Here is a 56755-nt window from a genome sequence, read left to right on the forward strand (position 1 = left end):
AAGCGCTAATCGATCCGCTGTCTCAGGCAGCGATACGAGAGGGCCGGAGCAATGCTCCGGCCCTTTTTCTTTGTTGCGTCTGGTTTGCAGCCTTATGCAGCGCGCATGTCCTACACATTTGCGTGTCACCCTTGAGAGTTATGGCTGCTGTTGAGACAACCTGCGCAATATCCGGGTGAGACGGGAGCCCAGACTGCCATGAGTCCTGAAAGCGCCTTTGCCCTTGTCGTACCGGCCATGCTGGTGCTGCTGGCGACCGGTGCCCTGGCTGCGCATATCGAGAAAGCGGTCTATCAGCTGGCCGCGTCCGATCTGTCGAACGAAGCCACCAGCGCCGCCATGCTCGAAAGCCGGTTCTCCAAGAGCCGCATGGAATTCGCGCGCCTGCGCGACGAGCGCGCGCGTCTGGAGGAAGAGCTGAGCCAGATGCAGAAAGAGCGCGCCAGCCTCGCCGACCAGGAGCGCCAGCTCGCCGACCGCACCAAGAATTTCGCCACCGAGGCAAATTATCCGACCCCGGGTTCGACCGGCTATTACTTCAAGATCGAGGGGCCGACATCGGAGATGCCCTTCGCCGGCATCGCCTCGCAGGCGACGGCGCTGGGCGGCAAGCGTCAGGTGCGCCTGATCGTCTGGGGCATGGGCATGGCCGAAGCGCAGAGCATGGCGATCAACTGGGCCGGCAATGACGGCAAGATCATCCTGACCCGCGAATTCGCCGGCAAGCTGTTCTGGCATGAAGCCTGATCATGGGTGACATCCTCACCATTCTGGGCGGACTGATGGCGCTGCTGCTGGCGGGCCTGGCGGCGGTGATCGCCATCGACCGCGCCCGCATGGGTCTGCGCCGTGCCGAGAACGAGAAGCTGGGGCGCCGTCAGCGCCAGCACGAACTGACCCGGCGCCTGGAACAGCTCGACAATGCCATCGCCGAGCAGAAGAGCGCCATCGTCAATGTCGAGCGCGACCTGAACAAGGCGACGCGCGAGAACGACGCCTTGCGCCAGCAGCTCGACAGCACCCAGCATGTCTTCAACTACACCATCGTGCCGCTGGACAGCCGCGACATGTATGCCCGCGTCTTCCGCTTCACCGCCCGCCATCCCGGTCTTGGCGGCGATGCGCGCGAACCCGATCCGGTGGCCCAGTGGGATCAGGGCCGCCTGTACGCCGTCGCGGCATCCAACCTGACCGAAGCCCGCTCCGGCATCGACCGCCTGCTGCCGCGTCATCGGGGCTTCACTGTGGTTAACGCGGGCGAGACGGCGACCGAAGGCGAGCGTGAGAAGGCATAAAGCGGCAAACTGCCCGCGATTCGGGCAGATCGGCGACGCTGTATTGCCAACATTTCATTGATTTGCCAGAGGCTTTGCCTGACATTTACCTCAAGGGTAAATGCTTGGAAGGCCGTCGGCATGGATGCCGTCGATATCGTCGCCGCACTGCTGCCATCGCTGGGGATGTTCTTCGCCGTTTCGCTCGGCGCGAACACGCTGGAGCGCTATGTGCAGAACTATGCGCGCGGCCGTTTCGAGCTGGACCGCATCGTCGGCGAGGTGGAGCACGGCCGCGGCCGCATCTCCGAAATCCGCGTGGAATACGAACGCCTGCTCGAAGAGAAGGCCGAGATCGAGCTGCGCCTGTCGGAAAAGCAGACCGCCTATGGCGACATGATGGCGCGCGAGGTGGAGTTCAGCGACCAGCGCTGCATGATGGTTTACGAGATCGGCATCCCACGGCCGCACCAGACCGGCTGGTACGTCAAGCTGATCGGCCCCGAGATGCACGAGATGTTCAGCGGCCCGGGCTCGATGGTGTCGCCATTCCCCGGCCGTCGCGCCGCCCGCCTGATCGTCTGGGGCATGGACAGCGAAGAGGCCGTGCGCCTGCGCACCAAGAAATCCTTCGGTGCGTTGTCCGAGGTGCTGGCGATCCGTCCCTTCAGCGGCAAGCTGAGGCTCGGCGATGTCTGATACCTCGATCACCCAGGTCATCGGCATCCTGGCCGCCGGCGCCAATATCGCCATCGCGGTCGCCATCATCCTGCTGCTGGGCGAACGCAGCCATGCGGCCTGGACACGGGTGCGCCTGCGCGCGGAAGAATTGATCGCGGTCAAGGAGCAGGTTGACCGCAACATCGAGGAAAGCGAACGCGTCGTCCAGAACATGCAGGAAGAGATCGCCACCGTGAAAAACCAGGTGGTGCGCGCCGAGCAGGACCTTGAGGGCCTGGCCCAGCGCCATCGCGACACCGATCTGCCGGTCGGCTATACCGCCACGCCGCTCGATGTGGTCGACCGTCGCTACCGCACCTGGCGCGTCGTCGTGCGCAATGCCGATCTGGGCGCCGATGCTGGCTCCTTCAGCCATCCGTCCCATCGCTGGATCGAAGGCCGTTTCTATGAAGTGCCGGCGCCGAACATGGATTATGCGGTGTCCAGTATGCAGGCCCGTTTCCTGGCGCGTGACGGCTTCACTGTCGAGGCGGCGCCGTTCCGGCAGGCCCTGCCGATCGAGACCGTGGCCGAAGTGGCCTTCTGACGTTACCATGGCGGCCAGCGCCCGGGAGAGGCGCATGGAGGAATGCCATGATCCGTTCGTTCGGCCTCGCTCTTGCGTCCGTCCTTCTCCTTGCCGGTCCCGCCACGGCCCAGCAGGATTATCCCAACCGCACCATTCGCTTTGTCGTGCCGTTCGCCACCGGCGGATCATCCGACATCATCTCGCGCTCGGTCGCCAGCCAGCTCTCGGTGACGATGGGCCAGCAGGTCTATGTCGAAAACAAGGGTGGGGGCGGCGGCAACATCGCCATGGAGGATGTGAAGCGCGCGGCCCCTGACGGTTATACGCTGATCCTCGGGCATATCGGCACGCTGGCGGTCAATCCCGCCATGTATGGCACCAAGCTGCCCTACGACCCGGTGAAGGATTTCCAGCCGGTTTCGCTGCTGGCCATTGTGCCGAACGTGATCGCGGTGAATCCCGCTGTGCCGATCAAAAGCCTCGCCGAATTCGTGAAGGCGGCGAAGGACAAGCCGGGCAAGCTGAACTATGGCTCGGCCGGCAACGGCAGTGCGGGGCATCTGGCCATGGAATATTTCAAGCTGCAGGCTGGCGTCGACCTCGTGCATATCCCGTATCGCGGCACCGGGCCGATGCTGGCCGACCTGCTGGGCGGCCAGCTGGAAGCAACCTTCAACGGCATTCCGCCGATCATCGCGCAGATCAAGGCGGGCAAGCTGCGCCCGCTCGCCGTTGGGTCTGCCGTGCGCGTGCCGGCGCTGCCCGATATCCCGACGATTGCCGAAAGCGGCTATCCCGGTTTCGAGACCTCGCAATGGTATGGCCTGATGGCGCCGGCCGGCACGCCGCGCTCGATCATCGATAAGCTGCAGAAGGAAGTAGCCAAGGCGCTGGCCACAGATGATGCGAAAAAGCGTATCAGCGACGATGGCGGCGTGGTTGCCGGCGGCACGCCGGAAGAATTCGCAGCACTGATCGCCAAGGAGAAAGAACGCTGGGCCAAGGTGGTGTCGACCGCGAAGATTCAGCCGGACTGACGCCCTAGCGGTTCAGCTCGCGCATGCCGCGTTCGAGGCCTTCGAGGGTGAGGGGGAACATGCGATTGTTCATCAGCTGCCGCACCACCTGCACCGAGGGCGTGAAGTCCCAGTATTTTTCCTGCACCGGGTTGAGCCAGATCGCCTTCGGATAGGTGTCCAGCAGGCGCTGCACCCAGACCGCACCGGCTTCCTCGTTCCAGTGCTCGACGCTGCCGCCGGGCTGCACGATCTCGTAGGGGCTCATCGTCGCGTCGCCGACAAAGATGATCTTGTAGTCGTGCTGATAGGTGCGCAGCACCTCATGCGTGGGCATGAATTCGCTGTGGCGGCGACGATTGTCCTTCCACAGCTTCTCGTAGACGCAGTTATGGAAATAGAAGAATTCCATATGCTTGAACTCGGCGCGTGCGGCCGAGAACAGCTCTTCCGTCACGCGGATATGGTCGTCCATCGAGCCGCCGATATCGAACAGCAGCAGCACCTTCACCTTATTGTGGCGTTCGGGTACCAGCTTGATGTCGAGATAGCCGGCATTAGCGGCGGTTGAGCGGATGGTGTCGGGCAGGTCGAGTTCCATCTCCGCGCCTTCGCGGGCGAACTTGCGCAGGCGGCGCATGGCGACCTTGATGTTGCGGGTGCCGAGTTCGACGCTGTCGTCCAGGTTCTTGTATTCGCGCTTGTCCCAGACTTTCACGGCGCGGCGGTTGCGCGACTTGTCCTGGCCGATGCGCACGCCTTCGGGATTGTAGCCATAGGCGCCGAAGGGAGAGGTGCCGGCAGTGCCGATCCACTTGTTGCCGCCCTGGTGGCGATCCTTCTGTTCTTCCAGACGCTGTTTCAGCGTCTCCATCAGCTTGTCCCAGCCGCCCAGCGCTTCGATCTGCGCTTTCTCTTCCTCGGTCAGGACTTTCTCAGCCAGCCGCCGCAGCCATTCTTCCGGAATTTCGGCAGTCACCTCACTGCCGGCCGTGCCGGCGCCGACAAACGACAGCCCGTTGAAGCACTGGCCGAAGACGCGGTCGAACTTGTCGAGGTTGCGCTCATCCTTCACCAGCGCGGTGCGCGCCAGATAGTAGAAATCCTCGACCTTGTATTCCGGTACGCCCTTGTCCATCGCCTCGACGAGAGTCAGGTATTCCCGCAACGAGGCGGGCACCTTGGCCTTGCGCAGTTCGAGGAAGAAGTTGATGAACATCGGGCTGCTCCCTGATGTCTAGCCGCGTTCGCGACGCGCCAGGAAGGCCAGGCGCTCGAACAGATGCACATCCTGTTCGTTCTTCAGCAGCGCGCCAGCCAGTAGCGGGATCAGCTTGCCCTGGTCCTTGGTGCGCAGCGCGTCGGCCGGCAGGTCCTCGGCCATCAGTAGCTTGAGCCAGTCGAGCAGCTCGGACGTGGAGGGCTTCTTCTTCAGGCCGGGCGTTTCACGGATATCGTAGAAGACGTTGAGCGCATCGCGCACCAGGTTCTTCTGCACGCTCGGGTAATGCACCTCGATGATCTCTTCCATGGTCTCGCGCTCGGGGAAGCGGATGTAGTGGAAGAAGCAGCGACGCAGGAAGGCGTCGGGCAGTTCCTTCTCGTTGTTTGAGGTGATGATCATGATCGGGCGCACGGCGGCCTTCACCGTCTCGCCGGTCTCGTAGACGAAGAACTCCATGCGATCCAGCTCAAGCAGCAGATCGTTGGGGAATTCGATATCGGCCTTGTCGATCTCGTCGATCAGCAGCACGGGGCGCTCGGGGGCGGTGAATGCCTCCCACAGCTTGCCCTTCTTGATGTAGTTGCGGATGTCTTTCACGCGCTCGTCGCCGAGCTGGCTGTCGCGCAGGCGCGACACGGCATCGTATTCGTACAGGCCCTGCTGCGCCTTGGTGGTCGATTTCACATGCCAGGTGAGGAGCGGGGCCTTCAGCGCCTTGGCGATCTCGATGGCCAGCACGGTCTTGCCTGTGCCCGGCTCGCCCTTCACCAGCAGCGGACGCTCCAGCGTGATGGCGGCATTCACAGCCACCTTGAGGTCGTTGGTGGCGACGTAAGACTCTGTACCGGTGAACTTCATTGCAACGTTTCCCACGGGCTTATCGATAGCGATGGAAGACGCTAGGTCGCAGGTCGGTCCCGCGCAAGGCGTGACGTTACGTCAACTGTAAAGGGGAAGAGGCTGGCCTAGTTGGCGGTCTTGTAGTTGACGCAGATCTTGGTCTTCTCGGCCTGGTCGACTGTATCGCCAGTATTGCCGCAGACGCCGGCGGTGGGCTCCTGCGTGTTCACACAGAACAGCGAGCAGTCCTGGCAGACGCCGAACTCCACCGTCTGGTGGCGGGTCTGCAGATCGTGCAGCAGGCGGGTCAGGCCCTTGACCATTTCCGCGCCCAGCTCGTCGGCGATCTCGGTGCTGGCGCGCTCCAGCGTCTGCATCGGGTCATTGCCCAGCATCGTCTGCCCAGCCTCGGTCAGGCAGAGCTCGACCTGGCGGCGGTCGTCGGTCTTCTTGCAGCGGGTGATCAGTCCCTTGCTCTCCAGCGAGATCAGGGTCTGGGAGACGGTCCCCTTGGTGGCGCCGAGATACTCGGCCAGCGCGGTGGGGGAGCGGGAATACTTGTTGGCCTGGGCCAGGAAGCGCAGCGCTTCCCATTGGGCGGGGTTCAGGCCATTGGCGAACTGGAGCTCGCGGGTCAGGCGCCCCAGGCGGTCGAGCAATACGATAACCCTTTGAGCCAACGCGGCTTTTCCGGTTCCGACTGCGCCATTGCCAAGCTCTTCGGGGCCAGCATGGAGATGCGTGGTGATAGGCATCACAGTTTTGTTTCGACTCGCTAATACTTGCTTGCTGGGGAACAGGGTGCGGCGTATCGTGTTTTGGTATCGACCCGATACCAATAGCCATTCGCCCGGCAACCAGCACCAGCAACCTAGTGCAGGACCCGGTGAAAGTCGATGGAGGACATACAAATGGCCATCGCATCAGCCCCCCGGACCCTGGACAGCGCCGACCGGCGCTACCTGTCCACCGTCATGACCAAGGCGCTCCTGAGCGAGGAAGAGGAACTCGACCTCGCCCGGCGCTGGCGCAACGACGGCGACCAGCGCGCCATGCAGCGCCTGGTGACCGCCTACCTGCGTCTTGTGGTCGCCACATCCACGCGTTTCCGCAATTACGGCCTGCCGATGCCCGACCTGATCCAGGAAGGCAATATCGGCCTGATGCTGGCCGTGAACCGCTTCGACCCCGAGCGCGGCGTGCGCTTCTCGACCTATGCCGCCTGGTGGATCCGCTCGTCGATCCAGGAATACGTGCTGCGGAACTGGTCGATCGTGCGCTCCGGCACGTCGGCCGGCCAGAAGGCGCTGTTCTTCAACCTGCGCTGGCTGCGGGCCAAGCTGGAGCGGGCCGGTGGCAGCATGAGCCAGCTCGACAACGCCTCGCGTGATGAAATCGCCAAGGCGCTGAAGGTGTCGGCCAAGGACGTCACCAACATGGCCGAACGCCTGTCGGCCCGCGATCACTCGCTGAACGAGACCGTGGGCGGCGAGGAGGGCGGTGACGCCTTCCAGGATTTCCTGGTCGATCCGGGCCCGTCGCCCGAGGAGATCGTCACCACCAAGATGGATGGCGGCCAGCGTCATGTCTGGCTCACGGAGTCGCTGAAAGAGCTGAATCCGCGCGAACAACTGATCATCGTCGAGCGCATGCTCAAGGATGAGAAGGCGACGCTGGAAGAGCTGGGCGGCCGTCTTGGCGTGACCAAGGAACGCGTGCGCCAGATCGAGACCAAGGCCTTCCGCAAGCTGCAGAGCGCAGTTCAGCGCAAGGCCAAGCAGGCCGGCGAAAAGATCGTCGGCAAGCTTGAGGATTTGAGTAATCTCCTTCCGGCCTGAGCTTACCCCTAAATTCGCCCACCCCCTGCTTGACATCGGGGTGGGCGACGGGTAAACCGCCGCCTGCCGCGGGGGTGTAGCTCAGTTGGTTAGAGCGCCGGCCTGTCACGCCGGAGGTCGCGGGTTCAAGTCCCGTCACTCTCGCCATTCCCCGCCGGCATCCTTTCCCTAAAAATCCGACCTGTCCTGCCATCCGGCTGCCTATTGCCGTATGCTGATCGATTCGCCCCGGTCATACCGGAGATGGCTCTGCGAGCGATTCTCAAAAAGCCGAAAATCGGTTTTTGGCCGGTAACTTGCGGGGTTTTTGACCCGCGAAGGCGTGTTGCGGCGCGACACGGAACCGGCTAGAACAGCCACGAACTCGGACGGGTGGGACCGGTCTGGGAAGTCACTGTTTTCGGAGGGGAATGACCGTGGACGCCCTGCTGCGGGAATATCTGCCGATCCTGCTTTTTCTAGGCCTCGCCATCGTGCTGGCCGTGGTTCTGGCCCTGCTGCCCTTCGTGGCCGCCAAACGCGCGCCTGACCCCGAGAAGAATTCCACCTACGAATGCGGTTTCGAGCCCTTTGGTGACTCGCGCAAGCAGTTCGACGTGCGCTTCTACCTGGTCGCCATCCTGTTCATCATTTTCGATCTTGAAGTGGCCTTCCTGTTCCCCTGGGCGATCAGCCTGGGCGAGATCGGCGTCTATGGCTTCTGGTCGATGATGGTCTTCCTGGGCGTGCTGACCATCGGTTTCATTTACGAGTGGAAGAAGGGGGCTCTGGAATGGGAGTGAGCAACACCATGCAGGTGGCCCCCAAGACGAGCACGGCGATTCAGGCCGGCGGCTCGCAGGACGAGTTCTTCAAGGACATTTCAGACGAGCTGGCCGACAAGGGCGTGGTCATTTCCTCGCTCGACAAGCTGGCCAACTGGGCGCGTACCGGTTCGCTCTGGCCGATGACCTTCGGTCTGGCCTGCTGCGGCGTCGAGATGATCCACGCCTACATGGCGCGCTACGATCTCGATCGTTTCGGCTCCATGCCGCGCGCCTCGCCCCGCCAGTCCGACGTGATGATCGTCGCCGGCACGCTGACCAACAAGATGGCGCCCGCGCTGCGCAAGCTCTACGACCAGATGGCCGAGCCGCGCTATGTCATCTCGATGGGCAGCTGCGCCAACGGCGGCGGCTACTATCACTATTCCTATTCGGTGGTGCGCGGCTGCGACCGCATCGTGCCCGTCGACGTCTATGTGCCGGGCTGCCCGCCGACCGCGGAAGCGCTGATCTACGGTCTGCTGCAGTTGCAGAAGAAGATCATCCGCACCGGCACCATCGCCCGCTGAAGAGAGCCACATGACCGACAGCAACGCTCTTCGCGCCCTGGGTGACCATGTCGCCGCCCGTCTGTCCGGCGCTGTGCTGGACAGCGCGATCACGCATGGCGAGCTGACCATCCAGGTGCCGGCCGAGCGCATCGTCGAAGTAATGACCTTCCTGCGCGATGACGCCGCGTGCCAGTTCTCTGAGCTGGTCGACATCACCGGTCTGGACTGGCCGGAGCGCGCCAAGCGCTTCGACGTCGTCTATCACCTGCTGAGCATGGTGAAGAACCTGCGCATCCGCCTGAAGGTGCAGACCGACGAAGAGACGCCGGTGCCGTCGATCGTCAGCGTCTACTCGGCCGCCAACTGGTTCGAGCGCGAGACCTGGGACATGTATGGCGTGATGTTCTCCGGTCATCCGGACCTGCGCCGCATCCTGTCGGACTACGGGTTCGAGGGACATCCGCTGCGCAAGGATTTCCCGCTCACCGGTTATATCGAAGTCCGTTACGACGAGGCGCAGAAGCGCGTGGTCTATGAGCCCGTGCAGCTGACGCAGGAATTCCGCCGCTTTGATTTCATGAGCCCGTGGGAAGGCGCGAAATACGTGCTGCCCGGCGATGAGAAGGCGGCGGGCGAGGGGCAGAAGTAATGGCCGAAGTTACAATCGCCAACTACATGGTCAATTTCGGGCCGCAGCATCCTGCGGCTCACGGTGTGCTGCGTCTGGTCATGGAACTCGACGGCGAGATCGTCGAGCGTTGCGATCCGCATATCGGCCTGCTGCATCGCGGCACCGAGAAGCTGATCGAGCATAAGACCTACCTGCAGGCGGTGCCGTATTTCGACCGCCTCGATTACGTCGCGCCGATGAACCAGGAGCATGCCTTCGCCCTGGCCGTCGAGCGTCTGCTCGGCCTGGAAGTGCCGGCGCGCGGCCAGGCGGTGCGCGTGCTGTTCGCCGAGATCGGCCGTCTGCTCAATCACCTGCTGAACGTGACGACTCACGCCCTCGACTGCGGCGCCATGACGCCGGCGCTCTGGGGCTTCGAGGAACGCGAGAAGCTGATGGAATTCTACGAGGGCGTTTCCGGCGCCCGCATGCATGCGGCCTATTTCCGTCCCGGCGGCGTGCACCAGGACCTGCCCAAGGGTATGGACGAAGCCATCGTCAATTACCTGCCGCGCATGCTGAAGGTAATCCAGGACATCGAAGGCCTGCTGACCGAGAACCGCATCTATCGCCAGCGCAACGTCGATATCGGCGTGATCAGCGCCAAGGATGCGATGGACTGGAGCTTCTCGGGCGTCATGCTGCGCGGTTCGGGTGTCGCCTGGGATCTGCGCAAGTCGCAGCCCTATGACGGCTATGAGAAGTATGACTTCGACATTCCCGTCGGCAAGAACGGCGACTGCTTCGATCGCTATCTCTGCCGCATCGAGGAAATGCGTCAGAGCGCGCGCATCGTCGAGCAGGTCATTGCGAATATGCCGACCGGGCCGATTGCGTCGGACGACCGCAAGGTGGTGCCGCCCAAGCGCGGTGAGATGAAGCGCTCGATGGAAGCGCTGATCCATCACTTCAAGCTGTACACCGAGGGCTATCACGTGCCCGAGGGTGAGACCTATGCCGCCGTCGAAGCCCCCAAGGGTGAGTTCGGCGTTTACCTGGTATCCGACGGCTCGAACAAGCCGTATCGCTGCCGCATCCGCGCTCCGGGCTTCCCGCATCTGCAGGCCACCGACTTCATGTCGAAGGGCTACATGCTGGCCGACGCGGTCTCCATTGTTGGCAACATGGATATCGTGTTCGGAGAGATCGACCGATGAGTGGCGTCCATATCGCACCGCCCGAGCTTCAGCCGGCCAGCTTCGCCTTCACGGCGGAGAGCATGGAACTGGCGAAGATGCATATCGCCAAGTATCCGGCCGGCCGCCAGCAGAGCGCGGTGATGCCGCTGCTGGATATCGCGCAGCGCCAGCATGACAACTGGGTGCCGCAGGCCGCGATCAAGTATATCGCCGAGCTGCTGGGCATGCCGTCGATCCGCGTGCTGGAAGTCGCCAGCTTCTACACGATGTACAACCTCGCGCCGGTGGGTAAGCACTTCGTGCAGGTCTGCACGACCACACCCTGCTGGCTCGCCGGTTCCGACAAGGTGCTGAGCGCCTGCAAGAAGCATCTGGGCCTCAATCCGGGCGAGACCTCGGCCGATGGCCAGTTCACCGTGATCGAGGTGGAATGCCTCGGCGCCTGCGTGAACGCGCCGATGCTGCAGTACAACGACGACTTCTTCGAAGACCTCAACGAAGAGTCGACGGGCAAGATTCTGGAAGCGCTGAAGCGCGGCGAGAAGCCGAAGCCCGGCCCGCAGAACGGCCGTCTGTCGTCCGAGCCGCTCGGCGGCGCGACGACTCTCACTACCTTTAATCCTGCCGGTGCCGCCGGCGGGAATGACGACTGAGGCGGAGCCAGACCATGCTTCAGGATAAAGACCGCATCTTCACCAATCTCTACGGCCAGCAGTCGTGGCGCCTCGAGGCTGCCCGCAAGCGTGGCGACTGGGACAACACCAAGGCCATCCTCGACAAGGGCCAGGACTGGATCATCGACGAGATGAAGAAGTCCGGCCTGCGCGGTCGCGGCGGTGCCGGTTTCCCGACCGGCATGAAGTGGTCCTTCATGCCCAAGCAGTCCGATGGTCGTCCGAGCTATCTCGTCGTCAATGCCGATGAAGGCGAGCCGGGCACCTGTAAGGACCGCGACATGATGCGCCACGATCCGCACAAGCTGGTCGAGGGCTGCCTGGTTGCCGGCTTCGCCATGCGCGCGGTCGCGGCCTATATCTACATCCGCGGTGAATTCTATCGCGAGGCCGAGAACCTGCAGGGCGCCATCGACGAGGCCTATGCGGCCGGTCTGATCGGCAAGAATGCCTGCGGTTCGGGTTACGACTTCGACGTCTTCGTACATCGCGGCGCCGGCGCTTACATCTGCGGCGAAGAAACCGCGCTGATCGAAAGCCTGGAAGGCAAGAAGGGTCAGCCGCGCCTGAAGCCGCCGTTCCCGGCCAACATGGGTGTCTGGGGCTGCCCCACCACCGTCAATAACGTCGAGAGCATCGCGGTTGCGCCGACCATCCTGCGTCGTGGCGGCGACTGGTTCGCCGGCATCGGCCGTCCGAACAACACCGGCACCAAGGTCTTCTGCATTTCCGGCCATGTGAACAAGCCGTGCAACGTGGAAGAGGAGATGGGCATCCCGCTGAAGGAGCTCATCGAGAAGCATGCCGGCGGCGTGCGTGGCGGCTGGGACAACCTGCTGGCCATCATTCCGGGCGGCTCGTCCGTGCCGCTGCTGCCCAAGGCGATCTGCGACGATGTGCTGATGGATTTCGACTCCTTGCGCGCCCAGCGTTCGGGCCTTGGCACGGCTGCCGTTATCGTCATGGACAAGTCGACCGACGTGGTGCGCGCGATCGCGCGCCTGTCCAAATTCTACAAGCATGAATCCTGCGGCCAGTGCACGCCGTGCCGTGAAGGCACCGGCTGGATGTGGCGCGTGATGGAGCGCATGGTTCAGGGCCGCGCTGAAAAGCGCGAGATCGACATGCTGCTCGAAGTCACCACGCAGGTGGAAGGCCACACGATCTGCGCACTCGGCGATGCCGCCGCGTGGCCGATCCAGGGTCTGATCCGGCATTTCCGTGGCGAGATCGAACGCCGCATCGATTCCTATCATTCGGGCGCGCCGGTCATGCCGGCGGCGGCTGAGTAGGCGGGGGAAGGGTAACAATGCCCACGTTGACCATCGACGGCATCCAGGTAACGGTCGAGCCTGGCACCACCGTGCTGCAGGCCTGCGAGCTTGCCGGCAAGGAAATCCCGCGCTTCTGCTACCACGAGCGCCTGACCATCGCCGGCAATTGCCGCATGTGCCTGGTCGAGCAGGAGAAGGCTCCGAAGCCGATTGCTTCCTGCGCCATGCCTGCCGCCGACAACATGGTGATCAAGACCGACACCCCGCTGGTCAAGAAGGCCCGCGAAGGCGTGATGGAATTCCTGCTGATCAACCATCCGCTGGATTGCCCGATCTGCGATCAGGGCGGCGAATGCGACCTGCAGGACCAGTCGCTGGGCTACGGCAAGGGCAGCTCCCGCTACGACGAGAACAAGCGCGCCGTCAAAGACAAATATATGGGCCCGCTGGTCGAGACCGTGATGACCCGCTGCATCCATTGCACCCGTTGCGTGCGCTTCGCCACCGAAGTGGGCGGCGTGCCGGAGCTGGGCGCGATCGGCCGCGGCGAAGACATGCAGATCACCACCTATTTGGAACAGGCGATGACGTCCGAGCTTTCGGGCAACGTGATCGATCTCTGCCCGGTCGGTGCGCTGACCTCCAAGCCCTATGCCTTCACGGCGCGGTCATGGGAACTGCGCAAGACCGAAAGCATCGATGCGATGGACGCCGTCGGCGCCAATATCCGCGTCGACGTACGCGGTCGCGAAGTGATGCGGGTGCTGCCGCGCGTGAATGAGGACGTGAACGAGGAATGGCTCTCCGACAAGAGCCGCTTTGCTTATGACGGCCTGAAGGCGCGTCGCCTGGACCGTCCGTATGTGCGCAAGAACGGCAAGCTGCAGGAAGCCACCTGGCCCGAAGCCTTCGCCGCCGTCGCGGCCGGCATGAAGGGCCTGCAGGGCAACCAGATCGCTGCCATTACCGGCGACATTGCCTGCGGCGAAAGCATGACGGCGCTGAAGGACCTGATGGGCAAGTTCGGTTCGTCGAACCTCGACTGCCGTCAGGATGGCGCCAAGATCGATCCGTCGAACCGCGCCGGCTACATCTTCAATAGCGGCATCGCCGGCATCGAAGAGGCCGACGCGATCCTGATCGTGGGTAGCAATCCGCGCCGCGAAGCTGCCCTGATCAATGCCCGTATCCGCAAGCGCTACCTCACCGGTAAGGTGAAGATCGCGCTGATCAGCAGCGAACAGCCGCAGCTGACCTACAAATACGATTATCTCGGCGCCGGCGCCGCCACGCTGAAGGACATTGCCGAGGGCCGTCATGCCTTCGCCGACGTGCTGAAGGGTGCGCAGAAGCCGATGATCATTCTCGGCCAGGGCGCGATTGCCCGCGCCGATGGTGCTGCCGTGCTGGCGCTGGCCAAGCAGGTCGCCGACACCGCCGGCCTGGTCAAGGATGGCTGGAACGGCTTCAACATGCTGCACACCGCGGCCGCCCGCGTCGGCGCGCTCGATCTCGGTTTCGTTCCGGGGCAGGGCGGCAAGGACGTTGCAGGCATCATGGCCGCTGCGCAGTCGGGCGAGATCAAGGCCGTGTACCTGCTGGGTGCCGACGAGATCGACACCGCCAAGCTCGGCTCGGCCTTCGTGATCTATCAGGGCAGCCATGGCGATGCCGGTGCGCGCCGCGCCGACGTGATCCTGCCGGGCTCGGCCTATGTCGAGAAGGACGCCACCTGGGTGAATACCGAGGGCCGCGTTCAGCTCGGCCGTCGCGCTGCCGCGCCTCCGGGCGATGCCCGCGAGGACTGGGCCATCATCCGAGCGCTGTCCGAGCATGTCGGCCACAAGCTGAGCTATGACAATCTCGGCATGCTGCGTCGTCGCATGCTGGAGATCGCGCCGCATTTCTCGGCCGTCGACAAGCTGACCAAAGCTGCCTGGGGCGCCTTCGGCACCGCCGGCAGCGTTACCGATGCGCCGTTCGTCTCGGCGGTTGCCGATTTCTACCTGACCAATCCGATTGCCCGCGCCTCGGCCACCATGGCCGAATGCTCTGCCATCGCGCGCGGCGTCGCCATGCCGAAGACGGGTACCCATGACTGAGTCTCTCTGGCAAACCCTCTGGACTGGCTACGTCTTCCCGGGCGGGCTGATCCTTGTCCATATCCTGATGCTGACGGTGCCGCTGCTGATCGCGGTGGCTTACCTGACGCTGATGGAACGCAAGGTGCTGGCGGCGATGTCGCTGCGCATGGGCCCGAACGTGGTGGGTCCGTTCGGCCTGCTGCAGCCGTTCGCTGACGCCGCCAAGCTGATCTTCAAGGAAACCATCATCCCGTCGGGCGCGAACAAGTTCCTGTTCATTGCCGCGCCCTGCATTACCTTCATCCTCGCGCTGATCGCCTGGGCAGTGATTCCGGTGGGTGAGGGCTTGGTGATCGCCAACATCAATGTCGGCGTGCTGTATCTCTTTGCCATCTCGTCGCTGGGCGTCTACGGCATCATCATTGCAGGCTGGTCGTCGAACTCGCGCTACGCCTTCCTCGGCGCGCTGCGCTCCTCGGCCCAGATGGTGTCCTATGAAGTTTCGATGGGCTTTGTCATCATTACGGTGCTGCTCTGCGTCGGGTCGCTGAACCTGAGCGCCATCGTGCAGGCGCAGAAGACGGTGTGGTTCGCCATTCCGCTCTTCCCGATGTTCATCGTCTTCTTCATCTCGGCTTTGGCCGAGACCAACCGCCATCCTTTCGATCTGCCCGAAGCCGAAGCCGAGCTCGTTGCCGGCTACCAGGTCGAATATTCCTCGATGGCCTTTGCGCTGTTCTTCCTCGGCGAATACGCCAACATGATCCTGATGTCGGGCATGACGACGATCCTGTTCCTGGGGGGCTGGTTGCCGCCCATGGACATCGCGCCCCTCAACTGGATTCCTGGCATCGTCTGGTTCTGCCTCAAGATTTTCGTGCTGCTGTTCGTGTTCATCTGGGTGCGCGCCACCGTGCCGCGCTACCGCTACGATCAGCTGATGCGTCTGGGCTGGAAGGTCTTCCTGCCGTTCTCGCTGTTCTGGGTGGTGGCCACCGCGGGCGTTCTTCTCGCCTTCGACCTGCTGCCGAAAGGGGTCTAGGCCATGGCTTTGCTCGATCGCGGTGCCCGCACCATCTTCCTCTGGGAAGTGGTGAAAGGCCTCGGCCTGACCTTCAGCTACATGTTCAAGCCGCGCGCCACGGTGAACTACCCCTATGAAAAGGGTCCGCTCAGCCCGCGCTTCCGCGGCGAGCATGCACTGCGCCGTTACGCCAACGGTGAAGAGCGCTGCATCGCCTGCAAGCTGTGCGAAGCGATCTGCCCGGCACAGGCCATCACCATCGAGGCCGAGCCGCGCGATGACGGTTCGCGCCGTACCACGCGCTACGACATCGACATGACGAAGTGCATTTATTGCGGCTTCTGCCAGGAAGCCTGCCCGGTGGATGCCATCGTCGAAGGCCCGAACTTCGAGTTCGCCACCGAAAGCCGCGAGGAGCTGTTCTACGACAAGGACAAGCTGCTGGCGAATGGCGAACGCTGGGAATACGAGATTTCGCGGAACATCGCCGCGGACGCGCCGTACCGTTGAGCGCGCTGCAGGCGGGGGAGTAGAGCATGATCATCCAGGCCTTGGCCTTCTATCTGTTCGCGGCGATCACCGTGGCCTCCGGCTTCATGGTGATCTCGTCGCGCAATCCTGTGCACAGCGTGCTCTTCCTGATCCTGGCCTTCTTCAATGCGGCCGGCCTGTTCGTGCTGATGGGCGCCGAGTTCCTCGGCATGATCCTGGTGATCGTCTATGTCGGCGCGGTCGCGGTGCTGTTCCTGTTCGTCGTCATGATGCTCGACATCAATTTCGTCGAACTGCGCCAGGGCTTCCTGCAGTATCTGCCCATCGGTGGCCTGATTGGCGCCATCCTGCTGATCGAACTGGCGTTGGTACTGGGCGGCTGGGTGCTGACCCCGGCGGCGCTGTCGGGTGGCACCGATCCGATCCCGGCGATGGACAAGGTCACCAACACCCATGCGCTGGGTGCGGTGCTCTACACCAAATACATCTACCTGTTCCAGGGCGCGGGCCTGATCCTGCTGGTCGCCATGATCGGCGCCATCGTGCTGACGCTGCGCTCGCGTCCGGGCGTGCGTCGCCAGAGCATCAGCGTGCAGGTCAACCGCCTGCGCGAGGATGCGGTGGAGATCAAGAAAGTCGAGACGGGCCAAGGTCTCAAGGGGGGGGGCATCTGACATGACCATCGGTCTCGGACATTATCTGACTGTCGCCGCCATCCTGTTCACGCTCGGGATCGTCGGCATCTTCCTGAACCGCAAGAATGTCATCGTCATCCTGATGTCGGTTGAGCTCATGTTGCTCGCCGTCAATCTGAACCTGGTGGCTTTCTCGACCCATCTGAACGACCTGGTCGGTCAGGTCTTCGCGCTGTTCGTGCTGACCGTGGCTGCCGGCGAGGCCGCCATCGGCCTGGCGATCCTGGTGGTCTACTTCCGCAACCGCGGCACCATCGCGGTTGAAGACATCAATATGATGAAGGGCTGAGACGACGATGACGATGTACCATCTGATCGTTTTCCTGCCGCTTCTGGCCGCCTTCGTCGCCGGCCTGTTCGGCCGCCGCATTGGCGACAATGCGGCCATGGCCGTCACCTGCGTATCGGTGATCATTTCCGCCATCCTGTCCTGGGTGGCCTTCTACATGGTCATCCATGGTGGCCAGGTCGTCACCATCAAGGTACTCGACTGGATCGATTCCGGCAGCTTCAGCGTCGACTGGGCGCTCAAGATCGACCAGCTCACCGCCGTGATGCTGGTGGTGGTCAACACCGTGTCGGCCGTGGTGCATGTCTATTCCGTTGGCTACATGAGCCATGACGAGCACCGTCCGCGCTTCTTCGCCTACCTGTCGCTGTTCACCTTCGCCATGCTGATGCTGATCACGGCGGACAACTTCGTGCAGCTCTACATGGGCTGGGAAGGCGTGGGTCTGGCCTCGTATCTGCTGATCGGCTTCTGGTTCAAGAAGCCCTCGGCCAACGCCGCCTCGATCAAGGCCTTCGTGGTCAACCGCGTCGGCGACTTCGGCTTCGCGCTCGGCATCATGGCGCTGTTCCTGGCCACCAACGCCGTCACCTTCGATGCGGTGTTTGCGGCTGCCCCGGCGCTGGCCGGCAAGACCTTCCACTTCCTGTGGAAGGACTGGGACATCCTGACCGTCGCCACCTTCCTGCTGTTCCTCGGCGCCATGGGCAAGTCGGCCCAGCTCGGCCTGCACACCTGGCTGCCCGACGCGATGGAAGGCCCGACCCCGGTGTCGGCACTGATCCATGCCGCGACGATGGTGACTGCCGGCGTCTTCATGGTCGCCCGCTGCTCGCCGCTGTTCGAATACGCGCCTGACACGCTGGCCTTCGTCACCGTGATCGGCGCCTCGACCGCCTTCTTCGCCGCCACGGTTGGCCTGGCGCAGAACGACATCAAGCGCGTGATCGCTTATTCGACCTGCTCGCAGCTCGGTTACATGTTCTTTGCTTTGGGCGTCTCGGCCTATCCGGCCGCGATCTTCCATCTCTTCACGCACGCCTTCTTCAAGGCGCTGCTGTTCCTCGGCGCCGGTTCGGTGATCCATGCCGTTGATGGCGAGCAGGACATGCGCCACATGGGCGGCCTGTGGAAGCACATCAAGGTCACTTATGTGATGATGTGGATCGGCTCGCTCGCACTGGCCGGCTTCCCCATCTTCGCCGGCTACTATTCCAAGGACATGATCCTCGAAGTGGCCTACGCCGCGGGCGGGGTAGGGCAGTACGCCTACATCATGGGCATGGCCGCCGCGATCCTGACCGCCTTCTATTCCTGGCGCCTGCTGTTCATGACCTTCCATGGCAAGCCACGCGCCGACCATCACGTGATGGAACACGTGCATGAAAGCCCGATGATCATGCTGGCGCCGCTCGGCGTGCTGGCCTTCGGTGCGGTCTTCGCCGGCATCGCCTTCCACGATGGCTTCATCGGCCATCACTGGAAGGAATTCTGGGGCAGCTCGATCCTGATCCTGGATAACCACAAGGCCATGGAAGAGGCGCATCACGTGCCGTTCCTGGTCAAGGTCGGTCCGATCATCGTCGGCGTCATCGGCATCTTCATTGCCTGGATCGCCTATATCCGCGACACCACGCTGCCGCATCGCGCTGCAGCCCAGCAGCCGATGCTGTACCAGTTCCTGCTCAACAAGTGGTATTTCGACGAGCTGTACGACCGCGTCTTTGTGCGTCCGACCTTCTGGCTCGGTCGCCTGCTGTGGAAGGGCGGCGACGGCAAGATCATCGACGGCCTCGGCCCCGATGGCTTTGCCTCCACGGTCATCCGGCTGGCCAAGCGCGCCAGCGTGCTGCAGACCGGCTACGTCTATCACTATGCTTTCGCCATGCTGATCGGCGTCGCGGCGCTGGTCACCTACTTCTTCAGTTCGATGGGGCACTAAGTCATGTCCAGCATGCCCTTGCTTTCGATTGTCACCTTCCTGCCGCTGATCGGCGCGGCTTTCATCTTCCTGGTCCGTGGCCCGGAAGAGCTGGTGGCGCGCAACGCGCGATCGGTCGCGCTGTGGACCACCGCGATCACCTTCTTCGTGTCGCTGCTGATCTGGTTCAACTTCGACAACAGCACCGCCAACTTCCAGTTCGTGGAAAAGGCGGCCTGGGTCGGGGCGGGGATCAACTACCACATGGGCGTCGACGGCATTTCCATGCTGTTCGTCATCCTGACCACCTTCCTGATGCCGTTCTGCATTCTCGCCTCGTGGGAAGCCATCGAGCATCGCGTCAAGGAATACATGATCGCCTTCCTGGTCATGGAAACCCTGATGATCGGCGTGTTCTGCGCGCTCGACCTGGTGCTGTTCTACCTGCTGTTCGAAGCCGGCCTGATCCCGATGTTCCTGATCATCGGCATCTGGGGCGGTAAGCGCCGCATCTATGCCAGCTTCAAGTTCTTCCTCTACACGCTGCTCGGCTCGGTGCTGCTGCTGCTGGCGCTGCTGTATATGTACTTCACCGCCGGCACGACCGACATCCCGAGCCTGATGAAGACCGGGCTGTTCTCGGCGCAGGCGCAGACCTGGCTCTGGCTGGCCTTCTTCGCGTCCTTTGCCGTGAAGATGCCGATGTGGCCGGTGCATACCTGGCTGCCCGATGCCCACGTCGAAGCGCCGACGGCCGGTTCGGTCATTCTGGCCGCCGTGCTGCTGAAGATGGGTGGCTACGGCTTCCTGCGCTTCTCGCTGCCGATGTTCCCGATCGCCTCGGAATATTTCGCACCCTTCGTCTTCACGCTGTCGGTCATCGCCATCGTCTATGCCTCGGTGGTGGCGCTGGTACAGGAAGACATGAAGAAGCTGATCGCCTATTCGTCGGTCGCCCATATGGGCTTCGTGACCATGGGCATCTTCGCGCTGAACACCCAGGGCATCGAGGGCGCGATCTTCCAGATGCTCAGCCACGGCATCATCTCGGGCGCGCTGTTCCTCTGCGTCGGCGTCGTCTATGACCGCCTGCATACACGCGAGATCGCGCGTTACGGCGGTCTGGCCAACAACATGCCGAAATACGCCGTGGTCTTCATGCTGTTCACCATGGCCAATGTCGGCCTGCCGGGCACTGGCGGCTTCGTCGGCGAACTGCTGACCCTGGTCGGCGCCTTCCAGGCCAACACCTGGGTCGCGCTGATTGCCACCTCGGGCGTGATCTTTGCTGCCGCCTATGCGCTGTATCTCTATCGTCGCATCGCCTTTGGCGAACTGACCAAGGATGACCTCAAGGCCATGACCGACATGACGCCGCGCGAGATCGCGATCTTCGCGCCGCTGGTGATCATGACGCTGTGGATGGGTGTCTATCCCGCACCGTTCTTCGATGTGATGGCCGTGTCAGTCAAGCACCTGCTTGACCAGCACCAGACCGCCATGGCCACCGCCAAGGCGCTGGCCACCGCTGCCCGTTAGGAGTGAACCCGTGACCGCTGCCACCATGCCGCTTCTGGCGCCGGCCTATCCGGAACTCTTCCTCGCCATCGCCTCGATGGCCATGCTGATGCTCGGCGTCTTCCGGGGCGACGGCTCGGCCCGTCTGGTCTCCTGGCTCAGCGTCGCCGTCCTGGCTGTCACCATCGTTCTGGTCGTTATGCAGCCGGCCGCGACTGCGGTCACCTTCGGCGGCATGTTCATTTCCGACGCCTTCGGCCGTTTCGCCAAGGTGCTGATCCTGCTCGGCTCGGCCTTCGCCATTATTCTGTCGCTGGGCTATGTGCGCAGCGAGAAGATGGACCGCTTCGAGTATCCCGTGCTGATCCTGCTGGCCAGCACCGGCATGCTGATGATGGTCTCTGCCAACGACCTGATCGCGCTGTATCTCGGCCTCGAGCTGCAGTCGCTGTCGCTCTACGTCCTGGCGGCCTTCAAGCGTGATTCCACCCGCGCCACCGAAGCGGGCCTCAAGTATTTCGTGCTGGGTGCGCTGTCGTCGGGCATGCTGCTCTACGGCGCCTCGATGATCTATGGCTTCGCCGGCTCCACCAACTTCGCGCTGATCGCCAAGGCGCTGGCCGGCAGCCATCAGGGCTCGATCGGCCTTGTGGTCGGCATCGTCTTCCTGTCGGCGGGCCTCGCCTTCAAGGTCTCGGCCGTGCCCTTCCATATGTGGACGCCTGACGTCTATGAAGGCGCGCCGACCCCGGTGACGGCCTTCTTCGCCGTCGCCCCCAAGGTGGCCGCCATGGCGCTGTTCGTGCGCACGATCCTGACGCCGTTCCATGGCATCGCCCATGACTGGCAGCAGATCATCATCGTGATCGCCGTGCTCAGCATGATCCTGGGCGCCTTTGCCGCCATCACGCAGACCAATATCAAGCGCCTGATGGCCTATTCCTCCATCGGCCATGTCGGCTATGCCCTGATCGGCCTGGCGGCCGGCACGGAAGAGGGCGTGCGCGGCATCCTGATCTATCTGGCCATCTATCTGGCCATGAATGTCGGCACCTTCGCCATCATCCTGTCCATGCGCCGCGACGGCCAGATGGTCGAGGGCGTCAGCGATCTGGCTGGTCTGGCCAAGACCCATCCGGGCATGGCGCTGTTACTGGCCGCCTTCATGTTCTCTCTGGCGGGCGTGCCGCCGCTGGCCGGCTTCTTCGGCAAGTTCTACGTCTTCATGGCCGCCATCAACGCCAAGCTCTATGTGCTGTCGGTGATCGGCGTGCTCAGCTCGGTCGTGGGTGCCTATTACTACCTGCGCATCGTCAAGCTGATGTATTTCGACGAGGCGACTGCGCCGCTGGCCAAGCCGGTGGGCCGCGAGCTCGGCGTGGTGATGACCGTGACCGGGCTTTTCACCATCCTGTTCTTCGTCATTCCGGCGCCGATGCTCAATCTCGCCGGCGCGGCAGCAAAGTCGCTGTTCCCCTGATCATTGTCCCGAACGCCCGGACTCCCTCATGAAGTGGGATCTCCGGGCCTTCGACACCCTCGACAGCACCAACGAGGAAGTCCGTCGCCAGGCCGAGGCCGGCACGAGCGAGGGCTTTGCCGCGCTGGCGCGCCAGCAGACCGCCGGCCGTGGCCGTCGTGGCCGCAGCTGGGACTCCCCGCCGGGCAATCTGTTCCTCTCGCTGCTGCTGCGCCCCAAAGCCACGCCGGCCCTGGCGGCAACACTGTCTTTCCTCACCTGCGTGGCGCTGGCCGATGCGGTCGACTTGGCCATGCCGGGCCTGCCGCTGGCCACCAAATGGCCGAACGACCTGCTGGTCGGTGGCGCCAAGGTGGCTGGCATCCTGCTGGAATCCCGCACCACGCCTGAGGCCACGCTCGACTGGGTGGCGGTCGGCATCGGCGTGAACCTGAAACACCATCCCGAGGGCACGCCCTATCCGGTGACTGACCTTAGCCGGCATGGCATCGACGTGACGCCTGAAACCTTCGCCGAGTGGCTGCTGGCGCGCTACGGCTACTGGTACGGCCGCTGGCAGGCCGAAGGTTTCGCGCCGGTGCGGACTGCCTGGCTGGCCCGGGCACAGGGTCTGGGCAAGCCTGTGGTCGTGCGATTACCGGATGTGGAATTGCATGGCCGTTTCGCCGCGCTGGATGACAGTGGCGCGCTTTTACTGGAATTGCCGGACGGGCGCATGCAGACTGTGACCGCCGGCGACGTCTTTCCGGCCGCTTGAGACCAAGAGGGACGCATGCTGCTCGCCATCAATGCGAACAACACCAACGTCAAGTTCGGCGTCATCGACGGTGACCGCATCGTCGGCGAATGGCGGCAGCATACCTCGGCCATGCGCACCGCCGATGAACACGCCGTCTGGCTGTTGCAACTCATGCAGATCGAGGGCATTGACCCGAAAAGCATCACCGGGGCGATCATCGCCAGCGTGGTGCCGCAGGCCACCTTCAACCTGCGCCGGCTCTGCACCCGCTATTTCAATACCGAGCCGCTGGTGCTGGGCGAGCCCAATGTCAAATACGGCATCGAGATCAAGGGGCAGGGTGCCGGTGCCGACCGCATCTGCAACACCGTCGGCGCCCATGTGCTGTTTCCCAAGGCCGCCATGATCGTGGTCGATTTCGGCACGGCGACCACCTTCGATGTAGTCGATGAAGCGGGTGCCTATTGCGGCGGCGTCATCGCACCGGGCATCAATCTCTCCATCGAGGCACTGGTCAGCGCCACGGCCCTGCTGCCCCGGATCGTGGTCGAGAAACCCAAGACGGTGATCGGTGTTAACACCGTGGCCTGCATGCATTCGGGCGTGTTCTGGGGCTATGTCGGGCTGATCGACGGTATCGTCGCCCGCATCCGCGAGGAATTCGGCCGCCCGATGAAGGTGATCTCCACCGGCGGCCTGGCTCCGGTTTTCGATGGCTCGACCAATGTGATCGAGCAGATCGTGCCCGATATCACCGTTCGCGGCCTGATCGAGATTTACCGTCGCAGTACACAGTAATTATTGAAAGCCGGGATGTCACAACGCCTCGATAAAGACAGTCTGTATTTTCTCCCTCTCGGGGGCGTCAATGAAATCGGCATGAATCTGAACCTGTATGGTTACGGGAATCAGTGGCTCATGGTCGATCTGGGCACCAGCTTTGCCGACGACAACATGCCCGGCGTCGACATGGTGGTGCCGGATGTGGCCTGGATCGCCGACCGCGCTGATCAGCTGCTGGGCATCGTCGTCACCCATGCCCATGAGGATCATCTCGGCGCCATCAGCCATCTCTGGGACGAGCTGCAATGCCCGGTCTGGGCCACCGGCTTTGCCGCTTCGGTACTGCGGCGCAAGCTGGCCGAGAAGGGCATGGAGGACGAGGTCCCGGTTCATATCTACCAGCCCGGCGATCTGATCGAACTGGGGCCGTTCAAGATACGCTCGATGAACATCACGCATTCGACGCCCGAGAGCCAGGCGCTGGCCATCGAGACGCCGCGCGGCACCATCCTGCATACCGGTGACTGGAAACTGGATCCGCGCCCCATGCTAGGACCGCAGACCGAGATCGAAACCCTGCGTGGCTATGGCGACCGTGGCGTGCTGGCGCTGGTCTGCGACAGCACCAATGTGTTCAGTCGTGGCACCTCCGGCTCCGAGGGCGCGGTGCATGATGCGCTGATCCCGCTGCTGCGCGACAAGCCCGGCCGTATTGCCGTGACGACATTCTCGTCCAATCTGGCCCGACTGGAATCGCTGTTCGCCGTGGCCAACGAACTCGGCCGCCATATCTGCCTGATCGGCCGGTCGCTGCACCGTTTCCTGGCGGCCGCGCAGGAGAACAATTACCTCAAGCACATTCCCAATCTGGTCGATGAGCGCGAGGCGGGTTTCCTGCCGCGTGACAAGATCATGTATATCTGCACCGGCTGCCAGGGTGAGCCGCGTGGCGCCATGGCGCGCATCGCCTTTGGCAGCCATCCGCACGTGGTCCTGTCGCCGCACGACACCGTGGTCTTCTCGTCCAAGATCATCCCGGGCAACGAGCGCACGCTGTTCAAACTGCATAACGAGTTGGTCAATCGCGGCATCGAGGTGATCACCGAGAAAGACGCCTTTGTCCATGTCTCGGGCCATCCCTCGCGCGATGAGCTGGCCGAGATGTATGCACTGGCCCGGCCGCAGATCGCGGTGCCGGTGCATGGCGAGCCGCGCCATCTGGTCGAGCATGCGCGCTTTGCCCAGAGCCTGCAGATTCCCCACGGAATAGTGCCGCGCAACGGCGACCTGATCCGGCTGGCACCGGGTGAACCCGATGTGGTGGAGCAGGTGCCGTCCGGACGTCTGGCCATCGATGGCGACGAGCTGATCCCGTTGCAGGGCGGTACCCTGCAGGCGCGGCGCAAGCTGGCCTTCAACGGCGTCGCCTCGGTCAGCCTGGTGGCCGACAAGCGCGGTATGCTGAAGGCGTCGCCGCAGGTCAGTCTGGCCGGCGTGGTGAATTTCGAGGTCGACGAGATCGAGGACGAGATCGCCGCGGAGATCACCGAGGCCATCGACCGGCTGGGGAACAGCATCCGGGATGACAGCGCCCTGGAGCAGGCCACCCTGAAGGCCCTGCGCGGCTATATCCGGGAGCTGACCGGCCGCAAGCCCGTGATCCACGTCCATATTCTGCGGTTACCGTAGGGAAAACCGCGCCGCCTGCGTCATTGCAGCATCTTGTCGGACGGCCTTTCCGGCCTCATATTGCATTGCAGAAAAGACCAGCAGGAAACCCGCTCATGATCGGCCGCCTCAACCACGTTGCCATTGCCGTGCCCGACCTCGCCGCCGCCGCCGCGACCTATGCCAATACGCTGGGTGCCAAGGTGTCCGAGCCGCTGGCTCAGCCCGACCATGGCGTCACTGTCGTTTTCGTCGAGCTGCCCAATACCAAGATCGAGCTGCTGCATCCGCTGGGCGAGGGCTCGACCATCGCCAAGTTCCTCGCCAACAACCCCTCGGGCGGCATGCATCATGTCTGCTACGAGGTGGAAGACATCATCGCGGCGCGCGACAAGCTGAAAGAGCAGGGCGCGCGCGTGCTGGGCGATGGCGAGCCGAAGATCGGCGCGCATGGAAAACCCGTGCTGTTCCTGCATCCGAAGGACTTCGCCGGCACGCTGGTGGAAATCGAGCAGATCTGAGTTTTCGCGAGTAAGCGTCATGAACTGGTACAACAACTTCGTCGCCTTCACGATGATCTACATGGTCACGCTGTTCTGCGTGCTGCCGATCGGTGTGAAGACTCCTGCCGAGGCGGGAGAGACGATGGTGGAGGGCCAGGCCGATTCCGCGCCGACCAATCCGCGCCTCGGCTTCAAGTTCCTGCTGACCTTCGGGATCAGCTGGGTGATCTTCGGGATCTATTACGTGATCGGCTATTTCGATCTGCTCGATGCCAGCAGCCTGTTCGGCCGCGGTAGCTGATCCCACGGGATACAGCCGGGCCGAGGATTGGTCCGTAACGGGATTAAGATTTACCACCTAAGCGGGAATTTGAGAGGCGAGAGGCCGGAGGCATATTGCCAAGGCCCAGAAAAAGAAAAGGAGCAAGGACATGCCTCGCTCCGTACCCCGTCTCGCACGGGTAAGTTTAAGCCTCCCCAGACTTGGGCCGCCTGTTACCAAGCGGTTGCGTAATTTATATACCGATTGATCAAACCATTGTCATCCAAAAAGTTATAGGTCTCTAACAAAATGGTAATAATGCCGCGCGAGGGTTGTGGGATGTGTCGGATTTCGACTGTGGTCATGCTGGCTACCCTTACGGCAACCCTGCCGGGCACCGGCTTTGCCCAGCAGGGCGGGTCCCGGAAGGCTCCCGACTCGGTCCAGACGGTTGTCGCCCTCGATGCGAAGGACTGCCGCCGCATCCTGGCCCAGCGGGGCATGGTGGTGCAGCACCAGCCCGCGCCGGACGTGACCTATCAGCCCGGCCGCGATGTCGACAGCAAAGGCCGCCCGATTGCGCCGGCCGATCTGCCCGGCAGCACCCCGCCGCTGTTCGAGGGCCCCATCGAGCTTCCCATCCATGTGCCGCTTTCCTCGGTGCCCGGTGTGCCGCCCCGGGTCGGTGTCTCCGAGATTCCGGTGGCGCGGCTCAGCATCGACACCCTGACCGGCAAGACGGCGCTCAATGGCCGGCCCATCGATCCGCCGGTCGAGGATGCCGTCGCGGTGGCCTGCCGCGACTTTCTGGCCCAGAAGCCGAACCAGTCCTCGCCGCGCCGCTAGTCATTGCTGGTGGGGCCATTGCTCCGCAGGGATGGGGGCCTTAAAAACGCCCCATTATCCCGCCATTCCCCTTGCGAATGTTAAGGTTTCCCGCCGATGCGTCTCAGCACCTACTTCCTGCCCGTCCTCAAGGAAAATCCGAGCGAAGCCCAGATCGTCAGCCACCGGCTGATGCTGCGCGCCGGCATGGTTCGCCAGTCGGCCGCCGGCATCTACACCTGGCTGCCGCTCGGCCATCGCGTGCTGAAGAAGATCGAGCAGATCGTGCGCGAGGAGCAGGATGCGGCCGGCGCCCAGGAACTGCTGATGCCGACGATCCAGCCGGCCGAGCTGTGGCAGAAGAGCGGCCGCTACGAGGATTACGGCAAGGAGATGCTGCGCATCACCGACCGCCACGAGCGTCCGCTGCTCTACGGCCCGACCAACGAAGAGATGCTGACCGATATCGTCAGCGGCGAGTGGAAGAGCTATCGCGAGCTGCCGAAGATTCTCTACCACATCCAATGGAAATTCCGCGACGAGGTGCGCCCGCGCTTCGGCGTCATGCGCGGCCGCGAATTCCTGATGAAGGATGCCTATTCCTTCGATCTGGATCAGGCTGGCGCGCGCCGCGCCTATAACCGCATGTTCGTCGCCTATCTGCGCACCTATGCCCGCATGGGCCTGAAGGCGATCCCGATGCAGGCTGATACCGGCCCGATCGGTGGCGATCTCAGCCATGAATTCATCATCCTGGCCGAGACCGGCGAGAGCGGCGTCTTCTGCGACAAGGCGCTGGTCGAGCGCGACGTGCTGGGCGAGGGTGTGGATTACAGCAGCGACCTGCAGCCGATCGTCGACAGCTGGACGGCGCCCTATGCCGCCACCGACGAGAAGCATGACGCCGCCCGCTTCGAGGCGCTGCCCAAGGAGCGCCAGATTGCCGCACGCGGCATTGAAGTGGGCCATATCTTCTATTTCGGCACCAAGTATTCCAAGCCGATGGGCGCTGTCGTGCAGGGTCCGGGCGGCGAGCCGATCACGCTGGAAATGGGCTCCTACGGCATCGGCGTGTCGCGCCTGGCCGGCGCCATCATCGAGGCTAGCCATGACGATAACGGCATCATCTGGCCGTTCTCGGTCGCGCCGTTCCATGTCGGCCTGATCAACCTCAAGGTCGGCGATGCCGATTGCGACAAGGCTTCGGAAGAGCTGTATGCCAAGCTGAAGGCGGCCGGCTTCGACGTGCTCTATGACGACCGCGACGAACGTGCCGGCGCCAAGTTCGCCACCATGGACCTGATCGGCCTGCCGTATCAGGTCACCATCGGTCCGCGGGGTGTCAAGGCCGGCACGGTGGAAGTGAAGAACCGGGCCACCGGTGAGAAGGAAGAGATCACCGTCGACGCCGTGCTGACCAAGCTGACAGCGGTTCGTCAAAGCCAGCCGTAACCCAGATCAGGATACCGGATGCCGTTCTTCTCGCGTTTCGAATGGATGCTGGCGCTGCGCTACCTGCGGGCCCGGCGACAGGAAGGCTTCATCTCGGTGATCGCCATTTTCAGCTTCCTCGGCATCATGCTGGGCGTGGCGACGCTGATCATCGTCATGAGCGTGATGAACGGTTTCCGCGCCGAGCTGGTCGGCCGTATCCTTGGCCTCAACGGCCATCTGACCATCCAGTCTGACACCGCGCCGATTGTGCGCGACTTCCAGTTCGTGACCGATGCGGTCAGCCAGATGCCCGGCGTGGTCATGGCCAATCCGATGATCGAGGGGCAGGTGATGGCCACCGCTGATCGTGGCGCGTCCGGCGTCATGGTGCGCGGCGTGCGCCCGGCCGATCTCATGAAAGAGAGTGCCATCGCCAAAGGTATCCGCGAAGGCAATATCCGCGATTTCGAGGGCGACGATGCGGCCGTGATCGGCCATCGTCTGGCGCGCAAGCTGGGCCTGCGGGTGGGCGACGACATTACGCTGATCTCGCCGCAGACCAACGCGACACCGTTTGGCAGCGTGCCGCGTCTGGTGCGCTACAAGGTGGCGGCCGTCTTTGATGTCGGCATGTTCGAATACGACAGCGCCTTCGTCTATCTGCCCTTCGAGGCCGCGCAGACCTACTTCCGCCTGCAGAATGCCGCCAGCGGTGTGGAAGTGCGACTGGCCGATCCCGACCAGGCCCGCGCCTTCGGCCGGCAGGTGCTGCAGCGGCTGGGGCCGCAATACCGCATCTACGACTGGCAGCAGGCGAACGCGCAATTTGTTAGTGCGCTGCAAGTAGAGCGCAACGTGATGTTCCTGATCCTGACGCTGATCATCGTGGTGGCGGCCTTCAACATCATTTCCAGCATGATCATGCTGGTGAAGGACAAGGGGCGCGACATCGCCATCCTGCGCACCATGGGTACGTCTCGTGGCACCGTCATGCGGGTCTTCGTCATCGCCGGCGCCAGCATCGGCGTGCTGGGCACCGCCTGTGGCTTCGGGCTCGGGCTTGCCTTCTGCCTCAATATCGAAAGTATCCGTCAGGCGCTGCAGGCCATGACCGGCTGGCAGCTCTTCCCGGCCGAGATCTACTTCCTGTCGCAGCTGCCGGCCAAGGTCGACAGCACCGAGGTCGTCTATGTCGTGATCATGGGCCTGGTGCTGACCCTGCTGGCGACGCTGTATCCGAGCTGGCGTGCCGCCCGCCTCGATCCGGTGGAGGCGCTGCGTTATGAGTGAGGCCGTTCTTCAGCTTGAGAATATCCAGCGCACCTTCCAGCAGGGCGGTGCGGATGTCGCCGTGCTGCGGGGTGTCGACCTGGCCGTGAAGCGCGGTGAGATCGTGGCGCTGCTGGGGCCCTCGGGTTCGGGCAAGTCGACATTGCTGCACATTGCCGGTTTGCTGGAACAGCCGTCCTCGGGCCGTATTGTCATCGGCGGGCAGGATTGCAGCGCCATGGGCGAGGCCGACCGCACCCTGACGCGCCGGCATCGTCTCGGCTTCGTCTATCAGTATCATCATCTGCTGCCGGAATTCTCGGCCCTTGAGAATGCAGCCATGCCGCTGCGGGTGCGCAAACAGAGTGCGGGTGAAGCGAAGAAGACCGCCGGCGACCTGCTGAAGCATCTGGGTCTGGGCCACCGTCTCGACCATCGCCCGGCACGGTTGTCGGGTGGCGAGCAGCAGCGCGTGGCGATTGCCCGCGCCGTGGTCGGCAAGCCCGATCTGCTGTTGGCCGACGAACCCACCGGCAACCTGGATGAAAAGACCGCCGAGATTGTGTTTGGCGAGCTGACCGGGCTGGTGCGCAACGCCGGCATCGGCGCACTGATCGCGACGCATAACCTGGAACTGGCGCAGCGCATGGACCGCGTGGTCACGTTGCACGACGGGAAACTGCGCGCCGTTTAAGCCGACTTGCGTCGCGCCTTCCACTGTTCCCTGGTCTGGCCCCAGGCCACGACATCGAGATTGAAGGGAATGGGCAGCCGCGCATCGCGCAGGGCGGTGGAGCCCAGCCGTTTGGCCACCCCGATGGAATTCACATTCTCCGGCACGATGGTATGGATCACTTCATGCCAGCCGAGATTGTCGAAGGCCCAGTCGATGGCGGCGGTCGCGCCCTCGGTGGCGTAACCCTTGCCCCAGACATCCCGGATCAGGCCCCAGCCGACTTCGGTGCCGGGCCAGTCATGTGGCATCCAGGGGCCGAGACGGCCGACCCAGCGGCCGGTCGATTTCTCGATCACCGAGAACATGGAAAAGCCGTTGATCGCCCAGGACCCGTTCATGATGCAGAGCGAGCGCCAGACCAGCGCTGGCGGCATCACGCCGCCCAGATGCTTCATGGTTTCCGCATCGGCGGCCCAGGCGCACCAGGCGTCGAAGTCTTCCTTCTGCGGCACGCGCAGGATCAGGCGTTCGGTTTCGAGACGGACGGTCATCGGCATTCCTCCGGTGCGCATAGCAATAGATGCCGCCCACCCGGTCAAGATCGAGAAATGTCACCGCAACAATAAAAAAAGGGGCCGGATCGCTCCGGCCCCTCAGGTCAGTCCGATGAATCCCGCGGTCAGAAATCGACCGTGGCCGAGAGCAGGAAGGTGCGCGGCGCGCCCAGTGACAGGCTTTCGAAACCGCGGTTGGTCGAAGCCCAGTAGTTGCTGTCGAACAGGTTCTCGATATTGGCGCGCAGCACCAGCGGCGTGTTGCTGATCGCCGTACGATAGCGGGCGCCGATATCGAAGCGAGTCCAGGATGGGATGCTCATGTTATTCGCCGCATCGTAATACTGCGAACCGGTATGGATCATGCGGCCGGTGAAGGTGAGGTTGCGATCGAAGAACGCATCCCATTCCACGCCGAGATTGAGCTGGGTGTCCGGCACGCCCTGGGCATTCTTGCCGTTGTTGGCGCCGTTCAGGGTCTTGGTCTGCTCGGAATCGATCAGCGTCAGGCCGCCCTGGATGCGCAGGCCGTCGACCAGCGTGCCGAACGTGGCAAGTTCGGCACCACGGTTGCGCTGCTCGCCGTCGGCACTGAACAGCGTGCCGCCAGTGCCGCCAACGGCATTGGGTTTGGTGATCTGGAAGAGGCTGACTGTCGTGGCGAAGCGGCCATGATCCATCTTCACGCCGGCTTCATACTGCTCGGTCTCGAAAGGCGCAAGCCGTGCGAAGGCATTGGAGGCGGTCGACGGCGCCTGCGAACCCGGCGTCAGGCCCTGCATGTAATTGCCGTAGAGCGAGACATTTTCCCAGGGCTTCACCACCAGGCCCAACGCCGGCGACAGCTTGCTCTGGTCGTAGGAGGTGCTCCGGGTCACGAAGGCGGTGGCCAGATTGGTCTGCTCGATGCGCTGATTGCGCACGCCGAGCGTCAGCTGCACCTTGTCTTCTATGAAGGACAGGGTATCGGCAATGCCGACCGAGGTGAGCAGGCTGTCATTCAGCTTCGGCACGCTGGTGGTGAAGCTGGCGTGGCTCGGCTCGGGGATATTGGCCGGGTTGTAGATATTCGATGCGCCAAGGCCGAAGAATTGCGCGAAGTTTCCGTCTTCATAGCGCGTGGCGTTGCCGACCACGGACATTTCATGCTTCACGGCACCGGTATCGAAGGTGCCGCGCAGACCGGTTTCACCTGCCAGCGTGTTGTACTCGGCGACGATGAAGCTGCCATCGAAGCCAAAGCCGCCGTTGCCGAAGTTACCGGTATTGCTCACCCCGACCGACTGGCCGAAGGTGATGTTGCGCGAACGGCGGCCGCCCAGCGTGGCATAACCAGTCAAGTATTCGGTGAAGTCGACCTCGGCGCGGGCCATGCCGAACAGGTCGCGGGTCTCGGCGAAGTTCCACGGGGCAAGGAAGCTCTCGCTGGCGTCGGGCGCATCCGGAATCTGTGTGCCGTTGGCGGTGATGAAGGCCAGCGGACGGGTGGTGCGCTGGCTCTGATAGCCACCGTCCAGCGCGATGCGGACGCGTTCGCCACGAAGATCGAGCCCCAGAGTGCCGAGGCCGAATTCCTGTTCCTGGCCATCCACTGCCGTATCGCCATCACGGATCACGCCGTTGAAGCGCAGACCATACTGGTTGCGGTCGCCAGCGCGGCGGCCGATATCCGCATGAGTGCCGAAAGTGGCATCCGACATGTAGCTGAAGGTGAGACGGGTCAGCGGCTCGTCCTCGGCGCGCTTGGGCACCACATTGATGGTGCCGCCGGCGGTGCCGGTCGGGCTGATGCCGCCCAGCATGGTGCTGGGGCCGCGCAGCAGTTCGACGCGCTCGGCCATTTCCGTGCTGGTGACTTGGCGCGGGGCGATGCCGTAGAGGCCGCCGAACGCCACGTCGTCGTTCGCTACCGGGAAGCCGCGGATCATGAACTGCGTGTCGTAAGAGCCGCGTGAAGTCGTGACGCGCACGGAGGGGTCGTTGTCGAACACGTCGGCCAGGGTGCGGGCCTGGGTGTCCTTGATGGTGGTCGCTGTATAGCTGGTGGTGTTCACCGGCGCGTTCATGAAGTCGCGGTTGCCCAGCAGGCCGAGCTGGCCGCCGCGCGCGATCTGGCCGCCCGAATATTCCGGCATCAGGTTGCCGATCATTGCCGTGGAGGACGGCGCGGCCTTGCCTTCCACCGTCACCGGACCCAGCACGGCGGCATCGCCGCTCTTGGGCGCTTCCACCACGGTGACGGTATTGCCTTCAGTGAAGCGATAGACCAGCCCGGTGCCAGTCAGCAGGCGCTGCAGCGCCTGTTCGGCGCTCATCTGGCCGCTGATCGCGGTGCTAAGACGGCCGGCCAGGATGTCGCTGCTCACCAGCAGGCGCAGGCCCGAAGCCTCGCCGAATGCGGTCAGCGCGCCGCCCAGCGGGCCGGCGGGAATGTTGTAGCTGCGTACGGCCTGAGCCTGGGCGAACTGGATGGTGTCCTGCGCCAGAACGGGCAGGGCAGCGAGAGTGGTGGAGGCCAGCAGAAGCAAGGCCAGATGACGACGCATTACGGTAATCCCCCGGGAAGGCAGAACGGTCTTACAGGGGAAGACGACGCAGCTTTCGAACCCGACAGCAGTTTTTCAAAAAAGATTCAGTGCCCGTCGGCGGTGGGGCGGATGACGGCCAGCCAGGGCAGGCGAGTGACGCGCACCGGTAGGATGGCGGCCACGGCCTCGACCAGCGCCTCGCCATCGCCGGTCTCGAACACGCCGGTGACCGGCAGGGCGCGCAGGCGTTCGTCGCTGATCATGATCAGGCCGGGCCGGTAGCGCTGCACCTCGGCCACCACATCGCCCAGCGGCTTGTTGTCAAAGACTAGCCGCCCGCGCTGCCAGGCGGTCATGCCGCGCAGGTCGGTGGCGGAACCGGCCGTGCCCAGGCCACCCGGACCGTATGTCAGGCTCTGGCCGGTCTGCACGTCGCGGCGGGCATCATTCAGCGTCACGCGCACGGCATGCTCGGTGACCAGCACCTGCACGTCGCTGCCCTGGCGCCGCACCTCGAAGGCAGTGCCCAGCGCGCGGATGCGGCCATCGGCGGCGATCACCTCGAAGGGCCGCGCGGCATCGGGCGCGACGGCGACATGCAGGGCACCACGATGCAGGGTGAGGCGGCGGTGGTTGGCGGTGATGTCGATATCGACGCTGGTGACGGCATCCAGCAGAAGCTGCGAGCCGTCGGCCAAAGCAATACGGCGCTGTTCGCCGCTGCCGGTGCGGGCATCGGCCAGCCAGCCCTGCGGACTGCCCATGCCGGCCAGCGCCGCGAGGCAGCCGGCGACCAGCAGCGCGATCATGGTGGTGCGGCCGCGTTTGGGACGGCGAAGCGCCGGGCCGACGCTTTCCCATAATGCTTCGGCCTGGCGCGCGGCATGCTGACGCTCCAGCGATGCCGATTGCCAGCGTTCGTACTCCGCCCAGTCCTTGTCGCCCGCCGTGCCATCATGCAGGCGCACGAGCCATTCCAGCGCCGCCTCGCTCAGGGGATCGAGCGGCGTATCGGGGTCGGCAACCGTAGAGAGCGGCGAGGCAGTGGTGCTGGTCATATCAGGTAAGACGACGCGGTCAGGGCAAACCGCACAGGAATTTTTATGTGAGGCGGCGGATGCAGTGGCGCAGCGCGCGCATGATGTATTTGGTCACCATGCTGGTCGAGACCTGCAGGCGGTCGGCGATCTCGGCATGGCCCAGGCCATCGAGGCGGTTCATCAGCAGGGCGCAGCGGCAATTCTCGGGCAGCTCGGCCAGCGCCGTGCGCAGGCGGTCGAGCTGCTGGCGCCCCTCCAGATGGCGGTCGGCCGTGGGGGCGGGGTCGGCGAGATAGTCGGCGAACTGGTCCAGCCCGACATGGTCGCCGCGGCGGCGTTCCAGCCGGCGCAGGTCGATCAGCAGGTTGCGCAGGATGCGCCAGAGGAAGAAGCGGGGCTGCTCGATGCCGAGGCTGCCGCCGGGCTGGCTGGCGTAGCGCACGAAGGCGTCCTGCACCAGGTCGGCCGCGCGCTCGCGGTCGCGCAGCTCGCGATAGGCAAAGCGGCGCAGTTCGACGTTATGTTCGCGGAACAGGGTATCCAGATCGGCAGCCATTACCGGCCACCCTAGTCATATTGCGATTAATTCGCAATAGCGTGAGGGGGCAATCAATGCCGCCAGCGTAGACCCCGCAGCGTCAGCTGCGCCAACGGAGAACCGTGTCTTTCACCGCATTGACGAAGGCCCGGCCCTCGTCGCGGGCACGCTGGTATTCGTTCTTGAGCTGGTAGTACCACCGCGCCTGGGTATCGGTGTCGCGGATCAGCATCAGGGTCGGGTCGTATTTCAGGCCGCGCTGCTGGCGGATCAGGATGTCGCGGTCCTGGCCCAGGAAATGCCCCATCAGGTACAGGGCGACCGGCTTCAGCAGCGCCAGCCAGGGCATGGTCCAGAAGAACAGGTTGGTCACTTCGGTGCGGGTGTCGTCGATGGGGGTGACAGCCGTGAAGTTCCAGACGCTGTTGGAGCCGATCCTGATATGCTCGACCCGCACGCCGGGCAGGCGGAAGCTGATCTCGGTTTCCGGTGCCGCGCCGAGGATGCGGTAGGCCAGGGTGATCGCGGGCTTATGGCGTTTCATCACGAAACCATAAGGACTTGGACCGAATTCCTTAGCCTTCGTCTTAAGTTTGATCGGGCCTGTCCGCCAGTACCACGAGCGGTGGATAAAGGGCACATGGGCGGGGTCCATCAGGCCGACCACGGCATGGTCCATCGAGCAGGGGAATTCCATCGCCTTGTGCAGGGTCGGCAGGGCGCCGGCCGGCAGGTCGGGCAGGGTCGGCGGCGCCTCGTCGGGCTCGGCCAGCTTGTCGGCCATCCAGATCCAGACCAGGCCGTTCTGCTCCTGCACGGGATAGCGCTTCACCTTGATCTTGGTGATGTCGAAGTCCTGGCCCTCGACCAGCGAAGGGATATCGGTGCACTGGCCGCCCGGACCGAATTTCCAGCCATGATAGGGGCACTGGACGTCCTGGCCGTCGAAGCTGCCCTCTGACAGCGGCACGCCGCGGTGCGGGCAGATGTCGCGTAGGGCGAAAACCTCGCCTGTTTTGGTCCGGCCGAACAGAATTGGCTGGCCGAGCAACAACTTGGCCTCGGTGGCGCCAGGCTTCAGCCGGCTGCCGTCGAGGGCGAAATACCAGATGTCCTTAAGCAGAAACTTGGGATCGGTCATGGGAACGGGAGTCGCCTGCGCCGGAAAGACCATTCCCTAGCAGGTCGGCGCTTGAACGGCCAGTCGTTCGCACTATGTTCTTATAAGTGGTATGGCCTGGCGCGCCGAACCCGGGGAGCGCGAAACGAAGCCAAACGAACGCAAACGAAGCCAAAGGAAGCGAAACGAACTCAAACGAACTCAAACGAACGCAAACGAAGCGGAACGAACTCAAACGAAGCAGAACGAAGCCAAACGAATGGCGGCGAAGCGGCGGCGGTACACAGGGGAATCGGGCCTTATCCCGAAGCCAAGCTATAGAGGGGATTTCTGGTTTGTTCGCCTGTATCTGGGATTCGTCCGCGGGTGTTCCTGAAGTTGCACCTTAGGATACCCACTTATCCACAAGATATTGGGAATCAACACAATTCCGCCACACTCTCTTTGGGATTCGGATGGCATGCGTTCTGGTTTCGGGGGGCTAGGTCGCGTATCGTAGAGCAGGAACGGGAATCGAAAATCGTCATATGAGTCACGCTGCCCGATGAGCCATGCAGACTTCGTCCATCTCCGGGTCCATACGCCGTACTCGCTGACCGAGGGCGCCATGCGCCTGCCCAAGCTGGCCGAGCTCTGCGTGAAGTACGCCATGCCGGCGGTGGCGATCACCGACACCAACAACCTGTTCGGTGCGCTGGAATTCTCCAAGGAGATGGCCGGCAAGGGCATCCAGCCGATCATCGGTTGCCAGCTCAGCTTGGGGCGGGCCGACCAGCAGCAGGGCGGCTTCGGCAAGCAGACCCGCAAGCCCGACCCCGACCGCATCGTCCTGCTGGCCCAGACCGAGGCCGGCTATTCCAACCTGATGAAGCTCTCCACCAAGGCCTATCTGGAGACACCGCCGGGCGAGGTGGCCCAGATTGCCTGGGCCGACCTGGAGCAGTTCGGCGAGGGGCTGCTCTGTCTGACCGGCGGTCCGCAGGGACCGATCGTGCGGCTGCTCAACGAAGGCCAGAATGACGCCGCGCGCCAGCAGCTCGAGCAGTTCAACCGCATCTTCCCTGGCCGGCTCTATGTCGAGATCCAGCGTCATGGCTGGGCGCTGGAGGCCAAGACAGAACCGGCCTTGCTCGATCTGGCCTATGCGCTCGACATCCCGCTGGTCGCCACCAACGACTGCTACTTCCCCGACGAGGACATGTACGAGGCGCATGATGCGCTGCTCTGCATCGCCGAAGGTTCTTACGTCGGTGAACAGAACCGCCGCCGCGTGACGCCGGAGCATCGCTTCAAGTCGGCGAAAGAGATGCGGGCGCTGTTCGCCGATCTGCCCGAGGCCATCGACAACACGCTGGTGATCGCCAGGCGCTGCGCCGTGAAGGCGAACGAACGCCAGCCGATCCTGCCCAGTTTCGGCGACGGCACGGGCGAAAGCGAACCCGACATGCTCCGCCGCATGGCGCGCGAGGGACTTGAGCTGCGCCTGCAGCAGGTCGGCGTCACCGATCCGGACAAGGCCAAGGTCTATTACGATCGTCTCGATTTCGAATGCGAGACGATCATCGGGATGAAATTCCCCGGCTACTTCCTCATCGTGGCCGACTTCATCCAGTGGGCCAAGCGCAACGGCGTCGCCGTCGGTCCGGGCCGCGGTTCGGGTGCCGGCTCGGTGGTCGCCTGGGCGCTCACCATCACCGATCTCGATCCGCTCCGTTTTGGTTTGCTGTTCGAACGTTTCCTCAATCCGGAACGCGTATCGATGCCCGACTTCGATATCGACTTCTGCCAGGAACGCCGCGAAAAGGTGATCGATTACGTCCAGCAGAAATACGGCTCATCGAACGTCGCCCAGATCATCACCTTCGGCAAGCTGCAGGCCCGCGCGGCACTGCGCGATGTCGGGCGCGTGCTTCAGTTGCCGCTTGGCCAGGTTGATCGCATCTGCAAGCTGGTGCCGAACAATCCGGCCAATCCGGTGACCCTGGCACAGGCGATCAAGGAAGAAGTGCGTCTGCGCGAAGAGCGCGATGCCGATGAAGGCGTGGCGCGCATGATCGCGGTCGCGCTGAAACTGGAAGGCCTGTTCCGCAACGCCTCGACCCATGCCGCCGGCGTGGTGATCGGCGACCGCCCGCTGGTCGAGCTGGTGCCGTTGTATCGCGATCCGCATGCCTCGATGCCGGCGACGCAGTTCTCGATGAAATACGCCGAAGCGGCCGGCCTGGTGAAATTCGACTTCCTCGGCCTGAAGACGCTGGACGTGTTGGAAAAGGCCGTCGACTTGATCCGCGCCCATGGCACGTCGATTGATCTGGCGACCATTCCGCTGTCAGACCAGCCGACTTTCGACCTGCTTGGACGCGGCGATGCGGTCGGTGTGTTCCAGTTTGAAGGCAGCGGCATGCGCGACATGTTGCGCAACATGAAGCCCGACGCCTTCGAGGATCTCATTGCGCTCGTGGCGCTGTACCGCCCGGGTCCGATGGAAAACATCCCGAGCTACATCGCGCGTAAACACGGCAAGGAAAAGCCCGACTACCTGCATGACTGGCTGAAGCCGGTGCTGGAGGAAACCTACGGCGTCATCATCTACCAGGAACAGGTGATGGAAATCGCCAAGGTCCTGGCCGGCTACTCGCTTGGCGATGCCGATCTGCTGCGCCGCGCCATGGGCAAAAAGATCAAGGCCGAGATGGACGCGCAGAAGGACCGCTTCGTCAGCGGTGCCAAGGACAAGGGCGTCGATCCCGAGCGCGCGGCCTTCATCTTCGAACTGGTGGAAAAATTCGCCGGTTACGGCTTCAACAAGAGCCACGCGGCGGCCTACGCGCTGGTGGCCTGGCATACGGCCTACCTGAAGGCCAATTTCCCGGTCGAGTTCATCGCTGGTTCGATGACGCTCGATATTTCCAACACCGACAAGCTGAATGTCTTCCGGCAGGAATGCGCGCGCCAGAGCATCGCGCTGCTGCCGCCCGACATCAACAAGTCGGATGTCGAATTCTCGGTTGAATACGACAGGCACGAGAAGGGCGCGATCCGGTATGCGCTTTCGGCCGTGCGCAATGTGGGTGCTGCGCCGATGGCGGTCATCGTGGCCGAGCGCAAGAAGAACGGTCCGTTCACTTCGCTGTTCGACCTGGCGGCCCGCGTCGATCCCACGGCGCTGAACAAGCGCATGCTGGAAAACCTGGCCAAGGCCGGCGCCTTCGATAATCTGGAAAAGAACCGCGCCAAGGTGCTGGCCGGTCTGGAGACGCTGGTCCGTTACGCCCAGAGCAAGGCGGAAGAACGTGCGTCCAATCAGGTCAGCCTGTTTGGCGGCGGCGGCAAGTCAGAAGAACGCCTGCCCAAAATGCCCGAGGGTCCGCACTGGACCCCGATGGAGCAACTGGCCAAGGAATTCGAGGCCATTGGCTTCTATCTGTCGGCCCATCCGCTGGATGCCTATCAGGCAACGCTCAATCGCGTGGGCGTGAAGCGCTATACCGACATGCTCAAGCAGCTGCACAGCAGCGACCAGATATTCAAGATCGCCGGCACGGTGATCTCGAAGCAGGAACGCACCTCGCAGAAGACCGGCAATCGCTTTGCCTTCGTCCAGTGCTCGGATGCCTCGGGCATGTACGAAGTGATGCTCTTCTCCGAAGTGCTGGCGCAGTATCGCAACCTGCTTGAGCCCGGCACCAACGTGGTCTGGCGCATGTCGGGCAAGCTGGATGGCGAACAGCCCAAGCTGAACGGGCAGGGCGTCGAGAAGCTGGACGATGTGGCCGCGCGCGCCGCTGCCGGCATCAAGATCATGCTCGACAATGCGCAGCCGATCGCCCAGATCAAGGACCTGCTGGAGAAGACCAGTCGCGGCAAGGGCCAGGTGCTGCTCGGTCTGCATCTGCCAGAGCCCGGCCTGCCCAGCGGCCTTGAGGCCGACATCAAGCTGCCGGCATCCTATGCCATCACGCCCAATGTGCGGCACCAGATTCGCGTGCTGCCCGGTGTGGTTGAGGTCTATGACATCTGACCGGTTTGGTCAGAAGTTCTTCGACAGCGTGAAGGGTTTGCCTTCCTCGACGGCCCGGTCGCCGGTGACCGGGCCGGGCGTGCCGCCGTTGATCGTGATGAAGTTGGCGACAATCTTTTCGACCAGCCAGTTCGAGACGTGACGGGGCAGGGTGTCGTCATCACCATAGACCGGCGGCAGATGCGAGCCGAGCCAGCGCACCATCTCGAAGGAAGGCCAGTATTTCACCTGCGGGTTCTGCTTGATCACCGTATCGATGGCGACCCGCAGAATGCTCTTGGAGACGCAGTCGGCCTCGAAAGCGGAGTTGTATTCGGTCGAGGCGTTGAGCGGCGCGGGCGACAGGGTGAGGAAGATTTCAATCGTGGGGTTGATCTGCTTCAGCACCGAGATCGTGTAGTTGATGTTGTCGACGTTATGCGCAACATCGGTCGTTTTCATCTCATAATCGGCCGGACGCTCTTTCTCGACCGCCATGCAGTAGGCATTGTGCACCTTGTTGTACCACAGCGGCGCCACGCCGACGGTGAAGACGAAGGCCCGGCACTGCCTTATGGTATCGACGAAAGCGGCCTTGGCCTTGTCGTCGAAGATGCCCCGCAGGAAATTGACGACCTGCTTTTCATAGATCAGATGCTCGGTGAGGGGTTTCGGGTTGTCCGAGGTGACATAGTTGAAAAAGACGGCGTTGGCGAAGGTCGTGTTGATCCACTCGTTCACAAACATATGCGCAACCGCATAGTTCATGTTGCTCAGCGCCTTGGCGAAGTTCGCTGCAAAGCATGACCCCTGGGTCATGACGGGAGCATTGCTGCCGAGGATGTCGGTCCTGGGATAAGTCTTCAGGATGAAGTTTCTAATCACGCCATCGATGTCTTTGAACAGATCGACATGCTTTGGATAAAAATGCACTTGAATTCCCCCGGACCAGAATGACCGCGCAGATGCAGGAATTCTATCACAGGCCATCGGAGCCGCGACCTTATTTTTTTGGGAAATAGGGGCTATAATGGTACGTGCCTGCGCAGGATCGCGGGATGACGGAAACAGCAAGGACAGTGAACGTGAACCAGGTGCAGCCGCAGACAATCCATCGCAAGGATTATCGCAAGCCTGATTACAGCATCGCGACGGTCGATCTTGAGTTCGATCTGATGCCGGAAGCCACGGTGGTGAAATCGACGCTGACGTTGCGGGCGGAAACCTCTGGTGCACCGCTGCGACTGGATGGCGAGGATCTGGAGTTGCTGTCCATCGCCATCGATGGCAAGCCGCTGGACAAGGCTGCCTATAATGTCGATGCCGAAAGCCTGACCATTTTCATTCCGCCAGCGAACTTCAGGCTGGAGGTCGTCACCAGAATAAACCCGAAAGGCAATACGCAGCTCTCGGGGCTGTACCAGTCGAACGGCAACTACTGTACGCAATGCGAGGCGGAAGGCTTTCGCCGCATCACCTATTTCCTCGACCGTCCCGATGTGATGGCGGTCTACCGCACCACCATCCGCGCCGATAAAAAATCCTGCCCAGTGCTGCTGTCGAACGGCAATCTGGTCGAGGAGGGTGTGCTGCCCGATGGCCGGCATTTCGCCGTCTGGCAGGATCCGTTCCCCAAGCCCTGTTATCTCTTCGCGCTGGTGGCCGGCGATCTTGCTGTCAATGAAGACAGCTTCACTACCCAGTCCGGCCGCAAGGTCGCCCTGCGCATCTTTGTCGAACATGGCAAGGAAGGACGTACCGCCTATGCCATGGATGCGCTGAAGCGTTCCATGCGCTGGGACGAGACCCGCTTCGGGCTGGAATACGATCTCGACCTGTTCAACATCGTGGCCGTCAGCGACTTCAACATGGGCGCGATGGAGAACAAGAGCCTGAATGTCTTCAACGACAAATACATTCTGGCCGATCCGGACAGCGCCACCGATTTCGACTATGCCGGCATCGAGGCCGTGGTCGCGCATGAGTATTTCCACAACTGGACCGGCAACCGCATCACCTGTCGCGACTGGTTCCAGCTCTCGCTCAAAGAAGGACTGACCGTCTTCCGCGACCAGGAGTTTTCCTCCGATATGCGCGCCCGTCCGGTGCTGCGCATCCAGGAGGTACGCAACCTGCGCGCCCGCCAGTTCCAGGAGGATGCCGGCCCAATGGCGCACCCGATCCGCCCGGACAGCTATATCGCCATCGACAACTTCTACACGGCGACAGTCTACGAGAAGGGCGCGGAAGTCATCCGCATGATCCATACCCTGCTGGGTGAAGACGGGTTCCAGAAGGGCATGAGGCTCTATGTCGAGCGCCACGATGGGGAAGCCGCGACCTGTGACCAGTTTGTTGCTGCCATGGCGGATGCCAGTGGCGTCGATCTCTCGCAGTTCCGGCTGTGGTACAGTCAGGCCGGCACGCCCGAGTTGAAGGTTGAAGGCCGCTACGATGCCAAGGCCGGTACTTATGAACTGACAGTGGCGCAGACACTCGCCCCGGCGCCGGGGCAGGAGACCAAGCAGCCGATGCATATCCCGGTCAAGGTCGGCCTGCTGGATGCGCAGGGGCAGGGCATTCCGTTGACGCTGGAGGGCGAAAGCCAGGCGGCCGGCACCAGCCGCGTGCTGTCACTGAGCAAGCCGAAGCAGACCTTCCGCTTCACGGGGGTGCCTGAGCCAAAGGCGCTGTCCTTCAACCGCGGCTTCTCGGCGCCGGTGAATATCGTGTCGAACCAGAACGGCGCCGAACGCGCCTTCCTGATGGCGCATGACGAAGATGCCTTCGCGCGCTGGGAAGCCGGCCAGCAATATGCCACCGACCTACTGCTGCAGCGCGTGGCCAAGCCGACCCAGGCTTTCGATCCAGCTTTCATCGATGCGATCGGTCTGATCCTGAAGGACAGCAAGCTGGATAAGGCCTTCATCGCCGAAGTCATCGCACTGCCGTCGGAAGACTATATCGCCGACCGCATGACGGTGGTGGATGTGGAGGGCGTGCATGCGGCGCGTCGCAGCCTGCGTCGCCAGATCGCCGAGACCTTCCGGCCGCTGCTGGCCGATCTTTACAAGACTAATACCGTCGCTGGGCCCTACAGCCCCGATGCCGGTCCGGCCGGACAGCGCGCGCTGAAGAACGCGGCGCTGTCCTATCTCTCGGAACTGGCCGATACGGATGCGGGCCTGCGGCAGGTCATCTTCGACCAGTATGCCAAGGCCGACAACATGACCGATCGCATGGCGGCATTGCGCCTGCTGATCGATATCGACTGTGCGGAGCGGACCAGGGCGCTGGACGATTTCTACACGCGTGCCGCTGGTGATGCGCTGGTGATCGACAAGTGGCTCGGTCTGCAGGCGATCTCGTCGCTGCCCGATACGCTTAATGTCGTGCAGGGCCTGCTTGGCCATCCGGCCTTCTCGATGCAGAAGCCCAACAAGGTGCGTGCCCTGATCGGCAGCTTTACGGCGAATGCGCTGCGCTATCATGCCGCCGATGGCTCAGGCTATGCCTTCCATGCCGACCGCATCCTGGAGCTGGAGCCGGTCAATCCGCAGGTGGCTGCCCGCCTGCTGGCGCCGCTCGGCCGCTGGAAGCGCTTTGATGTCGGACGTCAGGCCAAGATGAAGGCGCAGCTCGAGCGTGTCCTGGCCAAGCCGAAACTGTCACGCGACGTGTACGAGATCGCGTCCAAGTCTCTGGTTTAAGGTTTGCTGTAGGCGCGCAGGAAAGCGCGCACGGCGCTGTCGACGCGGCGCTGGATTTCGGCGGCAGGCATTTCACCATCGATGCGGAGCGTGCGCCGCATGCTGCGATGGCCCATCAGCATGCCGAAGAACTGCTCGGCAGCCAGCACCGGGTCTTCCACGGCCAGATGCCCGGCTTCGGTCTCGCGGTCGAGATAGGCTGACAGTCGCGCCAGGCCGCGACCCGGGCCGTTGGCGTAGAAAGTGGGGCCGAGGGTTGGAAAACTGGCGGCCGAGCCGATCAGCAGGCGCTGGAACTGCACCGCGCGGTCGGACAGGATCTTGGTCAGGAAGCTGGTGCCCAGCGCGTTCAGTACTTCATAGGGCGTGGCTTCCGGCGACAGTTCTGCCAGCGCCGCCGTGATCGAGCCCGAGGTCTCCTGCACGATGGCGGCGAATAGGTCGTCCTTCGAGGCGAACATGTTGTAGATGGTCTGCCGCGATACACCGGCCTGGGCGGCGATGGCTTCCAGTCCGATGCCATAGCCATGCTCGAAGAACATGTCGCGTGCCGTCTCCAGCACCGCGGCGCGCTTGGCCGGATCGGCAGGCCGGCCCCGTTTGATGATGGCCTGCTTGTTCAATGTGCCTCTCCCGGGGCAGGAGCCTGCTTCGGCTTCTGCGCGAGGATAACAGCGCAGGCGGCAGCGGCGAACAGGATGCTCAAGACGGTGAAGGTGTCGATGAAGCTCATGATGTAGGCCTGGCTCTGCACCTTGTTGCCCAGCATCTTCATCGCCAGCGCAGTCTGGTCGGCCGCCGTGCGGTCGCCGAACATGTTGGCGATGCTGTCGATATACTGCTGCACCTCGATGCGGCCGGGGTTGATGAAGTCGGTCATGCGGTTCCAGTGGAAGTTGGTCCGCTCGGTCATCAAGGTGTTGATGCCGGCCAGCCCGAAGGCGCCGCCGAGATTGCGGGTCAGGTTATAGAGCCCGCTGGCATTCTTCAGCTCCTGCGGCGGCAGGGTGCCCAGTGCAATCACGTTGATCGGTACGATGCAGAACATCAGGGCCGCGCCGCGCATGATCTGCGGCAGTAGCAGTTCATCGAACTGCCAGTCGCCGGTCAGGCCGGTCAGGCTCCAGGTCGAGGCAGCCAGTAGCGCGAAGCCAAAGGCCAGCACTGGGCGCGGATCGGCCTTACGCGCCAGTGTGCCGGCGATGGGTGCGGTGAGGAACTGCGCCAGGCCGGTGATGAACATGATCTCGCCGATCTGCAGGCTGTTGAGCCCGCGCACCCGACCGAGATACAGCGGCATCAGGTAAACCAGACCATAGAGACCGACGCCGATGGTCAGGCTGAACAGGCAGCCGGTGGCGAAGTTGCGGTTGCGGAAAGCCTTCAGGTCGACGATGGGATTGCGATAGGTGAAGCTGCGCCAGAAGAACAGCACCGCACCGATGCCGCAGGCCAGGGCCAGCCAACGCATGCCCTCGTCGGAGAACCAGTCCTTGCGCGTGCCTTCCTCCAGCACATATTCCAGGCTGCCGAGGAAGACGGCCAGCGAGCCGAGGCCGATATAGTCAAAGCCCTTGAACAGCGAATAGTCCGGCTTGTCGATATCCATGAAGGTCCAGACCAGCAGGCTGACGATGACGCCGGGCACGATGTTGATCAGGAACAGCCAGTGCCAGGAGAACAGCTGGGTCAGGTAGCCGCCCAGCGTCGGGCCGATGGTGGGCGCAAGCGTGGCGACCAGGCCGATGATCACGGTGGCGCCGGCCATCTTGTCGCGCGGAAAGATCATATAGGTGCTGGCGAAGACGGTCGGGATCATGGCGCCGCCGAGGAAGCCCTGCAGCGCGCGCAGCACGATCATGGTTTCCAGATTGGTGGCCATGGCGCAGCCCATGCTGGCGATGGTGAAGCTGAGCGCCGATACGGTGAACAGCACGCGCGTCGACAGCAGGCGCGAGAGATAGCCGCTGAAGGGGATCATGATCACTTCGGCGATCAGGTAGCTGGTTTGTACCCAGCTGATCTCGTCAGCTGAAGCCGAGAGGCCGGCCTGGATCTCGCTCAGCGAGGAGGAGACGATCTGGATGTCCAGGATCGCCATGAACATGCCCAGCACCATGGCGAAGTAGCCAATCATCCGACCTTTCGGCAACGCATCAGCCGCAGCCGGCGGCGGACCCATGGTGGCAACAGAGGCGGACATGACTCAGGCCTTAGCTCTTGGCGGCGACGGCGCGGGTATCGGTGACGGTGCGCAGGTCGACATCGACTACCACCGACATGCCCGGCACCAGCAGCAGCGGCGTCGCGGTCCTGTCGAGCACCAGCTTGACCGGCACGCGCTGCACGATCTTGGTGAAGTTGCCTGTCGCGTTGTCCGGCGGCAGCAGGCTGAACTTGGCGCCGGAGGCCGGCGCGAAGCTGTCGATGCGGGCCTTCAGCACCTGGTCGGGGAAGGCGTCGACATGCAGCAGGGCGGTCTGGCCCGGCTTCATGGCTTTCAGCTGCGTCTCCTTGAAGTTGGCGACGACATAAATGGCATCGGTCGGCACGATCACCATGATCTGGGTGCCGGGCTTCACATACTGGCCGGTCTGGCCGGTACGGTTGCCGATCACGCCATCGACCGGAGCGCGGATCACGGTGTTGTCCAGATCAAGCTTCGCAGCGGCGAGGTCGGCCTCGGCCTGGGCGATCTGCGCCCTGGCCTGTTCGTAGTTGGCGCGCAGCACGGCGATCTGGTTCTGCTCGAGCGACTTGCCGGCATCGGCGCGGTCGACTGCGGCGCGCGCCTTGCGCTGGTCTGCCTGGGCGAGTTCCAGCTTCTGGTTCGAGACATAGTTGCCGGCGGCCAGCTGGCGGTAACGCTTGAGGTCCTCCTCGGTGCGCGACTGGTCGGCCCGTGTTGAGCGTAACTGCGCGTCAGCTTCAGCGATCGCGGCCTGCTGGCTGCCGATCTGCTTCTCGACCACATCGAGCGCGGCGCGACGGGCCTGCACGGCGGCTTCGGCCTGCGCCACCTTGGCGCGATAGTCGCTGGCATCGATCTCGAACAGCACAGTGCCAGCCTTGATCTGCTGGTTGTCGTTCACACCCATGCTGGTGATGTAGCCGGTGACCTTGGGGGCGACGACCGTGATGTCGGCGCCGATATAGGCGTTGTCGGTGGTCTCGATGTAGCGGCCGTAGCTCCACCAGTGCCAGGCGCCATAGGTGCCGCCGGCAAGGGCCACGAGAGCGAGGAGCGAGAGGATGCGTTTCTTCTTGGTCATGGGGTCATTCCAGGGGAGGGCGTCTGGAGTGATTTTTAGGATTACTAGACGGCACTGTCTACGAATTAGCCGATTACCGCCGGTGACGGGGGTCACAGGTCTGCGTCGGATATGACAGCGCAAGCTCCGGATAGAGTGCAGGCGGCGGACCAGCTACCTCAGAGGGGCAGCCCGGAGGCCAGCATGTCATCGAACAAGTCTTTGTATTACCTGTCATTTGCCAATCTGGCGGCCAACGGGGCCGAGCAATTCGCCCTGGCTGCGATCCCGCTGATGGCGGCCATGCTGCTAGGGGCCACGGCCGAGACCATGGGCGCACTGAGCGCCGCCCAGACCCTGCCGTACCTGCTGCTGTCGCTGTTTGCCGGACTCTGGGCCGACCGGGTGTCGCGCAGCCGCCTGATGGCCGGATCGGAAGCCGGACGGGCGCTGCTGCTGGGACTGCTGCCGCTCGTCGCGATGGCCGGCTGGCTCGACATGACGGCGCTGGCGATCTTCGGCTTCGCGCTTTCGGCCGCGACGGTTGTGTTCAATGTCGGTCTGCAGGCCTATCTGCCCGGCATCGTGCCGCGTGAGATGCTGCCGGTCGCCAATACCAAGATCGAGTTCACGCGCGCCGCGGCGATCTTCCTCGGGCCAGGTCTGGCCGGCGCGGTCGCGGCCTGGACCTCGCCGGTGACGGCGCTGGCGCTCTCAGCCATCACCTCGGCGATCACCGCCGGCGTGTTGCTCGGCCTGCCGCGCGATAAACCATCGACAGCAACGCGGCCGCCGATGCGCGAGGCGCTGGCCGAAGGACTGACCCTGGTCTGGCGGCATCCACTGCTGCGCGCCATCGCCGGCTGCGCCATGGCCTGGAACTTCAGCTGGTTCGTGCTGATGGCCGTCTTCGTGCTGTTCGCCATGAACGAGATCGGCTTAGGCCCAGCCGAGATTGGCATTGCACTGGGCGCACAGGGGCTGGGCATGCTGCTGGCGGCAATCGCCATGCCGATGATCCATGCACGCCTGCGTCTGGGCCATATGATCCTGCTCGGGCCTGCGATGTCGGTTTTCGCGTCACTGTTCATCGGCGCGGCGACGATCCTGACTGAACGCGACACAGCCTTCATACTGCTCTGCGCGGGCTACTTCACCTTCGGCTTCGGCCCGATGCTATGGACCATCGGCCAGACCAGCCTGCGTCAGGCCATCGTGCCGCTGCGGCTGATCGGCCGCGTCAGTGCGATCCAGCAGGTGGCGACCTTGGGCATGCGTCCGCTCGGCGCACTGGCTGGCGGCTTTGTGGGTCAGTATTGGGGATTGTCGGCCGCGATCTGGCTGGCGGTGATCGGATATGGCGTGCAGCTGCTGGTCATCCTGCTGTCGCAGATGCCGGCATTGAAGGAATTGCCGCCGTCGATGGATGAAGAGGGAAGTGCTGTCGCTATTCCGGCATCTTGAAGCCGATCACGCCGCGCAGGTCGGCGCCTTCCAGATCGGCGCCGCGCAGATCGGCATTGGTTAGATCGGCATCCAGGAAGGAACAACCGCGCAGGTTGGCGCTGCGCAGATCAACCAGCGTCAGGATCGAGCGGTTGAAGCTCGCACCTTCCAGATCGGCGCCCTGGAACTTGGCCTGCGTCATGTTGCATTCCTGCAGGCTTGCCGCCTGACGGCGGTTCATCGCACCGGCAATGCTGATGGGCGACAGCTTGGCGCCGCGGAAATCGGCATTGGTCATGATGGCGCGGTCGAATTTCGCACCCTGCAGGTTGCTGGTGGCGAAATTGGCATTCAGCATCATCGCGCCGCGCAGATCGGACAGCACGAACCGCGAGCCGGAAAAATCGGTATTGCGCAGGATCGCGTAGGAGAAGTCACCGGCCGAGAAGTTGATGTTGTTCAACTTCAGATCCGACAGGTCATAGCGGCTGAAATCAACGCGCATGCCCTGCTTGCCAAGCGTTTCGATCCAGGTGAGATGCTCTTTCACGATGAACTGCAGCGAGCGGTCCAGGCTTTCCAGACTGCGCGGCATGATCGCCTTGGTGACATCGGCGTCACGCAGATCGACCGGGCGGAAATAGGCGGCCGTCAGATCGGCGCCGTCGAAGTTGGTCTCGTTCAGCACCGCGCCAGCCAGCACCGAGCCGTGCAGCACGCAATGCGACAGGTTCGAGCCGGTGAGGTCCGCGCCGGTGAACAGACAGCCTGACAGGTTCGATCCGGAAAGATCGGCGCCGTTCAGCTTGGCGTTGGAGAAATTGCAGTTGCTCAAATCGGTATTGCGACCGACCACCTTGCCCAGTTTGGCCGAGGTCAGGTTGGCGCCGGCCATCTTGGCGTTGTCGATGGAGGTGGCGCGCTTCAGCACCGCGATCAGGTTGCCATCATCATCGGGGCGCAGCAGCACGCCATCACGGATGTCGGCGTTGGTAAGGTTGGTGCCTTCGAGATTGGCGTTGCGCAGGTTCACGCCGCGCAGGTCAGCCTTGGTCAGGTCGGCGCGACGGAAGTCGGCGCCCTGCAGGTCGGCGGCGAAGAAGGACGAGCCAACCAGGATCGCGTGGCTGAAGTCGGCGTAATTCATCTTGCTGCCGACGAAATCGGCAGAGGTCAGTTCCTTGCCGCTGAAGTCCACCCGCGAGGCGTCGCGGAAGTGCATGACCATACGTTTGCCGCCACGAACCCCACGCACATAGTTGGCATGGTTCTCGAACAGTTCGTCGACTTCGTACTGGGCAATGACCTTGACGGGATTGTTCATTCGGCAGGTTTCTTTTTTCGGCCTTCGGTCAACCTAGCACAGGGTCAGGACAAGTTCACGCCGGTTGCGCCCGAGAAGTCGGCCCCTGCCACATCGGCGTCACGCAGGTCGGCACCGGTCAGATCGGCGCCGCGCAGATTGGCCCCCTTCAGGTTGGCATCGCGCATATCGCAGTGCATGAGGATGGCGCGGGTCATGTTGGCGCCTTCCAGATCGCAAGCGCTTAAGTTCGACTGGCTCAGATTGGCATTTTCCAGATTGGCATGCCAGCGCTTCGCATGCAGGGAGGAGATGGCCATGGGCGACAGCTTGGCGCCCCGGAAGTTCGTGCCGATCAGATTCGCGCCAGCGAATTTCACGCCACGCAGATCGGCATCGGTAAACTGGCTATTCAGCAGCATCGCATCGCTGAAGTCGCACATGGTTAAAATCGCGCCGGTAAAGTCGACCTCGACCAGGGTCGACTGCACGAACAGGGCGGCCGACAGGTCAATCTGGCCGAGTTTTGCCCCCGACATGTCGATGCGGCTGAAATCCGCCCGGCGGCCTTTGGAGCCGAGGCTGTCGGCCCAGGCAAGATGCTCGCGCAGGATGATCTGCAACGGCTTGTCCAGATCGCTGATGACCTTGGGCAGCATGGCGCCGCTCAGGCGGGCATCCTTCATTTCGGTATGACGGAAGAAGGCGCCGGCGAGGTCGGCACCATCGAATTTCGTGCCGTTCAGCATGGCGCCTGCCAGAACCGCACCTGACAGGGCGCAGCCGCTCATGTTGGTATTGGTCAGGTCGGCACCGACAAAGATCGCGCCGCGCAGATCGGAATTCGACAGATCGGCATCCACCAGTTTGGCGTTCGCCAAGTTGGCGTGGCTCAGGTCCGCCTGCTGACTCATGATGCGGCCCAGCTTGGCGCCCACCAGCTTGGAATGGGTCATCTGCGCCCGCTCGGTGACCGCACCGCCCACCGCGATCGGCACCAGATTGCCGTCTTCGTCAGGTCTCAGCAGCCGGCCATCACGCAAATCTGCGTTGGTCAGGTCAGCGAATTCCAGGTTGGCGCCGCGCAAAATGGCACCCCGCAGGTCGGAGCGGGTGAGATCAGAGGAGGAGAGGTCGGCGCTTTCCATGTCCGCCCCGTAGAAATTGGCCCCGATCAGCTTGGCGAACTTGAAGATAGTCCCTCTGAAGCGCCCGCCGACCATGCTGCATTCCCGCAGGTCGCGGTTGGCCATATTGAGGCCAGAGGCGTTCTGAAACTGCAAGTTGAGCCTGATACCCCCGCGCATGCCCTTGGCAAAACGCTCCTGGCTCGCCAGCAGGGGGTCTAGGTCTTTTTGCTGGATCACAGCCGCTTCGGACATGGCCGCATATGATCATGACGCCTATGCAGGCGCCAGTATCTGTTTGTCAGTAAACGGAAAAATCTTTAGGGATGCTCCGGGGCGCAAGCCGGGCAGGGCGCGTATACCCAGGGTGCTAAGGCGGCCCGGACCGGGGCTGGTTGCCGCTTGCGTTCCCGGTCCGAACCGGCTAAAAGGCGCGCACTCAAACCCACACGCAGGCTTACGCGGTTATCGGGGAGACATCCCGATACAGCGTTCCGGTGTCCCAGTTCCACACGAGGAGCGAAGGACGTGCCTGCGGCGGCCCAACCGGAGAAGGACATAGGATGACCCTGCCGACCTTTACCATGCGTCAGCTCATTGAAGCTGGCGTGCACTTCGGACACCAGACCCATCGCTGGAACCCGAAGATGAAGTCGTATCTCTTCGGAGATCGCAACAACATCCACATCATCGATCTGCAGCAGAGCGTTCCGCTGCTGCATCGCGCCCTGCAGGCCGTGCGTGACACGGTTGCCGGTGGCGGCCGCGTGCTGTTCGTCGGCACCAAGCGCCAGGCCTCGGAAGCGATCGCGGAAGCTGCCGCCAAGTGCGGTCAGTACTACGTGAACCATCGCTGGCTCGGCGGCATGCTGACCAACTGGAAGACCATCTCCCAGTCGATCAAGCGCCTGAAGGACCTGGAAGAGCTGCTGGGCTCGGGCGAGCAGGGCACTGCCGGCCTGACCAAGAAGGAAGTCCTGAACCTGACCCGCGAGCGCGAGAAGCTTGATCGTGCACTGGGCGGCATCAAGGACATGGGCGGCATTCCGAGCGTCATGATCGTCATCGACACGGTCAAGGAAGACATCGCCATCGCCGAAGCCCGCACCCTGGGCATCCCGGTCGTCGCGATCCTCGACTCCAATTCGGATCCGCAGGGCATCACCTATCCGGTGCCGGGCAACGATGACGCGCTGCGCGCCATCAACCTGTACTGCGATCTGTTCTCGCTGGCCGTTCTGAGCGGCGTGGAAGACCAGATTTCCTCCAGCGGTGCCGATATCGGCGCTGCCGAGGAAGCCCCGGTCCAGGCCGCTGCCGAAGGCGAAGCCGCGGCCCAGCCCCAGGCCTAATCGCCTGTAACTGTTCCGGTCGCGGCGCCTCTGTCGTTTTTCGACGGGGCGCCGCAGCCGTTTCCGTGACCCGACCGTTATTGACGGTTCAAGCATACTGAGAGGATGACATGGCTGAGATTACTGCGGCCCTGGTGAAGGACCTGCGCGAGAAGACCGGCGCGGGCATGATGGATTGCAAGAAGGCGCTGGGCGAGACGAACGGTGACCTGGACGCCGCCATCGACTGGCTGCGCAAGAAGGGCCTGTCGGCCGCTTCCAAGAAGGCCGGCCGCGTGGCCGCTGAAGGCCTGGTCGCCGTTGCCGTGAAGGACAACACCGGCGCCATCGTCGAAGTGAACTCGGAGACCGATTTCGTCGGTCGCAATCCGCAGTTCCAGGCGCTCGCCAGCGGCGTCGCCACCGTGGCGCTGAGCGCCGGTGACGATATTGCCAAGATCGAAGCCGCTGCCTTCCCGGGCAGCAGCCGCAACGTGAAGGACGAAGTGACCCATGCCATCGCCACCATTGGCGAGAACATGACGCTGCGTCGCGCCAAGAAGCTGACCGTCGATGGCGGCGTGGTCGTGTCCTACGTCCACAGCGCGCTGGCCGATGGCCTGGGCAAGCTGGGCGTTCTGGTCGCACTGAAGTCGACCGGCAAGCGTGAAGTGGTCGAACAGATCGGCAAGCAGGTGGCGATGCATATCGCTGCCGCCAATCCGCAGTCGCTGAGCCCGAAGGACCTCGACCAGGCCTTGGTCGAGCGCGAGCGTCAGGTGCTGACCGACCAGGCTGCCGCCTCGGGCAAGCCGGCCGATATCATCGCCAAGATGGTCGAAGGCCGTATTCGCAAGTTCTATCAGGAAGTGGTTCTGCTCGAGCAGACCTTCGTGATCGATGGCGAGACCCCGGTGGGCAAGGCGGTCGAGAAGGCCGGCAAGGATGCCGGCGCCCCGATCGAGATCACCGGTTTCGTCCGCTTCCAGCTGGGCGAGGGCATCGAGAAGAAGGCCGACGATTTTGCCGCCGAAGTGGCCAAGATGGCGGGCTGATCGCCCGTCCGGACTGCAATTCCGTGTCAGGGGGGCGAAAGCCCCCCTTTCCATGTCCGGCCGGTCCATGTCTGGCTGGCCGATCCTGCGGGGACGGTGACAAGGTCAGGGCAGGCGTCCGGGCGGGGCTGGGACCGCTGCCATGGGATTTGCGGGCGTGGTATAAAACCGCCACAGAATCGCCGCGCTTTTCCGTCATCCCTTGGCCCGCCGCGTCGCCGGGGAACGCCCCCTGAGGATCCTCATGAGCTTCAAATATCGCCGTGTCCTGCTGAAATGCTCGGGCGAGGCCCTGATGGGCCCGACCCCTTATGGCATCGACTTCGAGACGGTCGACCGCATCACCGCCGAGATCAAGGCGGTGCATTCCATGGGCGGCGAGGTCTGCCTGGTGATCGGCGGCGGCAACATCTTCCGCGGCGTCTCCGGCGCCACGCAGGGCATGCAGCGCGCTTCGGCCGACTATATGGGCATGCTGGCCACCGTGATTAACGGACTGGCCGTGCAGCATGCACTGGAATCCCATGGCGTGCCGAGCCGCGTGATGTCGGCCATCCGCATGGATACGGTCTGCGAGCCTTACATCCGCCGCCGCGCTATCCGACATCTGGAGAAGGGCCGCGTGGTCATCTTCGCCGCCGGCACCGGCAACCCGTTCTTCACCACCGATACCGCCGCCGCGCTGCGCGCCGCCGAAATGGGCTGCGACGCGCTGCTGAAAGGCACGCAGGTGGATGGCGTCTACAGCGCCGATCCAAAGAAGGACAAGACCGCGAAACGGTATGAGACGCTGACCTATATGGACGTGCTGCAGCAGGACCTGAAGGTGATGGATGCATCCGCCATCAGTCTGGCGCGGGAAAACCGGATTCCGATCCTGGTGTTCTCCTTGCACGAGGCAGGCGGCTTCGCCAAAGTGCTGACCGGCACCGGCCGCTGTACCGTGATCGAAGGCGAATAGGTCGGCCGTATTATCTTAAATATTTGGTATTATTCAGAAAAAGACGGGAGCAGGCAGGTGGCCGAACCGGATATCGACGACATTGAACGGCGCATGACCAAGGCGGTCGATGTGCTGAAACACGAACTCGCCAGCCTGCGCACCGGGCGCGCCAGTGTCAGCATGCTCGATCCTGTCCGCGTCGATGTGTATGGCAGCGTGATGCCGATCAACCAGGTCGGCACTGTGAGCGTGCCCGAGCCGCGCATGATCAGCGTGCAGGTCTGGGACAAGAGCAACGTGAAGGCGGTGGAGAAGGCGATCACCACCAGCGGCCTCGGCCTCAATCCGCAGGCCGACGGCACCCTGATCCGCATTCCGATCCCGGAACTGAATGAACAGCGCCGCAAGGAGCTGACCAAGGTCGCCGGCCAGTATGCCGAGCAGGCCAAGGTGTCGGTGCGCGGCGTGCGTCGCGACGGCATGGATAACCTGAAGAAGTCGGAGAAGGACGGCGACCTCGGCGAGGACGACGTCAAGATGTATCAGGACGAGATCCAGAAGCTGACCGACGATTCCACCAAGAAGATCGACGATCTGCTCGCCCAGAAGACCAAGGAGATCCTGCAGGTCTAGCATGTCGCAACCCGTTGCATCGCAGGCGCTTGCGCCGCTTCCGCCTCGCCATATTGCCATCATCATGGATGGCAACGGGCGCTGGGCGAAGGCGCGCGGCCTGCCGCGCAATCTGGGACACCGGCAGGGCGTGGATACCGTGCGCGAAGTGGTGCGCGGCTGTCGCGATCTCGGCATCGAATACCTGACGCTCTATGCTTTCTCGTCGGAAAACTGGAAGCGGCCGGAAAGTGAAGTTGCCGGTCTGATGGATTTGCTGCGGCTGTTCATCCGCCGCGAACTGGACGATCTGGCGCGCAACGGCGTTTGCATCCGTATGATCGGCGATCGCAGCAAGCTGGCACCTGACATCGTGGCGCTGATCGCGGAGTCCGAAGCCAAGACGCGCGACAATCGCAAGCTGACGTTGACGATTGCGCTGAGCTACGGCAGTCAGGACGAGATCGTCGAAGCCTGCCGTCGTCTGGCGGAGCAGGTTGCGGCCGGCACGCTGAAGCCGCAGGACATCACGGCCGATACGCTGGCCGGCAGTCTGCAGACAGCCGGCATTCCCGATCCCGACCTGATCATCCGCACCAGCGGCGAGCAACGTCTGTCGAACTTCCTGCTGTGGCAGTCGGCTTATAGTGAGTTGATCTTTATTGACAAATTCTGGCCCGATTTCTCGGTGCAGGATTTGGCTGCAGCGGTCGAGAATTACCAGCAGCGCGAGCGGCGCTATGGCGCCAGTGAGTGATTGCCCGGTCCGCATGACCTCCCTCAGCAGTCTGCAGCTTCGTATCCTCTCGGCCATCGTGCTGCTGCCCGTCGCGGTGGCGGCCGTCTGGTTCGGCGGCGTCGCGTTCATCGCGCTGGTGGTGTTGGCCGGTGTGCTGATGCTGTGGGAGTGGCTGCGCTTTCCCAAACAGGCCGACACTGCTGCGCCATGGACGCGCGGACCGCTGTGGATCGCGCTGGGGCTTGTCTACGTCATCCTGCCCTGTGCCGCGCTGATCTGGCTGCGCGAACTGCCCGAGCATGGTCGTCATGTCGTCTTCTGGCTTTTCTGCGCCGTGTGGTCGACCGATACCGGCGCATATTTCGCCGGCCGCACCATCGGCGGGCCGAAACTGATCCCGCGCATCTCGCCCAACAAGACCTGGGCCGGCCTGCTGGGCGGCATGGTCTCTGCCGCGATTGTCGGCGGCTTCGTGGCCGCTATCGATCCCACATTGCCGGCGCTGTCACTGGCCGCACTCGCCGGCGTTGTTGCCGTCGTGTCGCAGGCCGGTGATTTCACCGAGTCCGCCATCAAGCGCTATTTCGGCGCAAAGGATTCCAGCCATCTCATTCCCGGCCATGGCGGCGTGCTGGATCGCCTGGACGGCCTGCTGTTCGCCGCGCCCTTCGTGGCTGCCTGCATTCTGCTGTCGCGAGGAACGCTATGGGGATGACGGAAACCACCGTGCGCCGCGTCACCATTCTCGGCTCGACCGGCTCTGTCGGCCGCTCGACCATCGATCTGGTGGTGCGCGAGCCCGAACGCTTTCCGGTCGAGGCGCTGACCGCGCAAAGCAATGTCGCGTTGCTGGCCGAGCAGGCCATGCTGGTAAAGGCCAAGCTGGCGGTGATCGGTGACGAGAGCCTGCTGGCCGAGCTGCGGCAGCGTCTGGCCGGCAGTGGCATCGAGACGGCAGGCGGTGCAGCTGCCATCGTCGAGGCCGCGACACGGCCGGCGGAATGGGTGATGGCGGCGATCGTCGGCGCTGCCGGTCTGGAGCCGACACTGGCGGCTGTGCGTCGCGGTGCCCTTGTGGCGCTGGCCAACAAGGAAAGCCTGGTCTGCGCTGGCGCGCTGGTGATGCGTGAGGCGGCCCTGCATGGCGCCACCATCCTGCCGGTCGATTCCGAGCATAACGCGATTTTTCAGGTCTTCGATTTCGATGCGCCTGACAGCATCGACCGGGTAATCCTGACCGCCTCGGGCGGCCCGTTCCGCACCCTCAACCTCAGCGAGATGC

54 protein-coding genes and 1 tRNA gene (2 of these 55 cut by a window edge) are annotated in these 56755 nt (G+C 63.2%); 41 read left to right on the forward strand and 14 right to left on the reverse strand.

The features are described 5' to 3' along the window. From rpsI to AC1RRE_RS11370, 6 genes are all read left to right on the forward strand, one after another. Positions 1 to 9 carry the end of a 30S ribosomal protein S9 gene (gene rpsI, locus AC1RRE_RS11345; RefSeq protein ID WP_492981244.1) on the forward strand. The gene continues 474 nt to the left of window position 1, outside the view, so the window shows 9 of its 483 coding nt (coding positions 475-483); its start codon lies beyond the left edge, outside the window; it ends in the stop codon at positions 7 to 9. A 189-nt stretch (positions 10 to 198) separates the two neighbouring features. Then, on the forward strand, positions 199 to 747 hold the full coding sequence (locus AC1RRE_RS11350) for a hypothetical protein (protein ID WP_492981245.1): 549 nt from the start codon (positions 199 to 201) through the stop codon (positions 745 to 747). Between the two features lie 2 nt (positions 748 to 749). Beyond that, positions 750 to 1295 carry a hypothetical protein gene (locus tag AC1RRE_RS11355; protein WP_492981247.1) on the forward strand — a complete coding sequence of 182 codons (546 nt, stop codon included), beginning with the start codon at positions 750 to 752 and terminating at the stop codon, positions 1293 to 1295. Between the two features lie 120 nt (positions 1296 to 1415). Continuing rightward, positions 1416 to 1973 carry a hypothetical protein gene (locus tag AC1RRE_RS11360; RefSeq protein WP_492981248.1) on the forward strand — a complete coding sequence of 186 codons (558 nt, stop codon included), beginning with the start codon at positions 1416 to 1418 and terminating at the stop codon, positions 1971 to 1973. Continuing rightward, entirely contained in the window at positions 1966 to 2541 is a 576-nt protein-coding gene (locus AC1RRE_RS11365) for a hypothetical protein (RefSeq protein WP_492981249.1), read from the forward strand. Before AC1RRE_RS11360 ends, AC1RRE_RS11365 begins: the two co-directional genes overlap by 8 nt. A 47-nt stretch (positions 2542 to 2588) precedes the next feature. Further along, complete coding sequence (locus AC1RRE_RS11370; protein WP_492981250.1) at positions 2589 to 3560, forward strand: Bug family tripartite tricarboxylate transporter substrate binding protein; 972 nt, start codon at positions 2589 to 2591, stop codon at positions 3558 to 3560. Positions 3561 to 3564: 4 nt separating this feature from the next. Here AC1RRE_RS11370 and AC1RRE_RS11375 read toward each other — a convergent pair whose 3' ends face one another. From AC1RRE_RS11375 to AC1RRE_RS11385, 3 genes are all read right to left on the reverse strand, one after another. Next, positions 3565 to 4758, reverse strand: a complete 1194-nt coding sequence (locus AC1RRE_RS11375; protein ID WP_492981251.1) for a vWA domain-containing protein — start codon at positions 4756 to 4758, stop codon at positions 3565 to 3567. 18 nt (positions 4759 to 4776) lie between these two features. Next, complete coding sequence (locus AC1RRE_RS11380; RefSeq protein ID WP_492981252.1) at positions 4777 to 5622, reverse strand: AAA family ATPase; 846 nt, start codon at positions 5620 to 5622, stop codon at positions 4777 to 4779. Positions 5623 to 5729: 107 nt separating this feature from the next. Then, positions 5730 to 6263: a MarR family winged helix-turn-helix transcriptional regulator gene (locus AC1RRE_RS11385; RefSeq protein WP_492981253.1), complete on the reverse strand. Its 534-nt coding sequence runs from the start codon at positions 6261 to 6263 to the stop codon at positions 5730 to 5732. A 252-nt stretch (positions 6264 to 6515) separates the two neighbouring features. Here AC1RRE_RS11385 and AC1RRE_RS11390 point away from each other — a divergent pair, with 252 nt between their 5' ends. From AC1RRE_RS11390 to AC1RRE_RS11510, 25 genes are all read left to right on the forward strand, one after another. Then, entirely contained in the window at positions 6516 to 7442 is a 927-nt protein-coding gene (locus AC1RRE_RS11390) for an RNA polymerase factor sigma-32 (protein ID WP_492981254.1), read from the forward strand. A gap of 70 nt (positions 7443 to 7512) precedes the next feature. Next, positions 7513 to 7589, forward strand: a tRNA-Asp gene (locus AC1RRE_RS11395). 269 nt (positions 7590 to 7858) lie between these two features. Further along, the gene (locus tag AC1RRE_RS11400) at positions 7859 to 8224 is read left to right on the forward strand and encodes an NADH-quinone oxidoreductase subunit A (RefSeq protein ID WP_492981356.1); all 366 of its coding nucleotides are present in this window, start codon (positions 7859 to 7861) and stop codon (positions 8222 to 8224) included. Then, on the forward strand, positions 8215 to 8775 hold the full coding sequence (locus AC1RRE_RS11405) for a NuoB/complex I 20 kDa subunit family protein (protein ID WP_492981255.1): 561 nt from the start codon (positions 8215 to 8217) through the stop codon (positions 8773 to 8775). The genes AC1RRE_RS11400 and AC1RRE_RS11405 overlap by 10 nt, the downstream gene beginning before the upstream one ends. A gap of 10 nt (positions 8776 to 8785) precedes the next feature. After that, positions 8786 to 9406: an NADH-quinone oxidoreductase subunit C gene (locus AC1RRE_RS11410; RefSeq protein ID WP_492981256.1), complete on the forward strand. Its 621-nt coding sequence runs from the start codon at positions 8786 to 8788 to the stop codon at positions 9404 to 9406. Further along, positions 9406 to 10584 carry an NADH-quinone oxidoreductase subunit D gene (locus AC1RRE_RS11415; RefSeq protein WP_492981257.1) on the forward strand — a complete coding sequence of 393 codons (1179 nt, stop codon included), beginning with the start codon at positions 9406 to 9408 and terminating at the stop codon, positions 10582 to 10584. The genes AC1RRE_RS11410 and AC1RRE_RS11415 overlap by 1 nt, the downstream gene beginning before the upstream one ends. Then, positions 10581 to 11219, forward strand: coding sequence for an NADH-quinone oxidoreductase subunit NuoE (gene nuoE, locus AC1RRE_RS11420; protein WP_492981258.1), 639 nt, complete (start codon positions 10581 to 10583; stop codon positions 11217 to 11219). Before AC1RRE_RS11415 ends, nuoE begins: the two co-directional genes overlap by 4 nt. Positions 11220 to 11233: 14 nt before the next feature. Beyond that, positions 11234 to 12532 carry an NADH-quinone oxidoreductase subunit NuoF gene (gene nuoF / locus AC1RRE_RS11425; protein ID WP_492981259.1) on the forward strand — a complete coding sequence of 433 codons (1299 nt, stop codon included), beginning with the start codon at positions 11234 to 11236 and terminating at the stop codon, positions 12530 to 12532. 17 nt (positions 12533 to 12549) lie between these two features. Next, positions 12550 to 14616 (forward strand): NADH-quinone oxidoreductase subunit NuoG, encoded by a 2067-nt coding sequence (gene nuoG, locus AC1RRE_RS11430; RefSeq protein WP_492981260.1) that lies wholly within the window; start codon positions 12550 to 12552, stop codon positions 14614 to 14616. Next, positions 14609 to 15640, forward strand: coding sequence for an NADH-quinone oxidoreductase subunit NuoH (nuoH, locus tag AC1RRE_RS11435; RefSeq protein WP_492981261.1), 1032 nt, complete (start codon positions 14609 to 14611; stop codon positions 15638 to 15640). Before nuoG ends, nuoH begins: the two co-directional genes overlap by 8 nt. Before the next feature lie 3 nt (positions 15641 to 15643). Beyond that, positions 15644 to 16132 (forward strand): NADH-quinone oxidoreductase subunit NuoI, encoded by a 489-nt coding sequence (nuoI, locus tag AC1RRE_RS11440; protein ID WP_492981262.1) that lies wholly within the window; start codon positions 15644 to 15646, stop codon positions 16130 to 16132. A gap of 26 nt (positions 16133 to 16158) precedes the next feature. Continuing rightward, a complete protein-coding gene (locus tag AC1RRE_RS11445; protein WP_492981263.1) occupies positions 16159 to 16788 on the forward strand; it encodes an NADH-quinone oxidoreductase subunit J in 630 nt (209 codons plus the stop codon). Position 16789: 1 nt separating this feature from the next. Then, the gene (nuoK, locus tag AC1RRE_RS11450; protein ID WP_492981264.1) at positions 16790 to 17098 is read left to right on the forward strand and encodes an NADH-quinone oxidoreductase subunit NuoK; all 309 of its coding nucleotides are present in this window, start codon (positions 16790 to 16792) and stop codon (positions 17096 to 17098) included. Between the two features lie 13 nt (positions 17099 to 17111). Continuing rightward, the gene (gene nuoL / locus AC1RRE_RS11455) at positions 17112 to 19040 is read left to right on the forward strand and encodes an NADH-quinone oxidoreductase subunit L (protein ID WP_492981357.1); all 1929 of its coding nucleotides are present in this window, start codon (positions 17112 to 17114) and stop codon (positions 19038 to 19040) included. Between the two features lie 3 nt (positions 19041 to 19043). Further along, positions 19044 to 20558, forward strand: a complete 1515-nt coding sequence (locus tag AC1RRE_RS11460) for an NADH-quinone oxidoreductase subunit M (protein ID WP_492981265.1) — start codon at positions 19044 to 19046, stop codon at positions 20556 to 20558. Between the two features lie 25 nt (positions 20559 to 20583). Further along, positions 20584 to 22017: an NADH-quinone oxidoreductase subunit NuoN gene (nuoN, locus tag AC1RRE_RS11465; protein WP_492981359.1), complete on the forward strand. Its 1434-nt coding sequence runs from the start codon at positions 20584 to 20586 to the stop codon at positions 22015 to 22017. A 28-nt stretch (positions 22018 to 22045) separates the two neighbouring features. Further along, a complete protein-coding gene (locus AC1RRE_RS11470) occupies positions 22046 to 22774 on the forward strand; it encodes a biotin--[acetyl-CoA-carboxylase] ligase (protein ID WP_492981266.1) in 729 nt (242 codons plus the stop codon). A 15-nt stretch (positions 22775 to 22789) separates the two neighbouring features. Further along, the gene (locus AC1RRE_RS11475) at positions 22790 to 23554 is read left to right on the forward strand and encodes a type III pantothenate kinase (protein WP_492981267.1); all 765 of its coding nucleotides are present in this window, start codon (positions 22790 to 22792) and stop codon (positions 23552 to 23554) included. Positions 23555 to 23635: 81 nt separating this feature from the next. Next, positions 23636 to 25228 (forward strand): ribonuclease J, encoded by a 1593-nt coding sequence (locus AC1RRE_RS11480; RefSeq protein ID WP_492981268.1) that lies wholly within the window; start codon positions 23636 to 23638, stop codon positions 25226 to 25228. A gap of 95 nt (positions 25229 to 25323) precedes the next feature. Further along, positions 25324 to 25728 (forward strand): methylmalonyl-CoA epimerase, encoded by a 405-nt coding sequence (gene mce, locus AC1RRE_RS11485; protein WP_492981269.1) that lies wholly within the window; start codon positions 25324 to 25326, stop codon positions 25726 to 25728. Between the two features lie 19 nt (positions 25729 to 25747). Continuing rightward, a complete protein-coding gene (locus tag AC1RRE_RS11490) occupies positions 25748 to 26011 on the forward strand; it encodes a DUF1467 family protein (RefSeq protein WP_492981270.1) in 264 nt (87 codons plus the stop codon). A gap of 324 nt (positions 26012 to 26335) precedes the next feature. After that, positions 26336 to 26818, forward strand: coding sequence for a hypothetical protein (locus AC1RRE_RS11495; RefSeq protein ID WP_492981271.1), 483 nt, complete (start codon positions 26336 to 26338; stop codon positions 26816 to 26818). A gap of 96 nt (positions 26819 to 26914) precedes the next feature. Continuing rightward, positions 26915 to 28249: a proline--tRNA ligase gene (proS, locus tag AC1RRE_RS11500; RefSeq protein WP_492981272.1), complete on the forward strand. Its 1335-nt coding sequence runs from the start codon at positions 26915 to 26917 to the stop codon at positions 28247 to 28249. 18 nt (positions 28250 to 28267) lie between these two features. Further along, entirely contained in the window at positions 28268 to 29521 is a 1254-nt protein-coding gene (locus tag AC1RRE_RS11505) for a lipoprotein-releasing ABC transporter permease subunit (RefSeq protein ID WP_492981273.1), read from the forward strand. Beyond that, a complete protein-coding gene (locus AC1RRE_RS11510) occupies positions 29514 to 30194 on the forward strand; it encodes an ABC transporter ATP-binding protein (protein WP_492981274.1) in 681 nt (226 codons plus the stop codon). Before AC1RRE_RS11505 ends, AC1RRE_RS11510 begins: the two co-directional genes overlap by 8 nt. On the opposite strand, the gene AC1RRE_RS11515 is transcribed toward AC1RRE_RS11510, so the two are convergent. The 5 genes from AC1RRE_RS11515 to AC1RRE_RS11535 form a co-directional block, all read right to left on the reverse strand. Next, the gene (locus AC1RRE_RS11515; protein ID WP_492981275.1) at positions 30191 to 30727 is read right to left on the reverse strand and encodes a GNAT family N-acetyltransferase; all 537 of its coding nucleotides are present in this window, start codon (positions 30725 to 30727) and stop codon (positions 30191 to 30193) included. The genes AC1RRE_RS11510 and AC1RRE_RS11515 overlap by 4 nt on opposite strands. 128 nt (positions 30728 to 30855) lie before the next feature. After that, positions 30856 to 33276: a TonB-dependent siderophore receptor gene (locus AC1RRE_RS11520; protein WP_492981276.1), complete on the reverse strand. Its 2421-nt coding sequence runs from the start codon at positions 33274 to 33276 to the stop codon at positions 30856 to 30858. Between the two features lie 86 nt (positions 33277 to 33362). Further along, the gene (locus tag AC1RRE_RS11525; protein WP_492981277.1) at positions 33363 to 34316 is read right to left on the reverse strand and encodes a FecR family protein; all 954 of its coding nucleotides are present in this window, start codon (positions 34314 to 34316) and stop codon (positions 33363 to 33365) included. Positions 34317 to 34359: 43 nt separating this feature from the next. Further along, complete coding sequence (locus AC1RRE_RS11530) at positions 34360 to 34854, reverse strand: RNA polymerase sigma factor (protein WP_492981278.1); 495 nt, start codon at positions 34852 to 34854, stop codon at positions 34360 to 34362. A gap of 82 nt (positions 34855 to 34936) precedes the next feature. Then, positions 34937 to 35977: a Rieske 2Fe-2S domain-containing protein gene (locus tag AC1RRE_RS11535; protein WP_492981279.1), complete on the reverse strand. Its 1041-nt coding sequence runs from the start codon at positions 35975 to 35977 to the stop codon at positions 34937 to 34939. Positions 35978 to 36500: 523 nt separating this feature from the next. Between AC1RRE_RS11535 and dnaE the strand changes: the two genes are divergently transcribed. After that, entirely contained in the window at positions 36501 to 39977 is a 3477-nt protein-coding gene (gene dnaE, locus AC1RRE_RS11540; RefSeq protein ID WP_492981280.1) for a DNA polymerase III subunit alpha, read from the forward strand. 9 nt (positions 39978 to 39986) lie between these two features. On the opposite strand, the gene AC1RRE_RS11545 is transcribed toward dnaE, so the two are convergent. Beyond that, positions 39987 to 40889 carry a GSCFA domain-containing protein gene (locus AC1RRE_RS11545; RefSeq protein ID WP_492981281.1) on the reverse strand — a complete coding sequence of 301 codons (903 nt, stop codon included), beginning with the start codon at positions 40887 to 40889 and terminating at the stop codon, positions 39987 to 39989. Positions 40890 to 41014: 125 nt separating this feature from the next. On the opposite strand from AC1RRE_RS11545, the gene pepN reads away from it, so the two are divergent. Further along, entirely contained in the window at positions 41015 to 43666 is a 2652-nt protein-coding gene (gene pepN / locus AC1RRE_RS11550) for an aminopeptidase N (protein ID WP_492981282.1), read from the forward strand. Here the strand turns inward: pepN and AC1RRE_RS11555 are convergent. The 3 genes from AC1RRE_RS11555 to AC1RRE_RS11565 are packed head-to-tail and all read right to left on the reverse strand — an operon-like array spanning position 43663 to position 46938. Then, positions 43663 to 44289 carry a TetR/AcrR family transcriptional regulator gene (locus AC1RRE_RS11555; RefSeq protein WP_492981283.1) on the reverse strand — a complete coding sequence of 209 codons (627 nt, stop codon included), beginning with the start codon at positions 44287 to 44289 and terminating at the stop codon, positions 43663 to 43665. The genes pepN and AC1RRE_RS11555 overlap by 4 nt on opposite strands. Further along, entirely contained in the window at positions 44286 to 45869 is a 1584-nt protein-coding gene (locus tag AC1RRE_RS11560) for a DHA2 family efflux MFS transporter permease subunit (RefSeq protein ID WP_492981284.1), read from the reverse strand. The genes AC1RRE_RS11555 and AC1RRE_RS11560 overlap by 4 nt, the downstream gene beginning before the upstream one ends. A 10-nt stretch (positions 45870 to 45879) precedes the next feature. After that, positions 45880 to 46938: an HlyD family secretion protein gene (locus AC1RRE_RS11565; protein ID WP_492981285.1), complete on the reverse strand. Its 1059-nt coding sequence runs from the start codon at positions 46936 to 46938 to the stop codon at positions 45880 to 45882. 183 nt (positions 46939 to 47121) lie between these two features. On the opposite strand from AC1RRE_RS11565, the gene AC1RRE_RS11570 reads away from it, so the two are divergent. Further along, complete coding sequence (locus tag AC1RRE_RS11570) at positions 47122 to 48381, forward strand: MFS transporter (RefSeq protein WP_492981286.1); 1260 nt, start codon at positions 47122 to 47124, stop codon at positions 48379 to 48381. Here AC1RRE_RS11570 and AC1RRE_RS11575 read toward each other — a convergent pair. Together AC1RRE_RS11575 and AC1RRE_RS11580 are read right to left on the reverse strand one after the other, a co-directional pair. Then, entirely contained in the window at positions 48365 to 49687 is a 1323-nt protein-coding gene (locus tag AC1RRE_RS11575; protein ID WP_492981287.1) for a pentapeptide repeat-containing protein, read from the reverse strand. The two genes, AC1RRE_RS11570 and AC1RRE_RS11575, sit on opposite strands and share 17 nt — an antisense overlap. Before the next feature lie 44 nt (positions 49688 to 49731). Continuing rightward, positions 49732 to 51048 (reverse strand): pentapeptide repeat-containing protein, encoded by a 1317-nt coding sequence (locus AC1RRE_RS11580; RefSeq protein ID WP_492981288.1) that lies wholly within the window; start codon positions 51046 to 51048, stop codon positions 49732 to 49734. Positions 51049 to 51356: 308 nt separating this feature from the next. On the opposite strand from AC1RRE_RS11580, the gene rpsB reads away from it, so the two are divergent. The 7 genes from rpsB to AC1RRE_RS11615 form a co-directional block, all read left to right on the forward strand. Next, a complete protein-coding gene (gene rpsB, locus AC1RRE_RS11585) occupies positions 51357 to 52145 on the forward strand; it encodes a 30S ribosomal protein S2 (RefSeq protein ID WP_492981289.1) in 789 nt (262 codons plus the stop codon). 110 nt (positions 52146 to 52255) lie between these two features. After that, on the forward strand, positions 52256 to 53179 hold the full coding sequence (gene tsf / locus AC1RRE_RS11590) for a translation elongation factor Ts (protein WP_492981290.1): 924 nt from the start codon (positions 52256 to 52258) through the stop codon (positions 53177 to 53179). 244 nt (positions 53180 to 53423) lie between these two features. Then, positions 53424 to 54140: a UMP kinase gene (gene pyrH, locus AC1RRE_RS11595; protein WP_492981291.1), complete on the forward strand. Its 717-nt coding sequence runs from the start codon at positions 53424 to 53426 to the stop codon at positions 54138 to 54140. 93 nt (positions 54141 to 54233) lie between these two features. Then, positions 54234 to 54755, forward strand: coding sequence for a ribosome recycling factor (gene frr / locus AC1RRE_RS11600; RefSeq protein WP_492981360.1), 522 nt, complete (start codon positions 54234 to 54236; stop codon positions 54753 to 54755). A gap of 1 nt (position 54756) precedes the next feature. Continuing rightward, positions 54757 to 55491, forward strand: coding sequence for an isoprenyl transferase (locus AC1RRE_RS11605; protein WP_492981292.1), 735 nt, complete (start codon positions 54757 to 54759; stop codon positions 55489 to 55491). A 13-nt stretch (positions 55492 to 55504) separates the two neighbouring features. Next, a complete protein-coding gene (locus tag AC1RRE_RS11610) occupies positions 55505 to 56188 on the forward strand; it encodes a phosphatidate cytidylyltransferase (protein WP_492981293.1) in 684 nt (227 codons plus the stop codon). Beyond that, on the forward strand, positions 56185 to 56755 hold the start of the coding sequence (locus AC1RRE_RS11615) for a 1-deoxy-D-xylulose-5-phosphate reductoisomerase (RefSeq protein WP_492981294.1). 644 nt of this gene lie beyond the right edge of the window; 571 of the gene's 1215 nt are visible here — the first part of the coding sequence; the start codon lies at positions 56185 to 56187; the stop codon falls past the right edge of the window. The genes AC1RRE_RS11610 and AC1RRE_RS11615 overlap by 4 nt, the downstream gene beginning before the upstream one ends.

Source organism: Ferrovibrio sp. GW821-FHT12D07, assembly GCF_058807275.1.

Coding starts and splice junctions, on each gene's coding strand:
- AC1RRE_RS11350 (WP_492981245.1), top strand. CDS start 199: ATGAGTCCTGAAAGCGCCTTTGCCCTTGTCGTACCGGCCATGCTGGTG.
- AC1RRE_RS11355 (WP_492981247.1), top strand. CDS start 750: ATGGGTGACATCCTCACCATTCTGGGCGGACTGATGGCGCTGCTGCTG.
- AC1RRE_RS11360 (WP_492981248.1), top strand. CDS start 1,416: ATGGATGCCGTCGATATCGTCGCCGCACTGCTGCCATCGCTGGGGATG.
- AC1RRE_RS11365 (WP_492981249.1), top strand. CDS start 1,966: ATGTCTGATACCTCGATCACCCAGGTCATCGGCATCCTGGCCGCCGGC.
- AC1RRE_RS11370 (WP_492981250.1), top strand. CDS start 2,589: ATGATCCGTTCGTTCGGCCTCGCTCTTGCGTCCGTCCTTCTCCTTGCC.
- AC1RRE_RS11375 (WP_492981251.1), bottom strand. CDS start 4,758: ATGTTCATCAACTTCTTCCTCGAACTGCGCAAGGCCAAGGTGCCCGCC.
- AC1RRE_RS11380 (WP_492981252.1), bottom strand. CDS start 5,622: ATGAAGTTCACCGGTACAGAGTCTTACGTCGCCACCAACGACCTCAAG.
- AC1RRE_RS11390 (WP_492981254.1), top strand. CDS start 6,516: ATGGCCATCGCATCAGCCCCCCGGACCCTGGACAGCGCCGACCGGCGC.
- AC1RRE_RS11405 (WP_492981255.1), top strand. CDS start 8,215: ATGGGAGTGAGCAACACCATGCAGGTGGCCCCCAAGACGAGCACGGCG.
- AC1RRE_RS11410 (WP_492981256.1), top strand. CDS start 8,786: ATGACCGACAGCAACGCTCTTCGCGCCCTGGGTGACCATGTCGCCGCC.
- AC1RRE_RS11415 (WP_492981257.1), top strand. CDS start 9,406: ATGGCCGAAGTTACAATCGCCAACTACATGGTCAATTTCGGGCCGCAG.
- nuoE (WP_492981258.1), top strand. CDS start 10,581: ATGAGTGGCGTCCATATCGCACCGCCCGAGCTTCAGCCGGCCAGCTTC.
- nuoF (WP_492981259.1), top strand. CDS start 11,234: ATGCTTCAGGATAAAGACCGCATCTTCACCAATCTCTACGGCCAGCAG.
- nuoG (WP_492981260.1), top strand. CDS start 12,550: ATGCCCACGTTGACCATCGACGGCATCCAGGTAACGGTCGAGCCTGGC.
- nuoH (WP_492981261.1), top strand. CDS start 14,609: ATGACTGAGTCTCTCTGGCAAACCCTCTGGACTGGCTACGTCTTCCCG.
- nuoI (WP_492981262.1), top strand. CDS start 15,644: ATGGCTTTGCTCGATCGCGGTGCCCGCACCATCTTCCTCTGGGAAGTG.
- AC1RRE_RS11445 (WP_492981263.1), top strand. CDS start 16,159: ATGATCATCCAGGCCTTGGCCTTCTATCTGTTCGCGGCGATCACCGTG.
- nuoK (WP_492981264.1), top strand. CDS start 16,790: ATGACCATCGGTCTCGGACATTATCTGACTGTCGCCGCCATCCTGTTC.
- nuoL (WP_492981357.1), top strand. CDS start 17,112: ATGTACCATCTGATCGTTTTCCTGCCGCTTCTGGCCGCCTTCGTCGCC.
- AC1RRE_RS11460 (WP_492981265.1), top strand. CDS start 19,044: ATGTCCAGCATGCCCTTGCTTTCGATTGTCACCTTCCTGCCGCTGATC.
- nuoN (WP_492981359.1), top strand. CDS start 20,584: ATGCCGCTTCTGGCGCCGGCCTATCCGGAACTCTTCCTCGCCATCGCC.
- AC1RRE_RS11470 (WP_492981266.1), top strand. CDS start 22,046: ATGAAGTGGGATCTCCGGGCCTTCGACACCCTCGACAGCACCAACGAG.
- AC1RRE_RS11475 (WP_492981267.1), top strand. CDS start 22,790: ATGCTGCTCGCCATCAATGCGAACAACACCAACGTCAAGTTCGGCGTC.
- AC1RRE_RS11480 (WP_492981268.1), top strand. CDS start 23,636: ATGAATCTGAACCTGTATGGTTACGGGAATCAGTGGCTCATGGTCGAT.
- mce (WP_492981269.1), top strand. CDS start 25,324: ATGATCGGCCGCCTCAACCACGTTGCCATTGCCGTGCCCGACCTCGCC.
- AC1RRE_RS11490 (WP_492981270.1), top strand. CDS start 25,748: ATGAACTGGTACAACAACTTCGTCGCCTTCACGATGATCTACATGGTC.
- AC1RRE_RS11495 (WP_492981271.1), top strand. CDS start 26,336: ATGCTGGCTACCCTTACGGCAACCCTGCCGGGCACCGGCTTTGCCCAG.
- proS (WP_492981272.1), top strand. CDS start 26,915: ATGCGTCTCAGCACCTACTTCCTGCCCGTCCTCAAGGAAAATCCGAGC.
- AC1RRE_RS11505 (WP_492981273.1), top strand. CDS start 28,268: ATGCCGTTCTTCTCGCGTTTCGAATGGATGCTGGCGCTGCGCTACCTG.
- AC1RRE_RS11510 (WP_492981274.1), top strand. CDS start 29,514: ATGAGTGAGGCCGTTCTTCAGCTTGAGAATATCCAGCGCACCTTCCAG.
- AC1RRE_RS11515 (WP_492981275.1), bottom strand. CDS start 30,727: ATGACCGTCCGTCTCGAAACCGAACGCCTGATCCTGCGCGTGCCGCAG.
- AC1RRE_RS11520 (WP_492981276.1), bottom strand. CDS start 33,276: ATGCGTCGTCATCTGGCCTTGCTTCTGCTGGCCTCCACCACTCTCGCT.
- AC1RRE_RS11525 (WP_492981277.1), bottom strand. CDS start 34,316: ATGACCAGCACCACTGCCTCGCCGCTCTCTACGGTTGCCGACCCCGAT.
- AC1RRE_RS11530 (WP_492981278.1), bottom strand. CDS start 34,854: ATGGCTGCCGATCTGGATACCCTGTTCCGCGAACATAACGTCGAACTG.
- AC1RRE_RS11535 (WP_492981279.1), bottom strand. CDS start 35,977: ATGACCGATCCCAAGTTTCTGCTTAAGGACATCTGGTATTTCGCCCTC.
- dnaE (WP_492981280.1), top strand. CDS start 36,501: ATGAGCCATGCAGACTTCGTCCATCTCCGGGTCCATACGCCGTACTCG.
- pepN (WP_492981282.1), top strand. CDS start 41,015: ATGACGGAAACAGCAAGGACAGTGAACGTGAACCAGGTGCAGCCGCAG.
- AC1RRE_RS11560 (WP_492981284.1), bottom strand. CDS start 45,869: ATGTCCGCCTCTGTTGCCACCATGGGTCCGCCGCCGGCTGCGGCTGAT.
- AC1RRE_RS11565 (WP_492981285.1), bottom strand. CDS start 46,938: ATGACCAAGAAGAAACGCATCCTCTCGCTCCTCGCTCTCGTGGCCCTT.
- AC1RRE_RS11570 (WP_492981286.1), top strand. CDS start 47,122: ATGTCATCGAACAAGTCTTTGTATTACCTGTCATTTGCCAATCTGGCG.
- AC1RRE_RS11575 (WP_492981287.1), bottom strand. CDS start 49,687: ATGAACAATCCCGTCAAGGTCATTGCCCAGTACGAAGTCGACGAACTG.
- AC1RRE_RS11580 (WP_492981288.1), bottom strand. CDS start 51,048: ATGTCCGAAGCGGCTGTGATCCAGCAAAAAGACCTAGACCCCCTGCTG.
- rpsB (WP_492981289.1), top strand. CDS start 51,357: ATGACCCTGCCGACCTTTACCATGCGTCAGCTCATTGAAGCTGGCGTG.
- tsf (WP_492981290.1), top strand. CDS start 52,256: ATGGCTGAGATTACTGCGGCCCTGGTGAAGGACCTGCGCGAGAAGACC.
- pyrH (WP_492981291.1), top strand. CDS start 53,424: ATGAGCTTCAAATATCGCCGTGTCCTGCTGAAATGCTCGGGCGAGGCC.
- frr (WP_492981360.1), top strand. CDS start 54,234: ATGACCAAGGCGGTCGATGTGCTGAAACACGAACTCGCCAGCCTGCGC.
- AC1RRE_RS11605 (WP_492981292.1), top strand. CDS start 54,757: ATGTCGCAACCCGTTGCATCGCAGGCGCTTGCGCCGCTTCCGCCTCGC.
- AC1RRE_RS11610 (WP_492981293.1), top strand. CDS start 55,505: ATGACCTCCCTCAGCAGTCTGCAGCTTCGTATCCTCTCGGCCATCGTG.